This is a genomic window from Massilia sp. 9I (assembly GCF_902506415.1).
GTDB lineage: Bacteria > Pseudomonadota > Gammaproteobacteria > Burkholderiales > Burkholderiaceae_D > Telluria.
In genome coordinates this window covers 285631-338632 of the sequence record NZ_LR733275.1, presented here as the reverse complement: position 1 = coordinate 338632, position 53002 = coordinate 285631, and the positions used below count along the sequence as shown (strand labels likewise).

Here is a 53002-nt window from a genome sequence, read left to right as displayed (position 1 = left end):
CTGGTTGATGTCCGGGGTACCGGTGCTGTCGGTGTGGCCGATGATGGTCACGGTAGTGGCCGGGTTTTCCTGCAGCGTGCTGGCGAAGCGGTCGAGCACCGGCTGGAAGTTCGACTTGATGTCGGAACGGCCGGTGTCGAACGAGACGTCGCTCGGGATCTCGAGCTTGAGGCGGTTGTCGGAGGTCTGGCTGACCTGCACGCCGGTGCCGCGGGTGGCCTGTTCCATCTGCTGCTTCTGTGCTTCCATGCGCTTGGACCAGATGTTGCCGGCCACTGCGCCGAGGGCGCCGCCGATTGCCGCACCGCGCGCGGCGCGGCCGCCGCCGCCGCCGCTGGTGGAGGCGCCGATGATCGCGCCCAGGCCGGCGCCGATGCCCGCGCCCTGGGCGGTGCCGCGCTGGGTCGGGCTCATGTCGGCGCAGCCGGTGGCGGTGAGGGCCACGAGGGAAGCGGCGATGACGGATTTGGTCAGTTTGGTATGCATGGTGGTCTCCTTAACAAAAAATCCGCTTCGCAATCACGCCGTCAGGGCAGGACTGCGAAACGGATTGGGTACTGCAACAACGAATTCAAACGTTCTAACCGCTAACAACTATATGCCTCGTCCACTGATCAGGCGCACCAGGATCATGATCACGGCAACGACCAGCAGGATATGGATGAAGCCGCCGATGGTGTACGAAGTCACCAGGCCCAGCAGCCACAGAACGATCAGAATGACGGCGATTGTATATAGCATGATGTTGCTCCTTTACTGGAATTTCCGCGCTCTAGCGTCGTGATTCCAGTATGCCAATGCGTATTGCTGGCCTCTGTACGATGGCGTACTTATTGACAAAAAAATCAGGCCGCGCCCTTGTCCGCGCGCAGGCCGGGGATCCAGCCCATGAAGCCGAGCAGCCCGGTCACGCCGATCAGGCAGGTCACGAGGCCGCCCGCCACCAGGAATACCACGTCCTGCGGCTGCAGGCCGCCCGCGCTCGTTTCGCCCGGCGGATGCGCCGACAGCAGGCCGAAACCCGCCACGATCACGCCCCAGACGATGATGCCGATCCATGCCATGCTATTCATGATGCTTCCCCCTTGGTGGTTGTTTTGTGCACCGCGCGCTTCATAGCGTGGATCCATTGTCGGGTTAGCTCATCCATTGGTCCGTGCGCTGCCGCACATTGCCCAGCAGAAAATTATTCTGGCGAAATAAAAGCCGGGATGCTTGTGCATTCCCGGCTTTTAGCGGCAAGTGATTGATTTACGCGACCGAACGCAGGCGACCCTTGACGATGCGGACACGGTCGCCACTGCGCCATGCCGGCGCGCTGCTCTGGCGGAAGGTACGCAGGGTGCCGTCGTCGAGGCGCACGCGGATCTCGTAGCTGGTGGTGGCTTTCATATTGCCTTCGACCTGGTTGCCGACCACCGCGCCGCCGATCGCGCCGGCCGCGGTGGCGATGGTGCGGCCGGTGCCGCCGCCGATCTGGTTGCCCAGCAGGCCGCCGATCACGGCGCCGCCGGCGGCGCCCAGGCCGCTGCCCTGTGCGCGCTGCTTGATGGCGCGGACCGATTCCACGTTGCCGCAGTTCGAGCACCAGTTGCGGCCGTTGTCGGCGGCGGCCACCTGGACCGCTTTTCTGGCCGGCTTGCTCACCGGCTCTTCATACACGGTTGCCGGCGCGGTTGCCGCGGCGGCCGCGACTGCCGGGGCAGGGGCGTAGGCGGCGGCCGGTGCATAGTTCTGGACCGGGACCGCCGGCGCGGCGCTGGTGGCAGGCTGGACGTAGCCCGGGGCCAGCTGTTGGGACGGCACTGCGCCGACCACGCCAGGCGCCGGCTGCGCTGCGCCCTCCGGCAGGGACGAGGCCAGCGCCAGGCGCTCGGCGTCGCTCAGCTGGCGTTCGCTGTTGCCACCCACGGAGTTCGGAATCCAGCCCAGGATGGCGGCAGTACCCACCAGGCAGAACAGCAGGACCGCGAGCGCGGCCAGGATCATCAGCGGGTGCATGCGTCCGCGCACGGACGGGTTGGGTGAGGTATTCATAATGCGTCCTCTCAAGAGTGTTGGCCCGGTAACAAAGACGGGCGGCCTGTTCATTGAATGATTGTCCCCAGGAACAACAAGCGGTTCCGTGCGTCACCGTACATACCACGCCACGAGGGGCGGTTACGCTGATCAAAATTGTTTGCAAATGTATCCGACAGACGGTCTGGGTTATGCAGTCCCCACGCGAGAAACCGATGAACTTTGCCGCACCGCCGCCGCTTGCCGAACACAACAGTAACTTGCTCCTGGCCGCGCTACCGCCGCAGGAGCTGGCCCAGATCCTGCCGCTGCTCGACCCCGTCACCGTCGAACTCGGCGACGTGCTGTGCGAGGCCGGCGACCCGCTGCGCTACATTTACTTTCCCCACGATTGCCTGATCTCCCTGATGGGCGTGGCCGAAGGGCGCATGACACTCGAGGTCGGCCTGGTCGGGCGTGAAGGCATGGTCGGCGCCACCGTGGCGCTGGGTCACGACACCACCCAGGTCCGCGCCATCGTCCAGCGCGCCGGCAGCGCCAGCCGCATGGACAGCAGCCGTTTCCGCGCCGAGGTGGCGCGCAATCCTTCGCTGCAACGGGTGCTCTACCGCTACACCGATACCCTGCTGGCGCAGGCGATCCAGATCGCCGTGTGCAGCCGCTTCCACGTGCTGGAAGCGAGACTGGCGCGCTCGCTCCTGATTACGCGGGATCGCCTGCAGTCGGACAAATTCCACCTCACCCACGAGTTCCTGGCGCATGCGCTCGGCGTGCGCCGTGTCGGCGTCACCAAGGCCGCCAGCGCACTGCAGCAGCAGGGGCTGATCTTCTACAGCCGCGGCAATATCGAGATCCTCGATCCCGAGGGCCTGGCGGCGGCCTCGTGCACCTGCTACGCGATCGTCAAGGAAGCGGCGACTCAGCCGGCGTACGAAGTCATGTAGGGTGGTCCGGGGCGCGTAGTCGGCTTCGCCGACTACGCGCCCAACGTCCGGATGATTTGCCGCAATGCTTGTACTGGCTGAACGCGCGGTCGCCATAGCCGACCACCCTACGAACGCATCCACACCACACCCGACCATACAGACAAAAAGGCGCTGTCAACGTTGGGTGTGGAAAATGCCGATTGCCCTCTGAAGCAGCTGCTCTGGCGCCGCGACGCGCTCGCCGTCCAGCGCCCAGCGCCAGCCGAGATAGTTCGGCAAGTAGCGTGACGCCACGCCGTTGAAACGTGACAGCCAGCTGCGTAAGCGCTGGTGGTAGGCATTCACGTTTTGGACGTGGACTGCGCCCCGCACGCGTTCGCCCGCACGCAGATTGACGAAAGCGTGTGCGATACGCGCTTCTCTAGCAAACGTCCGGTAGGCGCGGTGTCCATCAGTCACTAGTAAAACGTCAGGATCGAGGACGGGCAGCAGGTGCCGGTGCAACTGTTTGGCGGTGACCGCCGCTCTTCCCGTGACGAAGGAGCAGGTCAGGCCGCTGCGGTCACGGGCAACCAGGATGCAGTCGTGCTGGTGGCTGATGCCGCGGTAATGCGCCACGCCGCCGCGCTTGCGCGCCGGCCGCTTCAACTGGCGGGATCCTTTTGCGATTCGAGCAGGAACATCTCATCTGCTTCGGCAATGCCAGCGAGGCGCTCTGGCTGGTCGTGGCGTATCGCGTCGAGGAATCGATGGCGCCAGCGAAAACTGGTGTTGCGATGCACGCCGATCAGTTTCGCCGCCGTACGCACGCTGCGCGAGTCGAGCAGTTCCTTGAGATAGTCAAGCCACTTGGCTCGGTGCCGCAGCCGGGCCAATGGCGTACCGCTCAGGGCGCTGAAGGTGTGAGAGCAGGCACGGCAGCGGTAGCGCTGCAGGCCTCGGACGATGCCGTGACGATAATGACGGCTGTTGCCGCAGGCAGGGCAGCATAGGGGAGCCGGCCGGGCTCGATCGATCGCCTCGCACACCTTGTCGAGGCCAACGGCCGGGCGCAAGGCGTCGCTAAGTTGCGAACGCTGTTGCCTGGTGAGCGAACCAACCTGGCGCAGCAAGCGGCGAAAGCCTTCGGACTTCATCGTCCCTCCTGGTCATGTGACTCAGGTTGGACATCAGTTCAGCTCAGCAGTTCAATTTCTACACGTAGTGGTGACAGCGCCAACAAAAAAGCCTGGCATCGCCAGGCTTCCTTGTGTCGCTCCGGGGTACTGCTTAGTTGGTTTTGCCAACCTGGTTGCCGATGACGCCGCCCACGGCTGCACCGCCCACGGTGCCGACAGGGCTGCCGCCGGTCAGGGCGCCGCCGACCACTGCGCCGGCGCCGGCGCCGATTGCGGTGGCCTTGTCCTGCTGCGACATGCTGGAGCAGCCAGTCAGGCCCAGGGCCACGGTTGCCAGCGATGCGGTCACTACCAGTTGTTTGATGGTTTTCATGTTGATCTCCTTTACGGTGGGGTTATTTCAAGCGCAGGTCATTCCTGACCGACTTCACGCCTTTTACGGTCCGGGCAACCGATGCCGCGGCCGCCACGCTGTCTGCCGAGCTGACGAATCCGCTCAGCTGTACTACGCCTTGCTCGGTCTCGACCGCGATGTCGGCCAGCTTTAAGGCCTGGTCGCCTGCGAGAGCGGTCCGGACACCGGCACTGATGGTGGCGTCATCGATGGCCTGGGCCACCGGTCCTCCACCCGACATCGCACATCCCGTTACCTGGCCCAGGGCCAGCAGGACCACCAGCGCGGCACGCATGCTCAGTTGCTTCCTGCCTTGCTTCATGCCGCTGCGGTGTTTGTCGATTCCATGTGATCAGGATATTGTTTTGATCCAAACTGGTCTGTTCGACAACACACAAATCCTGTGCAATTTCTAAATTTCATTGACGTTTCGTCTTGCCTGGCGGCGGCGCCTTCGGCTTCTCGCGCGCCTCGGCCAGCAGGCGTGCGCAGTCGCTGTCCTCGCCCGGACCGGTATTGATCAAGGGGATCAGCGCCGCGATCGGCGTGGCCGCGGCCAGGGCGATCGCGCTGCCGGCCTTCATCGCCAGCACGCCCTTGTCGACCGAGACGTCTGGCTTGCTGAACGGGCCGCGCACGTAGAAGGGCGAACGCAGCGAGAACAGGCGCAGGCCCTTGGTCTTCGGGTCGATACGCAGGTCCATCTGCTCGTCGGCCAGGTTGATGGCGCCGGCCACGTTGACCAGGGCTTCCTCGGTGTCGATCACGAAGTAGCGCGTGCGCGCGATACCGTTGGTGACGGCGAAGTCCGAGGCCATGCAGTTGAGCTGCACTTCCTTGTCGCCGAACAGCTTGGTGATGACGATGTTGGCGACGTTCAGTCCCATCATTTCCAGCAGCAGGTGGCTCACCTTGCCCTGGCTGATCAGGGTCTTCAGTTCGCCGTTCGAGCCGGCCAGCAGGCTGGCCACCGAATTGCCCTGGGCCGTCAGGTTGGCATCCAGGCTGATGCTGCCGACCGTGGCCTGCAGCTGCTCGATCTTCGGGAACAGCTTCTTGATCTCGATCTTGCGCGCGGTGACCTTGGCCTGGGCCTTGATCGCCTTTGGTCCTTCGCGGCCGCGGCCGTCGAGGCGGATGTTGGAGCGGACCGTGCCGCCCGCCATGCCGAACTCCAGCGGCTCCAGGTTCAGCACCGCATTGTCCATCTTCAGGTGGGTCGACAGCTTGTTGATCGGGAAGGCCGTGTCGCGGACGATGCGTTCGGCCGAGAAGCGCACGTCGGCGTCGAGCTTGTTCCAGCGCTCGGTCTTGAATTCCTCGACCGGCAGCACGCGGCCGGCAGGCTGTACCACGTCGGCATTGCGTTCCTTCTTGGCCGCATTGGAGTCGGCGCCGATCAGCGGGGCCAGGTCGGTGAACACCAGCTGCTGCGAACGCACGTTGCCCGACAGCTTGGGCCGCGGCTCGCGGCTCTCGTACTCGAGGCGTCCGCCGATGTCGGACGAACCCACCTTGCCCTTGAAGTTATCGTAGACCCAGGTCGAGGCACGCTTGCCGTCTTCTTTATCGCCCAGGGTGCCGGTCAGGCGGCCGGAGGTCGTAAACGGTCCCGTGGTCGGCAGCACCACGCCGGTGAAGGCATACAGCTGGTCCATGCTCGGCGCCGCCAGTTCCAGTTTCAGGTCGATCGCCGCCAGCTTCGACGGCCGCGTGACCGTGCCCTCGACCGCGATCCGGGTCTTGCCCGAGCGCATATCGGCCTGGACCGGGTAGGGCGTGCTCTGCTGCTTGAGCGAGAGCACCGCGCCGGCCTTGCCGCCGCCTTCGACCTTGGCGCCGTTATAGGTGCCGTCGAGGGTCCAGGCGACGCCGTAGCGCGCGTCCCGGTCGAGGGTGCGCACGTGCGCCGTCACGTCGGCCTTGGTCACTGCGTCCTTGATGTGGACCACGCCATCGGTCAGCACGATGCGTTCCAGGTCCAGCGTCCAGCGCGATTTCTCTTCCTTGCGCTTGAAGGTCCAGTTGTTGTGCTTCTCGTCCGTGCGCAGCAGGTCCACGCGTGGGCCGTCGAAGCGCAGCAGCGGGATGTTGATGGTGCGCGAGAGCAGGGCGAAGGGATTCAGCGAGAACGAGAACTGGCGCGCGCTGCCGGTGTCCTGCGCGGGCAGGCCGGCCGGGTTGCCGACGTGGGTGTCGTTGGCGATCAGGTGCGGCCAGGGGATATGGTCGCGCCAAGTGCGCTCGGACGGCGCCATGGTCTTGGCGGGGCGCTCCCATTCGACCTCCAGGTTGCCGCGAATGGCGAAGGGGCGGTCGATGGCATCGCTCACCTTGGCATTGATCCAGGGACGGGCGCGGTTCCAGTCGAAGGTCAGGATAAAGATGATTGCAATCACCGGGATCGCAATCAGGATGCCCAGGATGCTCAGGATAATTTTCTTGCTTTTATTGCGGCGCGCCGGATGACGGCCCTGCGCCGCCGGCTTGTCGGTATCGGCCATGGCGGACTCTCGCTTGTGATGTTCAGTCCAGCTTAGCGCAAAGCCTGTTTCGCTCAATGTGCGGTGCCTAACGCTCTGCCATTGAGCGGATCGCTACGGGACGGTAAATGTGCGGCAGCGAACCGAAATAAGGAGATAACAGGTTTATAACGTTACTAAGGACATTTCCTCATCAACAGGAGAAGAAGCGATGGACCAACAACACCCGATGACCCGCCTGCTGAAATCGGTTGCCGTGGCTGCCGGTAGCGCCGGCGTGCTGGTGCTGGCTGGCTGCGCCAGCCCCCAGAAGGCCCCTGCGACCGCCGACGTCGCGGTGTCGCGCAATGCTGTCGACAACGCAGTGTCTGCCGGCGCCGCCGAGCTGGCCCCGGCGGAAGTCTCGATGGCGCGCGACAAGATGCTGCGCGCCAACCAGGCCCTGGCCGCCAAGGATTACAAGATGGCGCGCGAGCTGGCGATCCAGGCCCAGGCCGACGCCAAGCTGGCGCAGAGCAAGGCCAATTCGGCCAAGGCCACTGCGGCCGCGAATGCGCTCGACGAAGACCTGCGCGTGCTGCGCCAGGAAGTCGACCGCCTGAATGCGCCGACCAGCACCCAGTAAGCTTGCCGCGCAATCCAAGAAGAAGTTCCCTTCGTTGACCGCCGCAGCCTGCGGCGCCCAGGAAAAAAGGACAGAAACATGAAAATCCGTTCGATGATGTCGCTGCTGGCCGCCGCCGTGCTGGCCACGGCCTGCGCCACCACCCCGATGACGACGCCGACGCTGGACCAGGCGCGCGCGGACTTCGTTGCTGCCAATAACAATCCGCAGGTCGCGCAGTACGCGCCGCTGGAGTTCAAGCAGGCCAGCGACGCGCTCGACCAGGCCAATGCCGCGGCCGCTCGCCGCGAAGCCGTGGGCGACGTCGACCGCCTGGCCTACGTGGCCAAGCAGCGCATTGCGACCGCGATGGAAGTGGCGAAGGCGAAAGCGGCGGAAGCCGACATCGCGAACGCGTCGCGCGAGCGCGACCAGGTCCGCCTGGCGGCCCGCACCGCCGAAGCCGACCGCGCCAAGCGCGACGCCGAGGCCGCGCAGGCCCAGGCCGCCCAGGCCCAGATGCAGGCCCAGGCCGCCCAGCAGCAGGCCCAGACTGCCCAGCAGCAAGCAGCCGCCGCCCAGGAACAGAATGCCGCGCTGGCGCAGCGCGCCGCCGTGCTGGAAGCACTGCTGGTCGAGCTGCAGGCCGTCAAGACCGAGCGCGGCTACGTCGTCACCATCGGCGACGTCCTGTTTGCCCATGACAAGGCCGAGCTGACACCGAACGGTATGTCGACCTTGCGCAAACTGGCCGACGTGATGGCGCAGAACCCGAACCGTACCGTCCTGGTCGAAGGGTTTACGGATAGTACCGGCAGCTCGTCTTACAACCAGGAACTCTCGCAGCGTCGTGCCGAAGCCGTGGCATCGGCACTGGGCTCGATGGGCGTGGCGCGTAACCGCGTCGCCATGAAAGCCTATGGCGAAGCATTCCCGGTTGCCCCGAACGATACGGCGTCCAACCGCCAGCTCAACCGCCGTGTCGAGATCGTGCTGTCGAACGAGAATGCGCAGATTCCGCCACGCACGGCGGGGCGCTGAGCCGGCATTTGAAATAAAGGAAGCACCATGGAACAGACGAACAACCTGGCGCATGGCTTCGACGTCGCGGCGATCCGCCGCGCGGCGGCCAACCTCGATGACGGCGCCGTCACCGAGGGCTACCAGGCCGACCGCGAAGCGGTCATCGCCATGCTCAACGATGCGCTCGCCACCGAGCTGCTGTGCGTGCTGCGTTACAAGCGCCACTACTACACGGTGAGCGGCCCGAACACCGGCCACATCAAGGCCGAGTTCCTCGAGCATGCACAGCAGGAACAGGACCACGCGGACCGCATCGCCGAGCGCATCGTGCAGCTCAACGGATCGCCGAACTTCAACCCGGCCACGCTGACCGCGCGCAGCCATGCGGAGTACGACGATTCCGACGACGTGCAGGCGATGATCCGCGCCGACCTGATCGCGGAGCGCGTGGCAATCGAGTCCTACCGCCAGATGATCCAGACGATCGGCGACAAGGACCCGACCACCCGCGCGCTGCTGGTCGACATCATGGCCGTCGAAGAAGAGCACGCCGACGACATGCGCGACCTGCTGGCGTGAATTGAAGCCCCAGCATCCTGGCACCATTCAACAACCACAACACTACCGGAGTAGACCATGCTAGACACCACCCGCAGCAACATCAAATCCCAGGCCCACGGCTACCAGTTCGACAGCAACGCAGCGGACACCTCGTCCGATGTCAAGGCACTGGTGCGCGATGCCCAGTCGATGCTGAGCGCCGCCGCCGCGCTGACGGGCGACAAGGCCGAGGAGCTGCGCAGCCGCGGCATGGACCTGCTCGACCGCGCACTCGGCCGTGCCAGCCACTACCAGGGCCAGGCCATGGAGCGTGGCCGTGAACTGGCGCACGACGCCGATGTCTACGTCAAGGACAACCCTTACCGTACGCTGGCCGTCGCAGCCGGCCTGGGCCTGCTGCTCGGTGTCCTCTTGAGCCGTAAGCAATAAGCGCCACCGGGGACCGCCATGCAAAAAGACGACACCGTCGTGCATACCCCCGGCCTCATGGGCGGGATCTCCAGCCTCATGAAGAGCCTGTTCGGTCTGGTCGTGTCGCGCGTCGAACTCGCGGCGCTCGAGCTATCTGATGTGCGCAATCACCTCATCGAGCTCGTGGCCCTGTTCGGCGCGGCCGTCCTGGCCATCTGGTTCGCCATCGCCTACGGCACCGCGACCATCGTCGCGCTGGCCTGGGACGAAATGGGCTGGAAGATCCTGCTGATCCTGTTCGTCGTGTTCCTGGTCATCACGGGTGTCCTGGTAGCGAAGGGCCTGGCGCTGCTCAAGCAGAACAAGCTCTCGTTCCCGGCGACCATGAAGGAACTGAAGAACGATCGCGACATGCTGCTCTAAGCGGCGACACGAAGGAGGGGAAACATGCACAATCAAGATGGAACGACCGGAATGGCCGGCCACAAGCACAGCCTGGATCCGGCGGTGCGCAAGCAGGAACTGCTGCGTGAAGGCGAATTCTTCCGCAGCGGCGTGGCGCATGCCAGGGCGCAGATCCGTCATGCGGCGCGTCCCGAGGTCATGCTGCATGGGGCGATCGACCACGCTACCTGGGCTCTGCGCGCTCGTGCCGATGCCTTGCTGAAACCGACGGGCACCAGCGTTTCGGTGCTGATGCCTTACGGACTGGCGGTGTTTAACTTCATTCGCCAGCGCAAGCTCGGCAAGCCGGCCGGCGCAGCCGCCATCCTGCTGGGTGTTGCAGGCTGGTACATGAACAAGCGCCGTGTGCAGCAGAACGGTCTGAACTGACACGGCAATAACAGAATAATTTGGATTGAATATGGTGGGGCTTGAGCGGCGTTGCAATCATTGATTGCACGCCGTTTTTTTTCGGCCTTACGGATGAGTTGCGTGCCGAATTCGCTGGTTGGCGGCGCTTGGTTCAGTAGGGTGGGCCTGGGCGGTCCCGCTGTCCTCCCGCCCCCCGCGGTCGACCGGTGTGGATGTTACTGCGATGGTGGAATTGGCGGTGTTGAAGCTGCGCGTAACGACGGCAAGGGAATGCATGCGCCGCGACGCAAAAAGTTCGTTCGCTGACTGCGTGGGCGGTCAAGCCGCCCACCCTACGAATGGCTACGATAAGGGATGTTGGACGCGTCGATCAGGGCGTCGGCGCTGGCGCGTCCACCTGCGCCTTGGCCTGCGCCATGTCGCGCTGGTATGTCCCACGCGCCTCCTGCAGGCAGGCATTGCGCTCGGCCGCCGGCACCTTCTTGCAGGCGTTCTTCGCCTCCTGCAGGGCGGCGCCGATTTCCTTGTGCAGGGTGCGCAGCTGGGCCTGGCGGGTGGCGTCTTCGCGGTACCAGCGCGCCGGGTCGCCCTGGGCGATCTCGCGCGCCTGCTGCTTGGCAGCGACGGGCTCGACCACGGCGTCGCCATTGGTCTGGGCATGAGCAAGCAGGGTGGCGCCGAGCAGGCAGGCGCAGGCGCCGCGCAGTACGGTGGAGAGGTGTCGCATGGTGTCCTCCGGCAAATGGTCAGCAGTACCGCGGTCGGGCCTGCCGCGGCAGAAGTCGTGGCGTACAGGGTGTGACGAGGACCGGTACCTGGCGAGCGTGGTCAGCGGGCCGGGCCTTGCCCGTGCAGATGCAAGCCAGGCCGGCACGCGGCCGGCCCTGACCATGCGCAGAAGGCGTTGCCGTCTCTGCGCAGGTGGAGCAGATCAGTAACGGTAGACGCGGCCGTCGACGATGCGCACGCGGTTGCCCACGCGCAGGTCGTAGACGCTGTCCTGGGTCACGGCGCGGTATTCGCCGTTATCCATGCGCACGTTGATCTGGTACAGCTCGGCGCCGCCGTTGGCATTGCGGTTGCGTTCGACGTTGTTGCCGATCGCCGCGCCCGCCACGCCGCCTGCCACGGTGGCTGCGGTACGGCCGCTGCCGCTGCCGACCTGGTTACCGGCCAGTGCGCCGACCACGCCGCCCAGGATCGCGCCGGCGCCACTGGTGCGGTTGGCGCCCTGGGTCACCTGGATCGATTCGATGGTGCCGTAGCCCATCGAGACGTTGTTGTAGCCGGTGTTGTAGCCGTTGTTATATGGCTGCGACGAAGTGCTCGCGCAACCGGTGAGGAGGGCAGTGGTAGCCAGCACAGCAGCAGCAAGGGTACGGGTTGCTTTCATGTTGTTCTCCTGACAAAAGTTTATGGGTCCAGATTAGTCACTGTCGCGCAAGGGGTCTGTGCGTTGCCTAACCGTTTTTGCCCAGCGTATCCACAGCGCGAATTGATTCAATACAGATGAGTTGTTGCATGAACGTTGCTGTGTTCGGCACCGAACAGAACCCGCGCGAGCCGACGTGTAAAACGTCATTAGCGTGTTGACAAATGGAGAATAAAAAATGAAAACATCCCATGCTTTCCTGCTCGTCGGTGCCGCGCTCGCCTGGGCAGGTTCGGCACGAGCCCAGACCGTGCCGGACGCCAAGACCGTCTATGAAGGGGCAAAGGCTACGGCCGAAGCGAATTTCAAGGCGGCGCGTGCGCGCTGTGATCAGATCGCGGGTAATCCGCACGACCTGTGCATGGCCGAAGCGCGTGCGGCGCGCGTACGTGTCGAGGAAGAAGCCGAGGCCGCCTACAAGAATACGCTGTCGGCCTACACCCAGGCACGCCTGCGCATCGCTTCGGCCAATTACGACCGTGACAAGGTGCGCTGCGCCGCTGTCACCGGCAACGACCGCGACGTCTGCCTGGAACAGGCCAAGGCCACGCTGATCGCGGCCCAGGCCGACGCCAAGGCCGACCGCAAGAGCATCGAGGCGCGCCAGGATGCGCGCGCCGACAAGCTCGCCGCCGAATACCGCGTCGCGATCGAGAAATGCGATGCCTACGCCGGCGCCGTCAAGGACCAGTGCGTGAATACCGCCAAGACCGCGTTCGGTAAATGAAGAATTGCGGGCCGGCGTGCCGGTACCGCCCACTTGCCCGCATTGGGCTAATTAGTTGTTTGACCATCCGTAGTTTTTAATTAGGAGCTCACCATGAAAATCGCACAACGCCTCATCACCGCCACCTTCGCCGCCGCCATCGCCATCACCACCGTTGGCTGCGCATCGACCTCGAACCGTGAAAGCGCTGGCGAATACGTCGACGACGCCGTGATCACCACCAAGGTGAAGGCTGCCTTCGCTGCCGACCCGACCGTCAAAGCCACCGAAATCAACGTCGAGACCTTCAAGGGCGACGTCCAGCTGTCGGGCTTCGTGGCCCAGCCGGGTGACGCACAGCGCGCCGTGGAACTCGCTCGCGGCGTGAAAGGTGTAAGCTCGGTGAAGAACGACATCCGCGTCAAGTAATCCCATGCGCCGGGGCGGCCCGGCTCCATTGTCAAGGCACGATCCATGCAGCTCGCACCACCTGAACCAGTCCAGCCTGCTGCTGCACCTGTGACGCCACCCGACAATGCCGCCCCGGCGGCGCCGACCCCACCCGAGGGCGGCGCCGAGCCCGGCCCTGCAGGCGACGAGCTCACGATGCAAGTGGGCAGCCTGCGGCTGCCGATCCATGTGAATGCGCGCGGGCTGTCGCTCGGCATCCTTGCCACCATCGCCTGTGTGTTCGCGCTCCAGTGGGCGCAGAAATTCTTCGTGCCGCTCCTGCTCGGCATCTTCATCGCTTACACCCTGAATCCTGTCGTGCGCTGGCTCGAACGCTGGCACGTCAAGCGCGTCATCGGCGCGACCCTGGTGACGGCCCTGATCATGGGCGCCCTCGGCGGCACCCTGTACCGGCTGCAGGACGAATTCTTCAACATCATCGACGAACTCCCGACCCTGACCCACAAGGTCACCCGGATCCTGACCAACAACACCGGCCAGCGCTCGACCATCCAGCAGGTGCAGGCGGCCGCCGCCGAGATCGAGCGCGCGGCGTCCAACGCCACCGGCGGCGAACAGCGCCGCGCGATCCAGAAACGCACCCAGCCGGTGCCGCCGGCGGCTGCCGCGGGCGGTTCGAACATCCGCGTGATGGACTGGGTGCTGGCAGGCTCGGTCGGGCTGGCGACCTTCCTGTCGCAGGCGACGATGGTGGTATTCCTGGTGTTCTTCCTGCTGCTGGCGGGGGACACCTTCAAGCGCAAGCTGGTCAAGCTGACCGGACCGTCCCTGACGCGCAAGAAGGTCACGGTCCACATCCTGGACGACATGAACAATGCGATCCAGGCCTATATGTTCATGCTGCTGGTGACCAACGTGCTGCTGGCGCTGCTGACCTGGGCGGCGCTGCGCGCGATCGGTCTCGAGAACGCCGGCGCCTGGGCCGCCTTTGCCGGCGTAGCCCACGTCGTGCCTTACTTCGGGCCGCTCCTGATCACCATCGCTACCGGCGCCGTCGCCTTCTTCCAGTATGAATCGCTGCGCATGGTGATCCTGGTGGCCGGCGCCTCGCTCGGCATCGCGACCCTGGTCGGCATGGTGGTCGCCACCTGGATGACGGGCCGGATCGCCAAGATGAATCCGGCGGCGGTGTTCGTCAGCCTGCTGTTCTGGGGCTGGCTGTGGGGGATGTGGGGACTGCTGCTCGGCGTGCCGGTGGTGATGGTGCTGAAGGTGATCTCCGAGCGGGTCGAAGGGATGGAAGTGCTGGCGGAATTGTTGGGAGAATAAACGGCCCCGATGGGGCCGTCCACGGCGCCCGGCGCAGCCGGGCGCTTCAGGCGTTTTACACGGCGCGGCCGTTCTTCCAGGTCGCCGTCGGTTCCGGCGGCTCCTCTTTCTTCTTGTCCCCCGTTTCCTCAGCCGGCTTGTGCTTCAGGCTGCCCAGCTTGAGCGCGTACTGCCTTGCGAACTCGGCGCCGAGGAAGAAGATCTGGGCCGAGTAGTACACCCACAGCAGCAGTGCGATCAGCGACCCGGCCGCGCCGAAGCTGTCGGCGGCGCCGCTGTTGCCGATGTAGAGCCCGATGCCGAATTTCCCGAGCGTGAACATCGCCGCCGTGCCGAGCGCGCCGATGGTGACGTCGTGCCAGGACAGCTTGATGCGTGGCAGCAGCTTGTAGATCACGCCGAACAGGGTGGCGATCACCAGGAAGCTGACGGCCCAGGCAATCCAGCCCATGACCACGGCCGCTTCCTTCCACATGCCGCCGATATACTCCTCGACCACCGCCAGGGCCGCGCTGACGACCAGCGAGACCATCAGCAGGAAGCCCAGCACCAGGATCAGGCCGAAGGAGAGCAGGCGGGTGCGCACCAGGTTCCAGAAGCCGGCATTCTTCGGTGGCGGGACGTCCCAGATCTCGTCGAGGCTGTCCTTCAGCTCCGCGAACACGCTGGTCGCGCCGACCAGCAGCAGGACCGATGCCACGATGGTGGCGAACAGTCCGTCTTCCTTGTTGCGCGCTCCGGCCAGGATGGCCTGGATCGTCTCCGCGCCCTGCGCTCCGACCAGGCCGCGCAGCTGGGTCAGCAACTGGCCCTGGGCCGCTTCGGCGCCGTAGAAGAAGCCGGCGACCGCGATCACCAGCACCAGCACGGGCGCCAGCGAGAACAGGGTGTAGAAGGCGAGGGCCGCTCCCTTGCTGGAGGCGCGGTGGTCGAGCCATTCACTCACCGCGCAGCGCATCACCTTGACCAGCTCGCGTGAATAGGGAACCCATTTGTTGACAGCCATATCCTCTCCTCCAAATGAAAAGGGGGCCGCAGCCCCCTTGCAAATTCCAGGCGCGCCCGCCAGTCCGCCACGGGGACGGATTGGCCTGGCGAGGCAGCAGCCGGATTACTGCACGCGCTTTTCGACGGTGATCTGCTCGACTTCGACGCGGCGGTTCGGTTCCAGGCAGTCGATCAGGGCCTTGCGCTGCTTCTGGTTGCACTGGACCAGCGGGTTGGCTTCGCCTTTGCCATAGGCCTTCAGGCGGTTGCCGTCCACACCCTTGCTGACCAGGTAGTCACGCACGGCGTTGGCGCGGCGCTCCGACAGCTTCAGGTTGTACTTTTCCGAACCCAGGCGGTCGGTGTAGCCGGTGATGTCGACGTCGGTGACGCTCGGATCGGCTTGCAGGGCAGCGGCGATCTCATCCAGTTTCGGCGACGGCATGATGATGTCGGCCTTGTCGAACTCGAACAGCTTGGTCGCTTCCAGGGTGACTTTCTCGAAGCGGGCTGGCGGCGGAGCGACCGGCACCGGTGCCGGTGCTGGCGCCGGTGCCGGTTCGGCGACCGGTGCCGGCGGCGGAGCGGCGACGACCGGTGCCGGCGGCGGGTTGAACGCGTAGTTCAGGCCGACGGTCAGGTATTTGTTGTTGCTGCGGCGGAAGCCAAACTGTTCGTTATCACGCAGGAAGCCACGGACAGCGCGCAGGTCGGCCTGCAGCGACCACTGGTCGGTCAGCGAAGCCTGGAAACCGAGGCCGGCGGTAGCGTACGGCGAGTTCTTGCCGACGTTACGCAGCGGGTTCTGCACCTTGTCGCGTTCGAGGCCCAGGCCGAGCAGCACGAACGGGCGGAAGCGATCGCGCGAGAACATCAGCAGGGCGTCGGCGCCCAGCAGGGTCTGGCGGTACTTGGCCGGGCCGTCTTCGAAACGGACCTGGCTGCCACCAAACTGGATGTCCCACATCGGCGACACGGCCTTGCCGAACTTCAGGCCGCCGCCCCAGTCACGGTCACTCGTGCCAAAACGGCCATCCGGCTTGGCATGAATGACGCTCGGCTGGATGTACCACGATGGATTGATTGGCGTCGTTTCTTGGGCCATGGTGGTGCCAGCCGCGCACAGGATGGCGGCGGCCAGGGCGATCTTCTTCGTATTATTCACAGATAACTCCCATAAGGTGAAGGGTTGTTGACATCGCATGCCTTGACACAGATGTTGGATAAAGAATAACAGTGCAAGTTCCGCGTACTCGGTGCGGTACCGCACCCATCGGAACTGACCTGTGCGATTTTACAACAGTGACAGGAAAACCACAGGGCTCGGCTGTGCGCACCGCTCTTGTGCAAATTTTTTTCAGGAAATAAGCATTTCCCGGCGCACCCAGCAAGCGGCCTTGTCAAAAATGCTTGCAGGAACGTACTTGAATGTTGGATGGCGCACAGACCGGGGTGTCTGACGCAGGCAATCTTGAGGTCAGTTAAGCGGAACCCGAGGTGTTGTCAGGGTGTCAAACGACACACAGCGACCCGGACCACACAGTCTCTCTCTATAACGGAGCTCACCAATATGCATGCAACGACCCATCACAACGCGGTGCAAGGCGACATCGGCGCCGTGCACACTTCCAGCAATTCTGCGCTGATCGAACGCGTTCCCCCGCAACCAACCGAGCGCGCGCCGATTTCGCTGGCGCCGATCGAACGTGTCCGTTCGACCTCGGCCACCCAGCGGCGGATCGAAAACATGCAGAAGCTGATCAACGAACTGTCGACCCACGAAATGCTGGCCGACGAAATCGCCTGGTTCCTGAAGTTCTCGCCGTCGGGCGCACGCAAGTACATCCGTGACCTGCGCGAAGCCGGCGTGATCGAACTGGCGCGCTACATCGAAGGCACCGCCACCTACCTGGGCAAGGCCGTGTACCAGATCTGCCCGGACCAGGACCGCGTCAAGGCCTTCCTGGCTGCGATCTGCCAGCCGAAGCGCGAAGGCGCCGCCCCGCGCAAGGAGCGCCCGGGCCTGCGCGAGCAGAACATGGCCGGCAGCGGCCGCCACTTCCACATCCTGGCGGACGACACCCATTATGCAATCCGCGTGAACCGCAGCCCGGTCACCCGCGACCCGCTGGTCGCCGCACTGTTCGGTCCTCCCCCGGGCCAGACCGCCAAGTAACGCGCTTGAAGCGCGTCCCGGACTGCCGCGGTGGAGACCTGCGGCAGCTCTGGTCCAGACGATCGCTGTCGTCATTCAGCCGCGCCTTGTGCGCGGTTTTGTTTTTTCAAGTGAACAATTATTTGTGTTGGGCGCGTTGAAATACGGTCAATAATCCCTACCTGCCTCCCAACGCGGCCGAGACTGCCGCTCCAAGGAAAGGAAGACCCATGCCATCGAGCGCCACACTACCGACCGCGGAATCCCTGCAGGGCAGGCCGGTCCCCCGAGTCACCTTCAAGGCGCGCCTGGACGACCAGTGGCGCGACCTCAGCACGGACGAGCTGTTCAAGGGCAAGACCGTGGTCGTGTTCTCGCTGCCGGGCGCTTTCACGCCCACCTGCTCCTCGACCCACCTGCCGCGCTACAACGAGCTGGCCCCGGTGCTGCGCCAGAACGGCGTCGACGACATCCTGTGCATCTCGGTCAATGACGCCTTCGTCATGAACCAGTGGAAGACGGGGCAGGATGCCGGCAACATCACCCTGGTCCCGGATGGCAACGGCGACTTCACCGAAGGCATGGGCATGCTGGTCGATAAGCGCGACCTCGGCTTCGGCCAGCGCTCCTGGCGCTACTCGATGCTGGTCAAGGACGGCGTGATCGACAAAATCTTCATCGAACCGCAACGTGAAGGCGATCCCTTCGAGGTTTCGGACGCCGATACAATGCTGAGCTATATCAACCCGGATGCGAAGATACCCGAGCCGGTCGTCATGTTCTCGCGGCCGGGCTGCCCGCATTGTGCGCGCGCCAAAGCCGCGCTGCGCGAGAATGGCATCGTATTCACGGACATTTCGGAAGACCAGAAAATCACGACCAGCGTGCTGCGCGGCGTGACGGGTCGCCTCACCTGGCCGCAGGTCTTCGTCGGCGGCCAGCTGATCGGCGGCGCCGACGAGGTGCAGTCCTGGGTCGCGTCGACGCGGGAAGGCTGACATGGAAGGCATCATCGCCGGCCTGATCGGGGCCGGACTGCTGGCTGCATGGCTGTGGCCCAAGCTGCGCCTGCGCCGCGCACTTGCACGTCCCCTCGAACCGGGCCTGCTCGCCATCCTCGAGCGCAATGTGGCGCAGTATGCGGGCATGGCGCCTCCCGAGCGCCAGCGCCTGCAGCGCCTGGTCCAGCAGTTCCTGCACGAGAAATCCTTTGTCGGCTGCGCCGGTCTCGAGATCACCGACGAGATGCGGGTGACCATCGCGGCCCAGGCCTGCCTGCTGGTGCTGGGACGGGCCGGCGACGACAGCCCCGCCATCGTTTATCCATCGCTGCATGCGGTGCTGGTCTATCCGGGCGCCTTCCTGGTGCCGCGCCGCGAGATCGATGTCGCCGGCGTGGTGACCGAGCAGCGCCAGGATCTGCTGGGCGAATCCTGGGGCGATGGCCGCGTGATCCTGTCCTGGGACCATGTGCGCCGCGCCGGCTGGGAAGTGCCGGAGACGCACAATGTGGTCCTGCACGAATTCGCCCACCAGCTCGACAGTGAATCCGGCAGCACCAACGGCGCCCCTTACCTGGGTAGCACCGCCCGTTACCGCAGCTGGTCCGAAGTCCTGTCGCGCAACTATGCGGCGCTGCGGCGCGACGCCATGTGGGGACAGCGGGGCGTGCTCGACCATTACGGCGCCAGCAGCCCGGCCGAGTTTTTCGCTGTCGCCACCGAAAGCTTCTTCGAACAGCCCTGGGAGCTGGCCGCGCGCCACCCCGACCTGTACGAGGAATTCCTCAAGTACTTTCGGGTCGACCCGCGCGACTGGATGGCGCAGCCCCAGCCCGTCTATGACGAGCCCTTCGGCGGACAGGTGGTCTACGGACAGTGGCGTTGAAGGGCGGCAGGCTGCGTGCGCCTGCGTACAGAGCAAGTCGCGGACGGCGGGCATAGTTGAGCAAACAACAAGCCAGGAGATCCACATGTCCACAATCATTGCAGGCCGTTTCCAGCTTCAGGACGAGGTCGACCGTGCGCGCCGCGCGCTGTCCGATGCAGGCTTCGACGCAAGCCGGATCAGCGGCTTCTACCTGACCCAGCCCGGCCAGCACGACCAGACCCCGATCGGCGGCGACCATCTGCAGTCGCCCGGCGCCAAGGAGACGCCGGGAGGCGTGGTGCAGGGCGTCGCCACCGGCGGCGCGGTCGGCGCGGCCATCGGCGCGGCCACGGCGCCGGTCACCGGACCGCTGGGCCCGATCGTCGGCGGCCTGGTCGGCGGCCACGTCGGCTCGCTGTTCAGTTTTTCCAAGATGAAGGAACGCGGCGAGTCGGAACAGGGCAGCAGCGAGAACCGCGTGCCGCCGCGCGAAGCGGGCATGCTGGTGGCGGTCGCTTTCGATGATGTTGGCCTGGCCGACAAGGCGGTCGACGTGCTGCGCCAGCTGGGCGCCCACCACATCGAACGCGCGCAAGGCAATATCGTCGACGGCGACTGGGCCGACTTCGACCCGGCCAGCCGCCCCGAGCTGGTCAACTAAGGCATCTTCGACGCTGCGGATGCGCCGGCAGGCTCAGGCCTTGGCCGGCGGCTTCGGCTTGAGCGCGTTCAGCGTCTTGCCGTGCTTCTCGATCTTGTCGATGGCGGCCAGGATGGCGAGCGGCTGCCCGGTGGATGCGGCCGCGGCCAGCCCCAGCAGGCCGCCGGCCAGCCCCGTGATTTCGCCGATGACGCCGATCTTGCGGATCTTCTCGGCCGCGTCGGCCGTCAGCTTGACCAGCTGGGCCTGCGGCTTGCCGAGGCCCTTGACGATGAAGGTGGCGGCGTCGGCATGCAGGCCGTTGGCGCGCTGGCGCAGCAGCACTTCATCCTCGAACAGGGCGCGCACCTTGTCCTGCACCTTCTCGGGCACCGCCTTGCCGCCGTAGCTGCGGATTTCCTTCATCACCCGTTCGTGGATCTCGTCGGCGCAGGCCGTCAGGTGGTCGGCCAGCTCGACGATCTTGTCGGGGCTGGACAAGGCGCTGCCGCCGGCATCGGGCGGCGGCGCGGCCACCGCGGCGGACGCCGTTGCCGGCTCCTCGACGGCAGTGGCGTCTTCCAGGGCGGACAAGTCGGTCTTGGTAGGGGTTGGGGTGCTAGCCATGTGCATTCTCCTGTCAGTCGCCGGATAAGCCGTCGCGGATGGTGCGCAAGTCGCGGCCGTAAGTGGCCAGCAGGCGCTTCACTTCGTCGTTGCTCAGCTTGCCGAGGTTCTCGCGCATCTTCTGGTGTCCCAGCGCCACTTTGGTAAGGCCTTGCAGGGCCAGCTCGTAGCGGCGGTCGATGAGCTTGTACTCGGTGGCCTTGTTCAGGTAGTGCACCTTGGCGAGCGTGACCAGCATGCGGTCGGAGTTGCGCGTCGAGAACGGGATCTCGACATCGAAGATGCCGAGAATCGTCTTCTTCTCATTCTCGTTGGTCTTGTAGTAGAGGCGGGTGAGCGAGATCATGGCATCGAGCAGGACCTGCACGTCGGCATCGCCATCGCGCACCATGGTCTCGACGCTGCGGTTCTGGTAGCCGGAGGCGATCACGCGTGTCAGCAGGCGCGTCATCCCGGTGTAGGCGGTGATGTGGCGCTGCGTCAGGCCGGATTCGGTATTTGCCTTGAGACCATTACCGAGATCATCGATGCGCTCGGACAGGTCGTAGCGCGCGTCGCCCGCCAGCAGGCTCAGGGTCTGCATGTACAGCACCAGGGTTTTCTGAATGGCGATGAAGTCGTCGAACACGGCGCGCCGCTTGGCGTCGTTCTCGCGCGCCAGCTTGTCGGCGACGGGGGACAGATAGGGCTGTTCGCGCTCGTAGGTGTCGCGGTAGCGCCGCGCCAGTTCGGCATAGCCGCCCAGGCGCGCCGACGCATCGGCGAATTCGCGCACTTCCTGCAGGCTGACGGGCCGGCCTCCCGGCGGCCCGCCGCCGGTGGTGCCGCAACCGGACGACAAGGCGGCGGAGAACAGGGCGAACAGGAAGAGCAGGCGGATCGAACGCTGTCGCAGCATGGTGGACCTCCCTGGCCGCGGGGCGGCCCGAAAGTACCCATTCTTTCAAACTCCGTCTGCGCTAGCCTTGCTGGCCATCAATTTCTTGCAGGAAGGATGTGGCTGCTCAGGCGACTTTCGCGCGGTCGAAGTGCGGGTTCTGGATGATGCCGAACAGGTTGCCATAGGGATCGCGCACAGTGGCGACGCGAATGCCGCCGCCGACGTCCTCCACCGGCGAGTGCACTTGCGCACCGAGGCTGCTCACCCGCGCCACTTCCGCATCGATGTCGTCCGTGCCCCAGTAGGCGGTGGCGCCGGCGCTGCCGGGTTCGCCATCCGGGATCAGGCCCAGCTCGAAGCCGCCGACTTCGAACCCGACGTAAAAGGCTTCGCTGAAATAGGCCGGCACGCCGAGGACCTGTTCATACCAGGCCTGTGCTTCGGTCAAGTTGGTGACGGGGTAAATGACGGTGCGTAATCCCTGAATCATCGTGGCTCCTCGGCTGGCTAAACCTCGATGTTGCCTGAATGATCACGCCCTGTCCAGCATCCTGGACTTGCGCCCGCGCTCCGCTTCCAGCCAGCCGAACGACGCTGCGGTGTCGCCCTGCGACAGGTACTCGCAGCCGATCCAGCCATCGTAGCCGAGCTCGTCCAGCAGGCGGAACAGGAAAGGGAAGTGGATCTCGCCGGTGCCGGGCTGGTGGCGGCCCGGGACGTCGGCCAGCTGGATATGGCGGATCAGCCCCAGGTGCTGGCGGATGGTGCCGGCCAGTTCGCCCTCCATGCGCTGCATGTGGTAGATGTCGTACTGCAGGAACAGATTGGGTGCGCCGACTTCTTCGATGATGGCGGCCGCCTGGCGCGTGCCGGTCAGGAAGTAGCCCGGTATGTCGCGGTCGTTGATCGGCTCGATCAGCAGATCGATGCCATGTTCGGCGCAGCGCGCGGCCGCGTGGCGCAGGTTGCCGACATAGGCGGCGTGGGCGCGTTCCCGGCCGACGTTCGGCGGCAGCCTGCCGGCCAGGCAGTGCAGGCGGCGCACGCCCAGCTCGAGCGCATAGTCGAGCGCCAGGCCAACGCTGTCCTGGAACTCGGCGCTGCGGCGCGGATCGCAGGCCAGTCCGCGCTCGCCCGCCGCCCAGTCGCCTGCCGGCAGGTTGTGCAGCACCAGCTCCAGCCCGTAGCGCCGCAGGCGCGCCGCGATCTGCTCCGGCTCGAAGGCATAGGGGAACAGGAACTCGACCGCATCGAAGCCGGCGGCACGCGCGGCGGCGAAGCGGTCGAGGAAGGGCACTTCATTGAACAGCGTGCTCAGGTTGGCGGCGAATTTCGGCATTGCGGCGGCAGGACTCCGGTGGCGATGCCGGGCATCTTAGCCGATTCCAGCATCACACCTGCGATTCCTTCCGGATCGACGCATCGACCAGGGTGGACATCGGCGTGAACAGCCAGGCCAGCAGGGCCGCTGCCATCAGGAACAGGCCGGCGCCGGCGAACAGCGCGTCCAGGCTGAACAGGCTCGCCAGCCATCCGGCGCCGGCTGCGGCCAGCGGCGCCAGGCCCATGAACACGAACATGAAGATGCCCATCATCCGGCCCAGCATGGCCTGCGGCACGCATTGCTGGATCCAGGTGAACACCGCCACCTGCACGAAGCCGCCCAGCACCCCGATCGCCACCAGCACCAGCATGCCCTGCCAGCTTTCCGTCACCAGTCCGAGCGGCAGCAGCAGGAGGCCGACCAGGCCGTCCACCAGCAGCAGCGTGATCCCGAGGTTGACCACGCGGCGCTTGCCCAGCACGCCGGACAGGGCCATGCCCGCCAGCGAGCCGGCGCCATGGGCGCCCATCAGCAGGGCCAGGGCGGAGGCGCCGTGCAGGCGCTCGCTGGCGAGCAGGGGCAGGGCCACCTGCATCACGCCGCCCACCACGCAGGCGCACAGGCCCCAGTACATGAAGGCCGCGCGCAGGGTCTGGTTGCGCCACACAGTGGCGAGCCCCGCGCCGACGGCGCGCAGTACGGATTCCGGCGCCTTGTCCGATTTGCTGCTTGCGAGCGGCTTTACTTTCGAGAGGGTCCAGGCCGAGACGGCATAGGTGACGCAGTCGACCGCAAAGGCGATGCCGAGGCCGCGCGCATCCTGCATGCCATTGCTGCCGTCGCCGCCGAGGGCGAACAGCAGGCCAGCCAGCAGCGGCCCGGCCAGCATGGTCAGCTGGCGCATCGCCATCATCGCGCCGTTGGCGGCCGCCAGGTGCTGGGGCGGCACCGCACGCGGAAGCATCGAGGTGCCGGCCGGGATGCTGAAGGCCGAGGCCAGGCTCAGGCCGATCGCCAGCAAGGCGACCGGCAGCAGCGTGGCGGTCCCGCTCAGCACGAGCGCGGCGAGGATGGCCAGCAGCAGCGTGTTCACGTGCTTGGTCAGCATCAGCACGCTCTTGGGCGAGTAGCGGTCGACCACGGCGCCGCCGAACAGGATCAGGATGGCGCGCGGGATGGCCATCACGGCCACCATCATGCCGAGCGCGAGCGGGTCCTTGGTCAGCTGCAGGACCAGCCAGGGCAAGGCGATCATGGTGAACTGGTCGCCGAGGGCGGAAATGACGCCGCCGCCCATCAGCCAGTTGAAATTCGGGTCGCGCCGCAGCGCTGGCGTCTCTTTCATGTTCTTGTTCCGTTCTTGTAGGGAGGGGCGTGCGCGCCCGATGCCGGCGCATGGGCCGGCGGTGTTTCAATGCGGATGATGAGGCGGCTTACTGGCCGCCGCCCAGCTGGGCAAGCAGGTTCGAGGTCGACTCGATCTGTTCACGCGAGGGCGCACCCAGCAGCATGCGGCTGACGTTGTGCACCACCACGCTCGCATTGGTGACCAGCTCGCCGCCGGTGGGGGTGATGATCGCGTAGCCGACGCGGGCATCGCGCGGATCGCTCTGGCGTCCGACCAGCCCGATCTTCTCCAGCGGCAGCAGCGAGCGGGTCACGCCGGATGCGGTCAGCCCCAGCTTTTCCGCCAGGTCGACCCGACGTAGCCGCCCACCCGGCGCCCGCTGCAGGCTCAGCAGCAACTGGTAGTCCGCAAAGCTGATTCCATGCAGGCTGCCGAGCGAGCTATCCAGCCGCCGCGATAGGGCCGCCCAGGCACGCCCCATGCGCAGGCAGAACTCGCTGGTCGGGCTCTCCAGCGGCGCGTCAGGCGCGGGTTCGTTCACATCAGTCATGGCAGGCTCCGGTGTTTGAGGGATAGTTGATCACTCAAATATATGCCGCTTAGCGACCCTTGGCAAGTACTTGAGTAATCAAATATCAGAATAAAAATGGGGTCAGAGTCGAATTATTCTGGATTTAACAATCTTTCTCAATAATTCGACTCTGACCCTCATTGTTCTTACGACTGGGCTCGCTAAAAGCAATTAGGGTCAGAGTCGAATTATCGGGAAATTTTTGGAATTTCCTTTTAATTCGACTCTGACCCTAATTTAGCGGGGCAGAAACGGCCGTTGAGCTATTGCTTAGCGGTCGCGGCCGCCTTGGCGGGGTGCGGAGCCGGTCCGGGGGCCGCGATTGGCGCTGTTGCCGTTGCGGTTGCCGCCGCCGTTGGCGCTGGCTGGACGGCCGCCGTTGCCGTTGCCGTTGCCACCGCCGGCACTGCGCGGCTGGCCCTGACCGCCGCGGTTGCCGCCCGGACGGCCGCCGCCGCGGTTGCCGTGTCCAGGAGCGCCGCTGCGCAGCTGGATCGGCTGGGCCTTGGCGTTCAGGTCCGGTTCGAAGCCCGGGATCACGTGACGCGGCAGGGTCTGCTTGATCAGCTTTTCGATGTCCTTCAACATCTGGTGCTCGTCCACGCAGACCAGCGACACCGCTTCACCGGTAGCGCCGGCGCGGCCGGTACGGCCGATCCGGTGCACGTAGTCTTCCGGCACGTTCGGCAGGTCGTAGTTGACCACGTGCGGCAGCTGGTCGATGTCGATGCCGCGCGCCGCGATGTCGGTCGCGACCAGCACCTGCAGGCTACCGTCCTTGAACTCGGACAGCGCCTTGGTGCGCGCCGACTGGCTCTTGTTGCCGTGGATCGCCATCGCGCCGATGCCGTCCTTGCCCAGCTGTTCCACCAGCTTGTTGGCGCCGTGCTTGGTGCGGGTGAACACCAGCACCTGGTTCCAGTCGTTTTCCTTGATCAGGTGCGACAGCATCGGGTGCTTCTTGTCGCGGTCGACCGGGTGGATCTTCTGGGCGATCACTTCCACGGTCGAGTTGCGGCGCGCGACTTCGATCGATTGCGGGTTGTTCAGCAGCTTGTCGGCCAGAGCCTTGATCTCGTCCGAGAAGGTGGCCGAGAACAGCAGGTTCTGGCGCTTCGGCGGCAGCAGGGCCAGCACTTTCTTGATGTCGTGGATGAAGCCCATGTCGAGCATGCGGTCGGCTTCGTCCAGGATCAGGATCTCGATCTGGGACAGGTCGACGGTGCGCTGGCCTGCGTGGTCGAGCAGGCGGCCCGGGGTGGCGACCAGCACGTCGACGCCATGCTTGAGCAGCTTGATCTGCGGGTTGATGCCGACGCCGCCGAAGATCACGGCCGAATTCAGGTTGGTGTACTTGCCGTACAGGCGCACGCTTTCCTCGACCTGGGCCGCGAGCTCGCGGGTCGGGGTCAGCACCAGGGCGCGGATGGCGCGCGGGGCGGTCTTGTTCTTCAGTGTCGAACCGATCTTGTCGGTCGAGAGCAGTTGCAGGATCGGCAGGGTGAAGCCGGCGGTCTTGCCGGTACCGGTCTGGGCGCCGGCCAGCAGGTCGCCGCCGTTCAGCACCATCGGAATGGCCTGGGCCTGGATCGGGGTCGGATTGGTATAGCCTTGTTCAGTCACCGCGCGAACGATTGCGTCGGACAAACCGAGAGTAGAAAATGACATAAATTCTTTATCAAAAGTGGGCCGTCGCCACACGGCGCCAGTCCAGGGAAATCGGATTAGTCATTGCAGGCGGGACGCGGAGGAGGCCGCGGGAACGCCGGACGCTGCCGCCCGTTTCTTGAAGAGAAATGAGCAGGACAGCCGGGATTATAGAGGAAGTTGTTTCTCTATGGAAAGTTTCTGACCGGGACTTTCCAGCCGGTGAACAGGCGCGCACAGATATAAAGCGGCGCGCCTTGAAGCACGGGGCGTATTTTACGCGAAAACGCTTGATCGAGTCTTCGAGCGTCCAACAAAACCCCGAGAACAAGGCGCATCGTCGAAGACAGTACGCTAGTACGGCGAGACGATGCAACGCAGGCCGCGGGGGAATTGTTGGGCGCTCAGGCGAACGCGGACAGCAGGGGCACCATTGCGCCAAAGACCTTCGGGCCGGCGGCGATGATGTCGCCCTTATGCAGGTATTCCGACTCGCCGTTGAACTCACCGACGATGCCGCCCGCTTCGGTGACGAGCAGCGCGCCCGCCGCGATGTCCCACACTTTCAGGCCCTTTTCGAAGTAGCCGTCGATGCGGCCGGCGGCCACGTTCGCCAGTTCCAGCGCGGCCGAGCCGGCGCTGCGCACGCCGTGGCAGCGCGAGGCGACGACTTCGTACATGCGCAGGTATTCGGCCAGCGCGCGCGGGTCCGGGCCGTGGCCCGAGGACAACAGGGCCTTGCCGATGCGGTCGTGGTTGCGCACGCGGATGCGCTTGTCGTTCAGGTAGGAACCGGCGCCCTTGGTGGCGGTGAACAGGTCGTTGCGCACCGGATCGTAGACCAGGGCGTTGGTGATCACGCCTTTCTGTTGCAGGGCGATCGAGATGCAGTAGTTGGGGTAGCCGTGCAGGAAGTTGGTGGTGCCGTCGATCGGGTCGATGATCCACACGTTTTCGCTCTCGTCATTCAGGTTCTTCGAGGCGCCGCTTTCTTCCGCCAGGATGGCGTGGTCAGGGTAGGCCTTCAGCAGGGTTTCCACGATCGCCTGTTCCGCCGCCTGGTCGATGTCGGTGACGAAGTCGTTGTGATTTTTTTCAGAAATGGTAATGCGATCGAGATCGAAGGACGCGCGGTTGATGACGGTGGCGGCGCGGCGAGCGGCCTTCACGGCCGTGTTGAGCATTGGGTGCATAGGGCTTTCCGTGGAAAAAACGCGAACGCCCACCACGCATCGAAGCGCCGTGAACGGTCTGCTGATAGAGAATGACAAAGAGCAAAGCGGTGCCGAACCCGCTACAATCCCGGACTTTCCAGCCCCGGATCACAACAGTTCGCACCGCGCGATAGCGCTATTTTAAATGAACCCGACCGAAATCAACACAACTCTCTTCAAAAGGCTCCGTTTCGTACTGGTCGAGACCAGCCGCGCGGGCAATGTCGGCTCGGTCGCGCGGGCCATGAAGACGATGGGGTTCAGCGACCTGGTGCTGGTCACGCCGCGCTGCGCCGATCCCTTGACGGATGCGGAGGCGGTTGCCTTCGCCAGCGGCGCCGGCGACGTGCTGGCGGGGGCGCGCATTGTCGGCAGCATCCAGGAGGCGCTGGAGGGCTGCAACTTCGCCGCCGCGGTGTCGGCGCGCCTGCGCGAGTTCTCGCCGCCCGTGTGGACGCCGCGCGCCTTTGCAAGCCACGCGGCGGGGCAGGCGGAGCTGCGTCCCGCGCTCATCCTGGGCAACGAACGGGTCGGCCTGCCGAACGAGATCGTCGAGGGCTGCAACGTCCTGATCAACATCCCCTCGAACCCGGATTACTCGTCGCTGAACCTGTCGCAGGCGGCCCAGGTGCTGGCCTATGAAGCCCGGCTGGCGGCAACGGGCGACACGGTCGATGAGCGCGGCGTGGGTTTCCACGGCGACGCGGCCAGCGTGACCCAGATCGACGGCATGTATGCGCACCTGGAAGAAGCGCTGGTGGCGGTCGGCTTCCTGAATGCGAACAACCCGAAGAAGCTGATGCCGCGCCTGAAGCGCCTGTTTTCGCGCACGCAGCTGGAGACCGAAGAGGTCAACATCCTGCGCGGAATCGCACGCGCCATCCTGGACCAGACGGCCAAAAAATAGGCGTGCGGGGCTACTCCCGGGGTGTCGGCAGCGCGTAACGCAGCCGCACCTCATCGACCAGGCGGCGCCGCGAGCTGCGCGCGCGCTCGTGCGGCGCGAACGGGCTGCTGGTGCGGTCGAGCAGGTCGACGGCCTGGCGCAGGCGCCCGCGCTCCGGGTCTTCCTGGGCGGTCAGCTCCTTGATCACGCAGATCGCCAGCTCCTTCGCCGCGATGTCTCCGGGCAGGCCGGAGCGCGTGCACAGGCCGTAGGTCCCGGACAGGAAGTGGCCCCATTCGTCGCGCAGGTGCGCGTCGAGCCCAGCACCCAGTTTCGGGTCGATCGTGGTCATAGGCAGGGCGCCCAGCGCTGCGCGGTAGCGCCGCGCGAAGATGGCGAAGGGGTCTTCCGTGCTCGCTTCCAGCACAGCGATCCACGATGGGTAGCCGGTGGCGTAGTACTCGGCGCCGGCCTCTTCGTCATGCTCGCCGAAGAAGGAGGCGCAGCGCGTGTTGAGCTGGATGCGGTAGGAGGGGCGGGGCATGACGCCGCGGTCGATGAGGGCGTCGAGGCGCGCCGACGTGATGCTACTTGCCGTCAGCAGTTGGGCCCGGGTGAGGAAATGCTGTTGGAGGTAATCGAGGAGTTCCATGCCACGAAGCCTACTCCCTTGGGACCTTGGAATGCTTCGGCTAGGATCGAAGCTTTCGGCATGGGAGAAGCATATGGCAGGGCAAGCTGGCGTCAGGCTGCGCGATATGAAAGGCCTCGGTCCGCGCTCCGAGGAGTGGCTGGCGCTGGTGGGCATCGATACTCCGCAGGCGCTACGCGCCGCCGATCCATTCGAGGTCTATGCCCGCCTGCAGGCTCAGGTCCCCGGCTTCAATCTCAACGGGCTGTATGCCCTGATCGGCGCCATCGAGGACCGTAGCTGGATCGAAGTCAAGCGCGAGCGGCGCACCGAGATCCTGCTGCGCCTCGAGCAGATGGGCATCGCGCCCCCCTGAGCCTCCGGAAAGCTAGACTCCTTCCTCTAGTTTGCCGCTCGGACCGGATTTTTCTTTGGCGTACACTAAGGAAAACACAAGAGGCAGTACATGGGGACATCACGACGGACATTCCTGAAAGCCGGTGGCCTGGCCGCGCTCGCGCTGGCAGCCGGCGGCGCGCTGTACCGCGCCACGCACATCGCAGCGCCGCACCGCTTTGCACTCGACGGCGAGGCGCGTTCGGCCCTGCATGCCGTCATACCCGCGATCCTGGCCGGCGCCTTGCCGCAGGACGCGCAGCGCGAAGCCGCACTTGCCACGACCATCGAGGACGTGCATGCGGCCATCCTGGGCCTGCCGCCCGCCACCCAGAAGGAAGTGCAGGACCTGTTCGGCCTCCTTGCCCTGGCGCCGGCGCGGCGCCTGCTGACCGGAATATCCGGCGGCTGGGAAGGGGCGCGTATCGAGGACGTCAACGCCTTCCTGCAGGATTGGCGCCTGCACCGCCTTGGCCTGCTGCGCAGCGCCTACCACGCGCTGCATGACCTGGTGCTCGGCGCCTGGTACGCGCAGCCGTCGAGCTGGGCGGCGACCGGCTACCCCGGACCGATGAAGGAGCTGGCATGACGACGCCGATCATTCCGGACCCGATCCACGCCGGCATCGCGCGTGGCTGGAAGATCGTCGACGGCGCCACGCTCGCGCAGGACCGAACGCTGGAGGCCGATGTCGTCATCGTCGGCAGCGGCGCGGGCGGCGGCGTCACGGCCGAGATCCTGGCGCGCTCGGGCCTGTCGGTGATCGTGGTGGAAGAGGGCGCGCTGAAATCCTCGAGCGACTTCAAGATGCGCGAAGCCGAGGCCTATCCCACGCTCTATCAGGAATCGGCCGCGCGCAAGACGGCGGACAAGAGCATCAACATCTTCCAGGGCCGCACCGTGGGCGGCTCGACCACCGTCAACTGGACCTCGAGCTTCCGCACCCCTGCCGCCACGCTCGACTGGTGGCGCCGCCATTACGCGCTGCCCGATGCGACACCGGAGGCGATGGCGCCCTGGTTCGCGATGATGGAGGCGCGCCTGCACATCGGCGACTGGGCCGGCGCACCCAATGAGAACAACGACATCCTGCGCCGCGGCGCCGGAGCGCTCGGCATTCCGACAGGCCTGATCCGGCGTAACGTGAACGGCTGCTGGAACCTGGGCTACTGCGGCATGGGCTGCCCGACCAATGCCAAGCAGTCGATGCTGGTGACGACCATCCCGGCAGCGCTGGAGCAGGGCGCGCTTCTCGTGACGCGGGTGCGCGCCGACCGTTTCGTGTTCCAGGGCGAGCGCGCCGACGAACTGCTGTGCCAGGCGCTCGATGCGGCCGGCATCCATCCGAATGGCCGCAGCGTGCGCCTGCGCGCGCGTCACTATGTGGTGGCGGGCGGCGCGATCAATTCGCCGGCGCTGCTGCTGCGTTCGCAGGCGCCCGATCCCAGCGGCCAGCTGGGCAAGCGCAGCTTCCTGCATCCGACCCTGGTCTCGGCGGCCTTCTTCCCGCAGCGCGTGGAAGCATGGGCCGGCGCGCCGCAAACCGTTTATTCCGACCACTTCCTGGCCGGCCCGGTCGACGGACCGATCGGCTACAAGCTGGAAGCGCCGCCCATGCATCCGCTGCTGGTGGCCACCACGATGACCGGCTTCGGCGCGGCGCACGCGCAGATGATGCGCGACTATCCGCACATGCACGGCATGCTGGCCTTGCTGCGCGACGGCTTCCACGCGTCGGCGCCGGGCGGCACGGTGCGCCTGCGCGGCGACGGCAGCCCGGAACTCGACTATCCGCTGACCGACTACCTGTGGGACGGCGCACGCCGCGCGCTGCTGACCATGGCCGAGATCCAGTTCGCGGCCGGCGCCGCCAGCGTCCAGCCGGCGCACGAGATGGCGCAGCGCTACACGTCATGGAGCGCCGCCAAGGCGGCGATCCTCGGCCTGCCGCAAGGCCCGCAGCTGACCCGGGTGGTGTCGGCCCATGTGATGGGCGGCTGCGCCATGTCGGGCGACGAGCGCCTCGGCGTGGTGGCGCCGGACGGCCGCTACCGCGGCCTGTCCAACCTGTCGGTACACGACGGCTCGCTGTTCCCGACTTCGCTCGGCGCCAATCCCCAGCTGTCGATCTATGGCCTCACGGCCAAGCTGGCGAGCGGCCTGGCCACGACGCTCACGGGCAAGCCGGCGGCCCGGGTATGAGCGCGCGCCGCCTGCTCCAGCTGATCCTGCTCGTGCAGGCGCTCGCCGCCCTCGCGATCGGCCTGGCCGCGGTGCAGATCTTCGGGGCCAGCCGCTGGCAGGCACTCGCCCTGGGCCTGGGCAGCGTGGTGCTGGTGCGCCTGCTCATCAACGCCAACAACTTCTTCATGAGCGCGCGCTTCGCCAGCCCGACGCCGGAGGAATACCGGGTCAAGGGTGTTGGTGCGCGCCTGCGCATGTTCTTTGAGGAGTTCAGCACCAGCATGCTGCAGTCTTCCTGGACCATGCCGCGCGCCAGCGCCCGCACCCGCATCCATCCCGGCTCGGCGGCGCCGCCGGTCCTGCTGCTGCACGGTTACGGCTGCAACAGCGGTTACTGGTCGCATCTGCTGCCGCGCCTGGACGCCGCCGGCATCAGCCATGCGACGGTCGACCTCGAGCCCATCATGGGCGACATCGACGGCTACGCGCCGCTAGTCGAGCGCGCGGTGGAAAGCCTGCGCGCAGCCACCGGCGCGGACCGGGTCGTGATCGTCGCCCACAGCATGGGCGGACTGGTGGCGCGGGCCTGGATGCGCGCCTTCGGCACGGCGCGGGTGGCGCGCGTGATCACCCTCGGCAGCCCGCACCATGGCACCTGCCTGGCCGCCTTCGGCCTCGGCCTGAACGCGGCCCAGATGCGAAGAATGGCCAAGGACGAGCCGCCCGAATGCGCCTGGCTACGCGCGCTGGCGCAAGGCGAGGACGCGGCGGCGCGCGCCCTGGTCACGTCGATCTTCTCGCACCAGGACAACATCATCGCGCCCCAGACGTCGAGCGAACTGCCGGGCGCGCGCAATCTCGCATTCGGGGGCGTCGGCCACGTGGCGCTCGGCCGTAACCCGCGTGTGCTGGACGCCGTGATGCGCGAGCTGAGCGCACTGCGCGAGCAGGAAGAGGCGGTTCAATAGCGCGCCACCACCCCTGTATTTACGCGCCTCGTGTTACAGTAAGCACAACGCCGAAAATAGGGGAGCGCCCACGTGGCCCGCATCCTGATCATCGAAGACAACCCAGCCAACGTTGAGCTGATGGCGTTTCTGCTCACCGCCTATGGACACACCGCCGTCAGTGCGCCTGACGGCGCGCGGGGCATCGCTGCCGCCCGCGCCACGCCTCCCGACCTCGTCGCCTGCGACGTCAATCTGCCCGGCATGAACGGATTCGCGGTACTGGCCGCGCTCAAGGCCGAGCCGAGCCTGTCCGGCGTCCCGGTGCTGGCCGTGACCGCGCTGGCGATGGCCGGCGACCGCGAGAAGGTGCTGGGCGCCGGCTTCGACGGCTACATCAGCAAGCCGATCGAGCCCGAAAGTTTCGTGGCCGAGCTGGAAGCCTTTCTGCCCGGGCCCACGTCCGCCGCGCCCGCGGCCGCAGCCGGTCGTGCCGAGCCTGAGGTGCCGGCCGAGCCGACTGTCCTGCTGGTCGACGACGATCCCTTCATGCTGGCGGTGCTCGGCGACATGCTGGGCGACGAGCGCGTGCGTGTGCTGCGCGCTGCTTCCGGCCCGGAAGCGCTGGCCCTGCTCGAGCGCGAGCAGGTCGAGTTGATCCTGTGCGACCAGGACATGCCCGGCATGAACGGCACCGAGGTGCTGGCCCAGGTTGCCGCACGCCATCCGCGCACGGTACGCCTGATGTTGACGGGCCAGAAGGACCTGGCCGAGATCGAGGCGGCGCTGCGTTCAGGCGTGGCCGACGCCCACTACGCCAAGCCGGTGTCGGCGGCCAGCCTGCGCGAGCGCGTGCGCGCGGCGCTGGCGCTGCAGCGTCAGCGCGCGGCCTCCTGAATTAGAATGGCGCTGTCATCGCTGGGTGTGGAAAATGCCGATTGCCCTCTGAAGCAGCTGCTCTGGCGATGCGATGCGGTCGCCATCCAGTGCCCAGCGCCAGCCGAGATAGTTCGGCAAGTAGCGTGACGCCACGCCATGGAAACGTGACAGCCAGCTGCGTAAGCGCTGGTGGTAGGCGTTCACGTTTATATGGACGCCTCCCTTTTGCAAGGTAATTCGAGCAATGGCAGAGTAGGAAAGTCGCAGTTTTATATCCGGCCTTGGTTGCGGCAAGCCGCTGGCCCCGATGAAATCCGCTGACCCACTCCTCATTTCTGTACCGGGCTTAAGGCCCTAACGTGAACACAGGTTTCGTGAGTCCCGGTCTGACCTGTCTGTCATCGCTGTTACTACCTATCGCAACTTGTGAGGTGTAATCCTTTCGTGGCTACATGTGAATCCCTCAGTTCAACGTGCCTGGTCTAACGCTAACGTATGCTCTGTCGTAAGCTCGCTCGTGAGCCAGTACAGCCCAGATCGTGCGCGCCATTTTGTTGGCAAGCGCAATCGTCACCACGTTCGATGGTCGTCGTTTGCTGATCTCCTGCAGCCATGTTGGCAAGACTTTCGCATGTCGCTGGATCGAGTGAGCGCCTTGCACCAAAAGCGAACGCAAATATATGTCGCCCCGCTTGCTGATCTTGAGCAGCCGGACTTTTCCTCCTGTCCCGGTCTGGGCTGGTACTAGCCCGATCCACGCGGCGAATTCACGCCCAGACCGGAATGTTTTAGGCTGTCCCATCGTCGCTACCGCTGCTGTCGCGGTGAGCAGGCCGACGCCAGGAATTTCGGCGATGGCTCGCGCCGCACGATCTTGTCGCAGCCAAGCCAACAGCCGGGCCTCGATACGGGCGATGCGTTCATCGAGCCTGTGTAATTCATCCCACTGTTCCCGCAGCGTGTCGATTAGCATCGCCGGCAGACGCTCGGACAACCGCGCCAGAGCTTCCTTCATCCCTGCTTCAAAACCTGCTTTCCTGAGCCCAAATACTTCGCCGTATTCCGCCACCAGGCCCCGCAACTCGTTACGTTGGGCTGTACGATTCTTTACCAACTGCCGGCGTATCCGATGCAGCGCTAACACAGCTTGTTGCTCCTCAGTCTTGACGGCCACGGCCTTGACGCACGATTGCTGCGCCGCCACCCAAATCGCGCGCGCATCGGCTGCATCGTTCTTATTGCCAGGTACAAAGGCCTTGACCGTTTTCCCTGCCATGAGCTTGACCTCATGACCCAGCCCTTGCAGCTTGCGCGCCCAATGCTGCGAACCGCCGCACGCTTCCATCCCGACTAGACAAGGTTCACGATTTGCAAACCAGGATAAAAACTGGGAGCGCTTGAGCTGCTTACTGGTTAATTCACCTGTGTCCTTGTCGACCGTATAGATTTGAAAGACATTCTTGGCCGTATCTACTCCGACCACCGTTTTAGGCGTAGCATTCATGATGTGGATCCTCCGACTTGCCCCGAAAGTTCTGCACTTTCACTTTAGGGCACTTTGATGCCGTGGGCGCGTGAGGATCCACCTTTCACCTTCACTCGCTCATACCGCAGAATTTATTCATCGGCGGGAGGCGTCCATTTCATTTCTGCACGTGGACCGCACCGCGCACGCGTTCGCCCGCACGCAAATTGACGAAAGCGTGTGCAATACCCGCCTCGCGGGCGAATGCCCGGTAGGCGCGGTGCCCATCCGTCACCAGCAAAACATCCGGATCGAGGACGGGCAGCAGGTGGCGGTGCAACTGTCTGGCGGTGACCGCCGCCCGTCCCGTGACGAAGGAGCAAGTGAGGCCGCTACGGTCGCGGGCAACCAGGATGCAGTCGTGCTGATGGCTGATGCCCCGGCTATGCGCGACGCCGCCGCGCTTGCGCGCCGGCCGCTCCAGCTGGCGCGATCCCTTTTGCGATTCGAGCAGGAACATTTCATCCGCCTCGGCAATGCCGACAAGGCGTCCGGGCTGGTCATGCCGGATTCCGTCAAGAAAGCGGTGGCGCCAGCGAAAGCTGGTATTGCGATGCACCCCGATCAGCTTTGCCGCCGCCCGTACGCTGCGCGAATCGAGCATTGCACTGCCGTAGTCCAGCCACTTGGAGCGATGCCGTAGCCGGGCCAAGGGCGTACCGCTCAGGGCACTGAAGGTGCGAAGGCACGCACGGCAGCGGTAGCGCTGCAGGCCTCGGACGATGCCGTGGCGATAATGACGGCCGTTGCCGCATGAGGGACAGCACAGGGGAGCCGGCCGCGCACTGTCGATCGCTTCGCACACCATGTCGAGGCCAATAGCCGGGCGCAGTGCGTCGCTAAGTTGCGAACGCTGTTGCCTGGTGAGCGAAGCGAGCTGGCGTAGCAAACGGCGAAAGCCTTCGGACTTCATCGTCCCTCCTGGTCATTTGACCCAGGTTGGACATCCGTACAGCTCAACAGTTCAATTTCTACACGCAGCGGTGACAGCGGCATTAGAATCCCGGTTCTATCGTGCGTGCCTACAATGGGACGCACAGGATTCAGAGGAACGTTCATGAGCAAGAAACTCCCCGAAGCAGACGACGACGAGGTGCTGGCGCGTGCCGTACGCGCGTCGGCCCAGCAAATCTGGCAGGCCGGCCTCGGGGCCTTCGCCAAGGCCCAGGAAGAAGGCGAGGGCGGCCGCTCGTTCACGCGCCTGGTGCGCGACGGCAGCGTGCTGGCGCGGCGCGCACGCGAGGTGGAAGAAGCCACTGGCACCGTGGCGCGCGCCGCCGAGCGCGCAACCCGGCGCGGCAGCAGCTCCTGGGGCAAGCTGGAACAGGTGTTCGAAGAGCGCGTGGCGCGCGCCCTGGCGACTATCGGCGTGCCTGCCGCCAGCGAGGTCGAAGCCCTGCGCCGCCGCGTCGACGAACTCGAAATGATGCTGGCCGAACTGGCGTCGCGCCTGCCTGTGCCCGAAGCGCCGAAAAAGCGCGCGCGCCGTGCGCCGAAGGCCGCGGCGCCCGAGGACGAGGAAGGGGCCTGAAGCGGCCGTTCAGCGCTGTCTCATTGACACCATTTGGTGTTATCCTCCCGGCTGGAATCACAAACTTCGCCCTTCATGCAACAAAAAGCTCCGCGCCGGACCCGCGAACGCATCCTCGAGCTCTCGCTCAGGCTGTTCAACGAGTTCGGCGAGCCGAACATCACGACGACGGTCATCGCCGAGGAGATGAATATCTCGCCCGGCAACCTGTACTATCACTTCCGCAACAAGGACGACATCGTCAACTCGATCTTCGCCCAGTTCGAGACGGAGATCGAACGCATCCTGACCGTGCCGGCGGGCCGCCGTTCGAACATGGAGGACGTGTGGCTCTACCTGCACCTGATGTTTGAGCTGATCTGGCGCTACCGTTTCTTCTACCGCGACCTGAACGACCTGCTGTCGCGTAACCGCAAGCTGGAGCTGCACTTCAAGGCGATCCTGGCCCACAAGATCAAGGTGGCGCGCCAACTGTGCGAAGACCTGCGCAGCGAAGGCTCGCTGGAGGCGGGCGACCAGCAGATCGGCGCGATGGCGACCAACATGGTGGTGGTGGCGACCTACTGGCTGTCCTACGAATACGTGCGCAACCCGCGCAAGTACAGCGAGCAGCAGGCCATCGCCGACGCGCTGGCGCGCGGCTGCTACCAGGTGCTGTCGATGGTCGGCCCCTACCTGCGCGGCGACACACGCCTGCTGTTCGAGAAGCTGTCCGAGGAGTACCTCAAGAAGCTGTCCGCCGAGGCCCGCCCCGGCGCCGACTTCCTGTAAGGATTTACCGAATTTATACTATTAATATAGTTCAACGATGAAGACCCTGGCCGTCTATTGCGGCGCCTCGCATGGCGTCAACCCGATCTACACCGAGGCCGCACGCGGCCTGGCGGCAAGCCTGGTGGAACACAACATCGGCCTGGTCTACGGCGGCGGCAAGGTCGGCCTGATGGGCGTGATCGCCGACGAGGTGCTGCGCCTGGGCGGCGAAGCCACCGGCGTGATCCCGAAGGCGCTGATGGAGCGCGAAGTCGGCCACGCCGGCCTGACCCGCCTGTTCGTGGTGAAGGACATGCACGAGCGCAAAGCCATGATGGCCGAGCTGTCGGAGGGCTTCATCGCCATGCCGGGCGGGATGGGCACGCTGGAAGAACTGTTCGAGATGCTGACCTGGGCCCAGCTCGGGATCCACGCCAAGCCGGTCGGCCTGCTGAACGCGAACGGCTTCTGGGACGGCCTGGTGAGTTTCGTGCGCCACCAGAGCGAGGAAGGCTTCGTGCGCCCGGATCACCTGAACCTGCTGCGGGTCGAGGCCGACCCGGACGCGCTGATCCGGCGCCTGCGCGCCGCCGCGCCGACCGCGGCCTGAGGTCCTCGCGCCGGGCCGCTTCGGGCTCGGGGATTGCGGTAAGAAATAGTTGGAACTATTCTGTCCGTTCAAAGGAATACAGATATGTCTGCATATTTCCGATAACCCGAACCCGGCCCCATGACGACTGAATCGATCGCCCTCAACCGCTTCGGGCTCGGCGCCCGTCCCGGCGACCAGCTGCCCGGCGATGCGCGCCGCTGGCTGCTGGCGCAACTGGAACAATACGATCCGCTGCCCGCGCCCTGGCGCGCGCTGCCGCGCAGCCCGCAGCTGGCAGGCCAGTGGGTCGCCCAGCAGCGCGAAGTGCGCCAGACCCCTGAAGAAGGGCGCAATGCGGTGCGCGAGGCGTGGCGCAAACGCGAGGGCGAGGCCTACCGCACCGCCATCGGCGCGCGCGTGGCCAGCGCCCTGCAGACCCCCACGCCCTTCGCCGAACGCCTGGTCCACTTCTGGTCGAACCATTTCGCGGTCTCGGTCGACAAGGGACCGGTGACGGGATGGGCGGGCGGCTTCGAGGCCGACGCCATCCGTCCCCACATCCTGGGCCGCTTCGACGACCTGCTGCTGGCGGCGGTGCGCCATCCGGCGATGCAGGTCTTCCTCGACCAGGCCCGCTCGACCGGCCCGGACAGCCCGGCCGGCGTACGGGCCCGCCAGCGCCAGCGCAACAACACCGGCCTCAACGAAAACCTGGCGCGCGAGATCCTCGAGCTGCACACGCTCGGGGTGCGCAGCGGCTACACCCAGAACGACGTCACCGAATTCGCCCGCGCGCTCACCGGCTGGACCCTGCCCGACGACAGCGACAAGGCGCCGCTCGCCGACGAAGTGGCGACCTTCCGCTTCGCCGCCTACCAGCACGAACCGGGCGTGCGCAGGGTGCTGGGGCGCGACTACGCCGCCGGCGGCGAAGAACAGGCGCGCGCCATCCTGCGCGACCTGGCCCTGGCCCCCGCTACCGCGCAGCACATTTCGCTCAAGCTGGCGCGCCACTTCGTGGCCGACGAGCCGCCTGCGGCGCTGGTGCTGCGCATGGCCGAGACCTACAAAAAGAGCGGCGGCGACCTGTCCAGCGTCTACCGCGAACTGGTGATGGCGCCGGAAAGCTGGGCTCCGGGACCGGGCAAGTTCAAGTCGCCCTGGGAATGGGGCATCTCGAGCCTGCGCGCGCTCGACCGGCGCGAGCTGCCGGCCCAGCAGGCGGCCGGCCTGATGAACAACCTGGGCCAGCCGGTCTGGCGTCCCGGTTCGCCGGCCGGCTACGGCGACCTGGCCGCGGCCTGGGCCGCGCCCGATGCGCTGCTGCGCCGGGTCGAGGTGGCGCAGCGTTTCGGCGCCCAGGCCGGCAGCATGGTCGACGCCCGCCTTCTCGCGCCGCGTGTGCTGCCCGGGGTGCTGGGCGAGGGCACGCGCCAGGCCATCGCCCGTTCCGACAGCCCGGCCACCGCGCTCGCGCTGCTGCTGGCCGCCCCCGAATTCCTGAGGAGATGAGATGAGCCTGAACCGACGCGCCTTCCTTGCCGGCGCCGCAAGCCTGGTGGCGATGCCGCGCGTAGCTTTTGCCGCCGGCGCCATCCCGACCGAACGCCGTTTCGTCTTCATCATCCAGCGCGGCGCGGCCGACGGGCTGCACACCGTCATCCCCACCGCCGACCCGGGCTATGCGCGCCTGCGCGGCGCGCTCGCGATCGAACAGGAAGCGGCCCTCAAGCTGGATGGCAGCTTCGCCCTGCATCCTTCGCTGGCCAGCCTGCACGGGCTGTACGGGAGCGGCCAGGCCAGCTTCTTCCATGCGGTGGCGTCGAACTACCGCGAGCGCTCGCACTTCGACGGCCAGAACATCCTGGAGACCGGCGGCAGCGCGCCCTACGCGCTGAAGGACGGCTGGATGAACCGCCTGGTCGGCCTGGTCTCGACACGCGGCAAGGACGCCATCGCGTTCGCGCCGACGGTGCCGATGGCGCTGCGCGGCGCGTTGCCGGTGCCCTCGTATGCGCCGTCGTCGCTGCCGGACGCGAACGAAGACCTGATGCTGCGCGTGCAGCAGCTGTATGCCAACGACGCCCAACTGCACGCGCTGTGGTCCGCCGCGCTGGAGGCGCGCGGCATGGCAGGCGGCATGGACGGCAAGCCGAAACGCCAGGACCCGGGCGAAGTGGGGCGTATGGCGGCCGCCTTCCTGGCGCGCCCCGACGGCCCGCGCATCGCCATGATCGAAACCGGCGGCTGGGATACCCACACCGGCCAGATGGGGCGCCTGGCCTCCCAGCTGCGCAACCTGGACACCCTGGTGGCGGGGCTGCGCGAGGGCATGGGCGGCGCCTGGGACCAGACGGTGGTGCTGGTCGCCACCGAGTTCGGGCGCACCGCGGCCGCCAACGGCACCGGCGGCACCGACCACGGCACCGGCGCCGCCGCGATGCTGCTGGGCGGGGCGGTCCAGGGCGGCCGGGTGCTGGCCGACTGGCCGGGCCTGGCCCAGGCCGACCTGCTCGACGGCCGCGACCTGCGCCCGACGCTGGCGCTCGACACCCTGATCAGCCAGGTCTGCGCCGAAGCCTTCCGGATCGACCCTGAACGCATGGCGCGCACCCTGTTCCCGGGTGCGGCGCAAAGCAAGTCGATGGCACGCCTGCTCAGGGCGTGAACGAATTCAGCAGAAGCCGTGCCGTCCGAGCGCGGCCTTGAGCTCGTGCCGGAAGGCGCCGTAGTCGAAGGCCTTGTGCACGAATTCGATCGCGCCCAGTTCCTCGGCGCGGTCGCGGTCGGACTGCAGGGAAGAACCGGACAGGATGATGACGGGGAGCTTGCGCTCGGCGCGCCTGCGCAGTCGCTGCATCAGTTCGAAGCCGTCGACGCGCGGCATCTTGATGTCCAGCAGGAGCAGGTCGAAGTCGGCCTCGCCGCACAGGCGGTCGGCCTCTTCGCCGTCGCCCGCCACCACGATCCTGTGCGCGACCTCGCAGTCCTCCATGGCGCGCCGGGTGAGCGCGACGTCGAGCAGCAGGTCGTCTACCAAAAGTATGTTGATTGCCATGCGCGCCATGCTAGCAAAAGGCCAATTCGCGCGCCAAGTGCGGCACGCGAAAACCGTTGTCAGGCCAGCACAATACGATCGCGCCCGGTTTCCTTGGCCTGGTACAGCGCCTTGTCGGCGCGGTTGATCGCGTCGGCGAAGGGTTCGCCGTGGCGGCGGGTGGCCAGGCCCGCCGAGAAGCTGATGCGGCGTCCCTGGACGCCTGCGACCGGCATGGTGTGCACGCGTTCGGCCATCCGCTCCAGCACCAGGCGCGCGTCCTCGGGCGCGGCGTCTGGCAGCAACAGCAGGAATTCCTCGCCGCCCCAGCGCGCCAGCACGTCGTTGGCGCGCAGCGAGGCGCGCGCCGCGCTCGAGAAGCTGCGCAGCACCGCGTCGCCGGCGGCATGCCCGTACTGGTCGTTGACCTGCTTGAAGAAGTCGATGTCGAGCAGGGCGATGCAGGTGCCGCGGCCGTCGGGCTGGCGCCGTTCCGCGTCGTCCAGCACTTCGTGCATGCGGCGCCGGTTCACCAGCGAAGTCAGTTCGTCCACCGTGGCCAGCACGCGGATGGTGTCGAGCGCCTCGCTCAGTTCGATGCGCTTTTGCTTCAGGCGCGAACGCAGCTTGCTCATCTCGACGCTCAGCATCGCGGTGGAGAGCAGGGCGCCGGCCAGGTAGCCGAAGGTGATTGCCTCGGTCACCGGCGGAAAGCGCGCCGGATCGGTCGCCTGCAGCCAGTACATGGTGCCGCCCATGCCGGCGAGCGCGCCGACCGCGAGCAGCAGCGACTGGCGCGGGCGCGCGGCGAACATGCAGAACACGATCACCACCACCGCCATGGTCAGCATCGCGGCGCGCAGCGGGCCGGAAATCGCGTAGGCCACCATCGCACAGGCCAGCGAGAACACCGCTTGCGATACGGCCAGCTGGTCGGGCTTGAGGCCGAGCCGGCTGCTGGCGCGGATCAGGAGGTAGAAGGCGATGGCGCCGCAGCCGCCGTAGCCGATCAGGCGATGCGCCGCCACCGGATCGGCCATGCCCTGGCTGACCTGGGCCAGCAGCAGCACGATGCAGATCACGTACAGGATGCAGGTCGCCGCCCAGTACTGCAACATGCGGCGCAGGCCCGGTTCGGTACCGCATAGCAGGATCACGAGGCGGCGCGGCAGGGTCATGGCAGCTCCAGCGGGGCAGGGTGGGAGATTAATGCGTCAGCCTCTATCTTAGCCTGCATTTCGGCCAGTAGTTCGGCAATGCGTTCGGGCGGAACCGGGCGGCTGAACAGATAGCCCTGCATCTCGTCGCAGTCGTTGGCGCGCAGGAAGGCGCGCTGCTGTTCGGTTTCGACGCCTTCGGCGATCACCCGCAGGTTCAGCTTGTGGCCGAGCGAGATCACGGCCATCGCGATGGCCTGGTCGTCCGCGCTGTCGGCCAGGTCGCTCACAAAACTCTTGTCGATCTTCAGGCGGCTGATCGGGAAGGACTTGAGCGCCGACAGGCTCGAATAGCCGGTGCCGAAGTCGTCGATCGACAGCGACACGCCCATGCCCTTCAGCTCGCGCATCTTCTCCACCGAGCGCGCCATGTCGCGCATGATCGAGCTCTCGGTGACCTCGACTTCCAGCTGCGCGGGCGGCAGCCCGGTATCGTGCAGGGCGCCGGCGATGCGCTCGACCAGGCGCTTTTCCTCGAACTGGCGCGCCGAGACGTTCACCGAGATGCTCACCGGCGGCAGGCCGGCGGCGCGCCAGGCCTGGCCCTGGGCGCAGGCGGTGCGCACCACCCACTCGCCCAGCGGCACGATCAGGCCGCTCTCTTCGGCCAGGCCGATGAAGCGCAGCGGCGAGATCATGCCCTGTTCCGGATGATTCCAGCGGATCAGGGCCTCGACCCCGAACACGCGGCCGCTGCGCAGGTCGACCTTCGGCTGGTACAGCAACTGGAACTGGCAGTCTTCACCGGCGCAATCCGGGCCGACGCAGTCCTCCAGCGCGCTGCGCATCCCTTCCAGCAGCACCAGCTTCTCTTCCACGCTGGCGTTCATCTCGCTGGCGTAGAACTGGAAGCTGTCCTTGTTTTCCTTGGCGCGGTACATGGCCGCGTCGGCATTCATCATCAGGGTGTTGGCGTCCAGGCCGTCGCGCGGGTACAGCACCACGCCCATGCTGCAGCTGACCTGGACTTCCTGGCCCTCGACCTCGACCGGCTCGGTGACGGCCTGGCGCACCTTTTCCAGCAGCGGCGTGATCGCCAAGGGGTCGCCCGACAGGTCGGGCAGCAGGATCACGAATTCGTCGCCGCCGAAGCGCGCCAGGGTGTCGCTGCGGCGCAGGCACTGGCCCATGCGCGCGCCCACCACCTTCAGCAGCTCGTCGCCCGCGTTGTGGCCGAGGCCATCGTTGACCAGCTTGAAGCCGTCCAGGTCGATGAAGGCCAGGCCGACCGCGCCGCCCTTGCGCTCGGCGTCGCGAATGGCCTGGCCGAGGCGGTCGCGCAGCAGGCTGCGGTTGGGCAGGCCGGTCAGGTCGTCGTGCTGGGCCAGGTGGCGGATGCGCTGCTCGGCCAGCTTGCGCTCGGTGATGTCGCGCACGATCGCCACCACGCCGCCCTCGACCGGCACCACCTGGCGGTGCAGCCAGCGGTTCTCCACCGGCTGTAGCTGGGCCAGCCATTCGGCCTCGCGCGCCACGCCGTCGGTGGCGACCGCCGCCAGGTCCTCGAAGATGCCGACGCCCAGATCGGCGGGCAAGAGCACGGATATGCGTTTGCCCTGCACGCGTTCCTTGGACAGGCCGGTGAGCTGCTCGGCGCGGCTGTTGGTGGTCTCGACCAGGAAGTCGGTCACGGAACCATCCTCGGCGCGCAGCGCGCGCAGCACGAAAAAGGCGTCCAGGCTGGCCTCGGAGGCGGCGGCATAGGTTTGCTGGGCCAGGCGCTCGCGCCGGCGCGCCTTGGCCAGCTGCCAGGACCAGGCGCTGACCAGGGTCACGACCAGGATCAGGAGCGCGGTGCCGGCGCCGGCGGCCAGCAGCCAGGTGCGGCGGCGGGCGCGGTACTCGGCCATCTGCTCGGGTTCGGACAGGCCGACCACCGCCACCAGCGGGAAGCGGCCCAGCGGGCGGGTGCTGGTATAGCGCAGCTCGCCGTCGATGCTGCTCGCCGCCAGCAGCACGCTGTCGGGCTTGCCGAGGGCCACGCGCTGGCCCCAGGACACGTTTTCGCCGATGCGCGCCGCGCGCACCACGCCATCGAGGCCGGCCACGCCGAGCAGGCCGCGGTCGCCCTGGCGCGAACGCTCGTAGGAACTGGTGAAATAGGCCGGGTCGACCGCCACCGTGGCGACGCCGGCGAAGCGGCCGGCGGCATCGTTGATGCGGCGCGAGAACACCACGTGCGGCTCGCGCCGGCCGATGGTCTGGCTGACGAAGGCGGTTTCGCCCGCGCGTGTCCGGTGCCAGGCGAACCAGGTCTCGCGCGAGACGTCGCCGCCGGCGCGCGCGCGCGGGTTGCTGGCCAGGACGCGGCCGTCGGCGCCGATGATCGCCACCTGGAACACCAGGCCCGGCGGCAGTAGGCCGTTGGCGCTCATCGCCTCCAGGGCGGCGCCGGCGCCGTTCATCTCGACCGCGTACTGCAGCACGTGCAGGGTCTGGTCGATGGCGCTCAGGCTGCGCGCCATCTGGGCTTCATAGGTGTCCACCAGTTCGCGTGCTGCCTCCCCGGCCGCGTCGTGCGCGGCGCGTTCCTCGGCGCCGATCATGTGCAGGGTGGTGCTCCACAGGGCCAGCACCAGCGCCAGCGCAAACAGCGGCAGCGAGATATGGGTCTCGAGCCCGCGCCCGAGCCAGCGCACCAGCGTCGTGCGCCGCGTGCGCGTCGGCGGCTGGACCGGGGCCAAAGGGTTCGAGGAGGCGAGCGCGGTCATGCGGGCTATCCAGGGTTCAGCGCAGCACCAGCACCGGCCGCACGCTGGCGTCGAGCGCGGAGCGGTCGATGTAGCCGATCATCGCGGGATTGTCGGCCACCATGCGGCGCACCGCGGCGCTGTCGGCAGCTTCACGCGGCGGCTGGCCGCGACCGGTGAAGACCATCTTCGACCAGTGCGCCTTGAGCAGGGCCGGCGACTTGCCGGTGACCTGGGCGTAGAACAGGTTGCGTTCGTTCGAGCCGAGGCGCTGGTCGAGCGCCACCACTTCGGCGCCGTCGGGGAAGCGTGGCGCCTGGCCGAGGAAGATCGCGGCGACCTGGTCGCCGGACATCGGCGGCAAGGGGTTGCGCGCCGAGACGATCACCACCAGCTCGGCCGAGGCGTTGCCTGAAGCGGCCTGCGCCAGCAGCAGGACGGCGCCGGCCGCCAGCTGCCGGAATCGATGTCGGAATTGAATTCGCATCGGCGCCTCAGAACACGAAGTCGAGCGCCACGCTCGCCACGTGCACGGTCTGGCCGAAGCGGAAGCGCGACGGCGTGTTGATGAGGGTGCCGCGCGAGCCGTCGCCGGGACGTACGCGGTCATACTGCAGCTTGAGCGCGGCGTCGGTCGCCAGGTCCCAGCGCAGGCCGGTGCTGACGGTGGTCTGGACCGGGATCGTCGCCAGGTACAGGTTCAGGCCCGCGTTCAGCGTGGCGGCGAGCGGGCGCGCCTGCGGCGGCAGTGCCGCCAGCGGCAGGCCCGGGTCGCTGGTAGCGCCGTGGGCGCGCACCTTGGCGTAGCCGAGGTAGGGCGTCAGGCTGGCGAAGCGGTAGCCGCCGCCGGCGTACATGGTGGTGGTGCGGCCGAGCAGCGAATGGGTCTGGGCGTGACCCGCTTCGGCGCTGATGAACCACTGGCCCGGGTCATAGTTGAAGCCGGCGCTGACCATGCTCACGCGCTTGTGCTCGATCGCATAGCGTTCGATCAGTGCATTGCCCGGCGGGCCGAAAGCGCGCAGCGCGGTAAACAGGTCCTCGCCGATGCCGGTCGTCAGGTGGCCGGTCAGGGCCGACATGCGCACGCTGAGGGCGCCGCGTTCGATGCTGTGCGACAGGCCGGCGATGCCGTGCGCCTCCAGCCGGCGATCGTCGTACAAATGGGTGTCGGTGCGCCCGAAGAAGGCTTGGGTGGCGTGGCGGGTATCGCCCGCGCTCCAGCGCAGGGTGGCGTCGACGCCGTCGCTGCTGGAGATCGGGAGGCCGCCGTAGACCTCGACCGGAGGGCGCACCCAGGGCATGGTGTAGCCGACCTTGCGGTAGTCGGCCGCCAGGAACACCGGCAGCGCGATGCGGCCGATGCGCAGCGCCAGGTCCGGGGTGGCCTGGTACTTGACGTTGGCCCACTCGACGCGCGGGCGGTAGTTGCCTTCCAGGTTCTGTTCGCTCACCACCTGCAGCACGCCCGACCAGTGGCCTAGCGCGAGGTCGAGCTGGGCGCCCAGGCGGCTGTCGACGTCCGGGCTCCAGCGTTCGCTGCGGCCGGCGCCGTTGGCGCGCAGGACGGTGGAGCTGAAATCGGCGTCGCGCACGCTGGCGTGCACTGCGCCCAGGGTGCCGAAGCCGGAAAACTTCCAGACCGGCGCAGGGGTCTCGGCGCCGTCGGCGGGGGCGGCGGCCAGCGCATGGCCGGCCAGCGTGGTGGCCAAGGTACAGGCGAGCACCCCGCCACGCAGGGCAGCCGGAACGGGTTTGCCGGAGAGAGAAAACTGGTGTGTCATGATGTCAGGTTGCGGCCGGGGCGGCACGGAAGAGCGAGGGCTGCCCGCAGGGGGCATGCGACATACAAACTTTACCTAAGGCAACACTGAAAGTCGAGATATTTACCCAGCCCGCAAAAGCAATCTGACAATCCTTGTTGTTCGATGGCAACGACTGCAGATCTGTTCAATATCTTTTAGTCCACCCACAGGCGCTGCCCGCCCAGGTCGAGCCAGGTCAGGTAGAGCCGCAGGTCGAATTCAAGCTGGTGGTACTGCGGTTCCATCCAGCTGCACAGCTTGTAGAAGGCCTTGTCGTGGTCCCTTTCTTTCAGGTGCGCCAGTTCGTGCACGGCGATCATGCGCAGGAAGGGCAGCGGGGCGTCGCGGAACACGCTGGCGATGCGGATTTCGCGCTTGGCCTTGAGGCGGCTGCCCTGCACGCGCGAGATCGCGGTGTGCAGGCCGAGCGCATGCTGCACCACGTGGATCTTGCTGTCGAAGGCGACCTTGGACACCGGGTCGGCCTGGCGCAGGTAATCGTCCTTCAGCTCCTGCACGTAGGCGTACAGCGCCTTGTCGGTGCGGATGCCGTGGGCCGCGGGATAGCGCTGCAGCAGCACCTCGCCGAGCTGGCCGGCGTCGATCAGCTGGCCGACCTGGGCCAGCAGGTGATCGGGGTAGGCGCTGAGGTAGGGAAGTTGTCGCATAGGGGGCGCAATGTAGCACGAGGCGTGCCTGATTGCTTCCCTAGGTACGGCGCCGCAGGGGCGCCGTGGTGTGGATGCCACGCCCGGCCAGGGCAGGCGTCAGCGGGGGGCGGATATCAGCAGGTGGATCAGGAAGCAGGAAGCCAATTCGCCGGAAGGCTTGTCAGCCGGAAGGCTTTTCAGCCGGAAGGCTTGTCAGCCTTCCTTTTCACCCTGGCGGTTGCCGGCATTCTTGGCCGCGGCGGCGGCGCGCTGGGCCGACTGCCGGCTTTCGCCGCCCTTGCGCCCGATGTCGGCCATGTGGGCGCGGTTGCGACTGACCGCCTCGCCGCCTTTCTGGCCGGCCCGGCGCGCTTCTTCTGAGTCGAACTCGTGCGCGGTGCCCTTTTGGTGCGCCGCCTGTCCGCCCTTGCTGGCGATCTCGCGTTGCTGGTTCTGGTCCATTGCCGCGAAACCGCGCTTGGCAGGCGCCTGGCTGCTGCCGCTCCCGCCTTTCTGCGCGCTGCCCTTGCCGTTGTCTTTGCTTGTCGCCATGTCGCTCTCCTTGTGTGCCCTGAGGGGTGGTCCGTCGATCGGGAAGCCGCGAGCGCTATGGATGCGCTCGTGCCGTTTAGAGAGAAGGCTGAAGCGTTAGTTCCTTCACGCGCAAAGCGCTAGCGTGCCCGCGAGCGCCGTTCGCGCAGCGCGCCGTGCGCGCCGCGCAGCATTCCGCGCGGTTCGCAGCCGTCGATCGCAGGGGGCAGGGCGGCCAGGTCGGACTCGATCTCGGCGCGCCGGGCATGCAGCCGCAGCCCCAGCGCCAGCTGGTCGGCGCCGGCCTGCGCCAGCGCCGGGAACAGCAGGTTCTCCTCGAAGGCGACGTGGCGTTCCACTTCTTCGGCCAGCACGGCGACGCTAACGTCGAAGTAATCGTCGTCCGGGAACAGGGATTCGAGCTGCTCGACCAGTTCGCGCATGCTGTCGTGTTCCAGCGCCGCGTCTTCCAGCAGGCTGTCGTCGACCGCACCGCGCAGCGCCGGATAGAACAGTTCGTCCTCGAGCAAGGCGTGCAGCGCCAGCGCGTCGCACAGATCGTCGACGGCGCGTTCGCGCTGCGCTTCCTCTTCGCGGTCGAGCATCGCAAACGCGTGGAACATGCCGCGCATCCGGGCATGCTCGGCGCGCAGTTGGGCCAGGATGCCGCCCGGCGGCTCCAGTGCAGGGGCTTCGTGGGCAGGCATGGCGCTACCCCTGGCCGGCGGCACGCGCGGGCGCGCCGACCGCAGCGGGCAGCTGGGCGTGGACCTTGGCGATCACGCCCAGCACATGCTGCTGGTAGTCGCGCAGGCGCTCGCCGTCGACGGCGCGCAGCGACGGCACGCTGAGCAAGCCAAGCCGGGCATCGGGCTGGGCGCGGAGGGCAGGATTGTCGGCCAGGCCGGCGGCCGTTTGTGGAAACTGGACCATGTTCACCTCGCAAGGCTTTTGGCGTGTCAAATCGGCGTAGACGCGCTGCGGGGCGATAAGTTCAAGGATTCTAGAGGGGGCAAGGCATGGATCAACAAATTGGCCGGGAGGCGGGCTCCCGGCCAGGTCACGGCTGGGGTCAGGCGTCGGCGATCTTGAGCACCAGCTTGCCCAGGTTCTTGCCTTCGAAGAGCATCAGCAGGGCTTCGGGGAAGCGCTCGAAGCCGTCCACCACGTATTCGACGCTCTTGACGCTGCCTTCCTGCATCCAGCCCGCCAGGGTGGCGACGCCTTCGGCATAGCGCGGCGCGTAGTCGAACACGACCATGCCTTCCATGCGCGCGCGGTTCACCAGCAGTGACAGGTAGTTGGCCGGTCCCTTGACCTGGCTGGTGGCGTTGTACTGCGAGATCGCGCCGCAGATGACGATTCGCGCCTTCATGTTGATGCGGGTGAGGACCGCATCCAGGATGTCGCCGCCGACGTTGTCGAAATAAACGTCGACGCCCTGCGGGCAATGCTCCTTCAGGCCCGCATGGACCGAGCCGGCCTTGTAGTCGATGCAGGCGTCGAAGCCGAGCTGCTCGACCACGAAGCGGCACTTGTCTTCGCCGCCGGCGATGCCGACCACGCGGCAGCCCATCTTCTTCGCCACCTGGCCCACCGTCATGCCGACCGCGCCGGCCGCGCCCGAGACCACCACCGTGTCGCCGGCCTTCGGCTGGCCGACCTCGCGCAGGCCGAAGAAGGCCGTCATGCCCGGCATGCCGAGGGTATTGAGCCAGGCCGTCATCGGTGCGATGGCGGGATCGATCTTGTTGAAGGCGGCGGTCTTGTCGTCGGCCGGGCCGGACCAGTAGCGCTGCACGCCGGTGCCGCCGGCGACGTAGTCGCCCACCGCGAAGCGCGGCGAGCGCGAGGCCACCACGACGCCAAGGCCGCCGGCGCGCATCACTTCGCCGATCGCCACCGGGCGGATATACGATTTACCTTCGTTCATCCAGCCGCGCATGGCCGGGTCGAGCGACAGGTAGAGCACTTTCACGACGATGCCGCCGTCCTGGGCCTCGGGCACGGCTTCTTCGTGGAACTGCCAGTCTTCGCTGCGCGGCAGGCCGAGCGGGCGGGCGGCGAGGCGGAACTGCTGGTTCGGGGGGAATGCGTTGGTCATGCGGGTCTCCGTATTCGTCGATGTTGGCAACGTGACTATACATGCTCTATCACGGCCGTGCCGGGCCATGCGACAATAGCGGGTTCACGTTCAGACCGCATTTCATCCATGGCTCTCAAAGCAACCATCTACAAGGCCGACCTGTCGATTGCCGACATGGACCGCAACTACTACGGCGACCACAGCCTGACCATCGCGCGCCACCCGTCCGAAACCGACGAGCGCGTAATGATCCGGGTGCTGGCCTTCGCCCTGCATGCCGATCCGGCGCTGGCCTTCACCAAGGACCTGTTCGACGTCGAGGAACCGGCCTTGTGGCTGAAGGACCTGACCGGCGCCATCCAGACCTGGATCGAGGTCGGCCAGCCGGACGAAAAGCGCCTGATGAAGGCCGCCGGCCGCTCCGGGAAGGTGGTGGTGTACAGCTACAGCGCCACCAGCGATATCTGGTTCAAGGGCATCAGCAAGCAGATCGACCGCGCCAGGAACGTCTCGGTGGTGAACATCCCGAACGAGGCCAGCGTCCAGCTCGAGAAGATGGCGAAGCGGAACATGCAACTGCAATGCACGATCCAGGACGGCCAGATATGGCTGACCGACGGCGTCGACACGGTGCTGGTCGAGCGCGAATACCTGCGCGGCGGACCCTGAAGCTATAATCTTCATTCATCACATTTCACACTCTTCGCCATGAAACCTCAGATCCTCGCCCTGTTCGCCGGCAGCTTGCTGTCCGCTTCCGTGTTCGCGCAAGTGTCCGTGTCCGACCCATGGATCCGCGCCACCGTGCCGGCGCAGAAGGTGACCGGCGCCTTCATGCGCGTGCAGTCGGCGACACCCGCGCGCCTGCTCGGCGTGCAGACCGAGGTGGCCGGCCGCGCCGAGCTGCACGAGATGGCGATGGAAGGCCAGACCATGCGCATGCGCGGCGTGGAATCGATCGAGCTGCCTGCGGGGAAGCCGGTCAACCTGGCCAGCGGCGGCTACCACGTGATGCTGATGGACCTGAAGCGCCAGGTGAAGGAAGGGGAGAACGTCGACCTGACCCTGCAAGTGCAGGATGCCGCCGGCAAGCGCCAGGACGTGAAGCTGAGCGTACCGGTCAAGCCGCTGACTTACAGCGCCCACAGCGGCCACTGACATTGACCGCGTGGGCAGAAAACCTGCCCACCCTAGACATCAGCGCGGCGCGCCACCCAGGCGGCGGGCGTCGCCCGATCCCACCACCGACTTGCTGATGCGCGGGTCGCCATAGTAGTTGACGTCGCCCGAGCCGGCGATCGTCATGGTCAGCTCGTGGCGCGCCCACACCGTCGCTTCGCCCGAACCCGCCAGGTTGACGCTGGCGCTGTCCGACTGCACCCGGCCCATGTCCACGGTGCCCGAGCCGCCGATCGACACCGACAGCTTGCGCGCGCCGCCGCCGCCGGCCTTGAAGTCGCCGCTGCCGCCCAGGTTCACCGCCACCGTTTCGCTGTCCAGCTTGCGCACATTGATTTCGCCCGAGCCGCCCAGGTCGATGTTCAGGCGCGGCGCGCGCAGGGTGTCGGCCTCGATCTCGCCCGAGCCGCCCAGCGACAGGCGCTCGATCTGGCGCGCGGTGACGACCACCTTCAGGTTTTTCGTGCGCAGGTTGAGGTCGCGCTTGGACGGGCGGATCTTGAGGGTGCCGTTTTCCACCACGGTTTCCACCAGCCCCAGCAGATTGTCATCGGTCTCGATGGATACGCCTTCGTTGTCGCCCATGCGCAGTTCCAGCCTGCCCGGCAGCTCGAAGGCCAGGCCGGAAAAGTGCGAAACCTGGCGCGCCTGGCGCTTGACGTTGCCGCTGCCTTGCACCTGTTCGCCGCCCCAGGGCCAGTTGCCGGCCATGGTGGGGGCGGCGGCGCAGGCGAGGGCGACGGCGAGGACGATGCCGCGCAGGATCAGGGTCGGGGTCTTGTTCATCGGGGTCTCCTTGTTGGCGTTGTCGATGTTGCCATCCTAGGCAAACGCCGAGCCCGGCGCACGGCGGATGCGACGAAGCGCAGGGTCGCCCGCCTGGAATGCACGCTGGCGGGACAGGCTGCAGCCAGGTATGCACACCGGATGGCTATCCCGAACGCCCGGTTTGCACTAAAATCGTGCGCTTTTTGCTTTGGATCCGCGTTGGCGGAAGTAGTAATGAACCTGATTTTCTTGTTGATGGCCTTCTGCGTGGGCATGGCCATGTCGGTCCAGGCGGCCGTGAATACCCAGCTGGCGGCCTCGATCGGCGCCAACTCCGTGGTCGCGGCCCTGGTGTCCTTCGGCTGCGGCACCATCGTGCTGGCGGGCGTGGCCGTGTCGCGCGGCGGCCTGGCCCCCACCTTCGCGGCGCTGGCCGGCCAGCCGGCATGGAAGTTCGCCGGCGGCTTCCTGGGCGCGGCGTTCGTCTTCGGCACGGTATTCCTGGCGCCGCGCATCGGCCTCCTGAACCTGATCGTGCTGGTGATCGCCGGCCAGCTGCTCACCTCGATGGCGATCGACCATTTCGGCCTGGTCAACATGGCGATCCGCAAGGTGTCGAATGTCCGCGTGGCCGGGGCCTGCGTGGTGGCGCTGGGCGTGGCGATCACCCTGTTCGGCGAGCGTATCGTTGCAGCTATGTCACGGTGAACATTTTTCTTTCACTTTTGCAATCTTTCGGATAAGCATGGTTCTATAATGTCCGGCACTGTTTAACCTTTTTTCATGTGCCGGCCAGATGGAATACCACCAGTCCTCGCAGATCCCCACCCTGTCCTACATCGAGAACGAGGACCATCCGGTCTTCGGGACCCTGGTCGAGCAGATCCTGCACCTGCTGAACTCGCGCCTGGTGTTCTCGGACATCATCATCCACCAGAACAGCCCGCTGATGCTGCGCCAGCCGAAGGGCCTGGTGGCGGTGACGGATTCGCCGATCACCAAGGAAGAGCTGGAAGAATTTTTCGACGTCATCGAGCCCAACTGGGCCGAGCGCATCGCAGTGCGCGCCTTCGACCGCTCGATCGACCTGCACACGGCGCGCATCCGCGCCAACTGCTTCAGCTTCCAGGGCAAGAAGCGTCTGGGCTGCGTGATCCGCCGCTTCCCGAAAGAGCCGCTGGCGCTGTCGGAACTGGGCCTGTGGCAGGACGAACAGGAAT

The 53002-nt window shown here is 66.3% G+C and carries 62 protein-coding genes and 2 pseudogenes (2 of these 64 running past the window's edge); 29 read left to right on the top strand and 35 right to left on the bottom strand.

The features are described from left to right. From GV068_RS01580 to GV068_RS01565, 4 genes are all read right to left on the bottom strand, one after another. Positions 1-486: the 5' portion of an OmpA family protein gene (locus GV068_RS01580; RefSeq protein ID WP_159695682.1), read on the bottom strand. Its footprint begins 183 nt before the window's first position; only the first 486 of its 669 coding nucleotides appear in the window; the start codon lies at positions 484-486; its stop codon lies off the left edge, out of view. Between the two features lie 108 nt (positions 487-594). Beyond that, positions 595-741 carry a lmo0937 family membrane protein gene (locus tag GV068_RS01575; RefSeq protein WP_020652694.1) on the bottom strand — a complete coding sequence of 49 codons (147 nt, stop codon included), beginning with the start codon at positions 739-741 and terminating at the stop codon, positions 595-597. A 104-nt stretch (positions 742-845) separates the two neighbouring features. Next, positions 846-1073 (bottom strand): hypothetical protein, encoded by a 228-nt coding sequence (locus GV068_RS01570; RefSeq protein ID WP_159695681.1) that lies wholly within the window; start codon positions 1071-1073, stop codon positions 846-848. Positions 1074-1251: 178 nt separating this feature from the next. After that, positions 1252-2037: a glycine zipper 2TM domain-containing protein gene (locus tag GV068_RS01565; protein ID WP_201303229.1), complete on the bottom strand. Its 786-nt coding sequence runs from the start codon at positions 2035-2037 to the stop codon at positions 1252-1254. A 197-nt stretch (positions 2038-2234) separates the two neighbouring features. Between GV068_RS01565 and GV068_RS01560 the strand changes: the two genes are divergently transcribed. Next, the gene (locus tag GV068_RS01560; protein WP_159695680.1) at positions 2235-2963 is read left to right on the top strand and encodes a Crp/Fnr family transcriptional regulator; all 729 of its coding nucleotides are present in this window, start codon (positions 2235-2237) and stop codon (positions 2961-2963) included. A gap of 156 nt (positions 2964-3119) precedes the next feature. Here the strand turns inward: GV068_RS01560 and GV068_RS01555 are convergent. The 4 genes and pseudogenes from GV068_RS01555 to GV068_RS01540 form a co-directional block, all read right to left on the bottom strand. Then, a pseudogene (locus tag GV068_RS01555) lies at positions 3120-4081 on the bottom strand (IS1595 family transposase). A gap of 133 nt (positions 4082-4214) precedes the next feature. After that, positions 4215-4436 (bottom strand): glycine zipper 2TM domain-containing protein, encoded by a 222-nt coding sequence (locus tag GV068_RS01550; RefSeq protein ID WP_159695679.1) that lies wholly within the window; start codon positions 4434-4436, stop codon positions 4215-4217. A gap of 22 nt (positions 4437-4458) precedes the next feature. After that, positions 4459-4779 (bottom strand): BON domain-containing protein, encoded by a 321-nt coding sequence (locus tag GV068_RS01545; protein ID WP_159695678.1) that lies wholly within the window; start codon positions 4777-4779, stop codon positions 4459-4461. A gap of 97 nt (positions 4780-4876) precedes the next feature. Continuing rightward, complete coding sequence (locus GV068_RS01540) at positions 4877-6961, bottom strand: AsmA family protein (protein ID WP_159695677.1); 2085 nt, start codon at positions 6959-6961, stop codon at positions 4877-4879. A 190-nt stretch (positions 6962-7151) separates the two neighbouring features. On the opposite strand from GV068_RS01540, the gene GV068_RS01535 reads away from it, so the two are divergent. The 6 genes from GV068_RS01535 (at position 7152) to GV068_RS01510 (ending at position 10373) form a co-directional block, all read left to right on the top strand. Next, positions 7152-7565, top strand: a complete 414-nt coding sequence (locus GV068_RS01535; RefSeq protein ID WP_229463590.1) for a DUF4398 domain-containing protein — start codon at positions 7152-7154, stop codon at positions 7563-7565. A gap of 78 nt (positions 7566-7643) precedes the next feature. After that, complete coding sequence (locus GV068_RS01530) at positions 7644-8585, top strand: OmpA family protein (RefSeq protein ID WP_159695676.1); 942 nt, start codon at positions 7644-7646, stop codon at positions 8583-8585. Positions 8586-8612: 27 nt separating this feature from the next. Next, positions 8613-9146, top strand: a complete 534-nt coding sequence (locus GV068_RS01525) for a bacterioferritin (protein ID WP_159695675.1) — start codon at positions 8613-8615, stop codon at positions 9144-9146. A gap of 57 nt (positions 9147-9203) precedes the next feature. Next, positions 9204-9557 (top strand): YqjD family protein, encoded by a 354-nt coding sequence (locus GV068_RS01520; protein WP_159695674.1) that lies wholly within the window; start codon positions 9204-9206, stop codon positions 9555-9557. An 18-nt stretch (positions 9558-9575) separates the two neighbouring features. After that, positions 9576-9962 (top strand): phage holin family protein, encoded by a 387-nt coding sequence (locus GV068_RS01515; protein ID WP_229463588.1) that lies wholly within the window; start codon positions 9576-9578, stop codon positions 9960-9962. 24 nt (positions 9963-9986) lie between these two features. After that, the gene (locus GV068_RS01510; protein WP_159695673.1) at positions 9987-10373 is read left to right on the top strand and encodes a hypothetical protein; all 387 of its coding nucleotides are present in this window, start codon (positions 9987-9989) and stop codon (positions 10371-10373) included. A gap of 352 nt (positions 10374-10725) precedes the next feature. On the opposite strand, the gene GV068_RS01505 is transcribed toward GV068_RS01510, so the two are convergent. Both GV068_RS01505 and GV068_RS01500 read right to left on the bottom strand, forming a co-directional pair. Further along, positions 10726-11082 (bottom strand): hypothetical protein, encoded by a 357-nt coding sequence (locus GV068_RS01505; RefSeq protein WP_159695672.1) that lies wholly within the window; start codon positions 11080-11082, stop codon positions 10726-10728. A gap of 204 nt (positions 11083-11286) precedes the next feature. Then, positions 11287-11748, bottom strand: coding sequence for a glycine zipper 2TM domain-containing protein (locus GV068_RS01500; protein ID WP_159695671.1), 462 nt, complete (start codon positions 11746-11748; stop codon positions 11287-11289). A 217-nt stretch (positions 11749-11965) separates the two neighbouring features. Here GV068_RS01500 and GV068_RS01495 point away from each other — a divergent pair, with 217 nt between their 5' ends. From GV068_RS01495 to GV068_RS01485, 3 genes are all read left to right on the top strand, one after another. Beyond that, positions 11966-12514: a hypothetical protein gene (locus tag GV068_RS01495; RefSeq protein ID WP_159695670.1), complete on the top strand. Its 549-nt coding sequence runs from the start codon at positions 11966-11968 to the stop codon at positions 12512-12514. Between the two features lie 93 nt (positions 12515-12607). Beyond that, complete coding sequence (locus GV068_RS01490; RefSeq protein WP_159695669.1) at positions 12608-12922, top strand: BON domain-containing protein; 315 nt, start codon at positions 12608-12610, stop codon at positions 12920-12922. Between the two features lie 45 nt (positions 12923-12967). After that, a complete protein-coding gene (locus tag GV068_RS01485) occupies positions 12968-14233 on the top strand; it encodes an AI-2E family transporter (protein ID WP_159695668.1) in 1266 nt (421 codons plus the stop codon). Between the two features lie 55 nt (positions 14234-14288). Here GV068_RS01485 and GV068_RS01480 read toward each other — a convergent pair whose 3' ends face one another. Both GV068_RS01480 and GV068_RS01475 read right to left on the bottom strand, forming a co-directional pair. Beyond that, a complete protein-coding gene (locus GV068_RS01480) occupies positions 14289-15239 on the bottom strand; it encodes a YihY/virulence factor BrkB family protein (RefSeq protein ID WP_159695667.1) in 951 nt (316 codons plus the stop codon). 105 nt (positions 15240-15344) lie between these two features. Continuing rightward, positions 15345-16385 (bottom strand): OmpA family protein, encoded by a 1041-nt coding sequence (locus GV068_RS01475; RefSeq protein ID WP_159695666.1) that lies wholly within the window; start codon positions 16383-16385, stop codon positions 15345-15347. Between the two features lie 405 nt (positions 16386-16790). On the opposite strand from GV068_RS01475, the gene GV068_RS01470 reads away from it, so the two are divergent. From GV068_RS01470 to GV068_RS01455, 4 genes are all read left to right on the top strand, one after another. Continuing rightward, positions 16791-17396 carry a winged helix-turn-helix domain-containing protein gene (locus tag GV068_RS01470; protein WP_159695665.1) on the top strand — a complete coding sequence of 202 codons (606 nt, stop codon included), beginning with the start codon at positions 16791-16793 and terminating at the stop codon, positions 17394-17396. A gap of 209 nt (positions 17397-17605) precedes the next feature. Then, complete coding sequence (locus GV068_RS01465) at positions 17606-18373, top strand: glutathione peroxidase (protein ID WP_159695664.1); 768 nt, start codon at positions 17606-17608, stop codon at positions 18371-18373. A 1-nt stretch (position 18374) separates the two neighbouring features. Beyond that, positions 18375-19262 carry a zinc-dependent peptidase gene (locus GV068_RS01460; RefSeq protein ID WP_159695663.1) on the top strand — a complete coding sequence of 296 codons (888 nt, stop codon included), beginning with the start codon at positions 18375-18377 and terminating at the stop codon, positions 19260-19262. Between the two features lie 85 nt (positions 19263-19347). Further along, entirely contained in the window at positions 19348-19905 is a 558-nt protein-coding gene (locus GV068_RS01455; protein ID WP_159695662.1) for a hypothetical protein, read from the top strand. A 33-nt stretch (positions 19906-19938) separates the two neighbouring features. Here the strand turns inward: GV068_RS01455 and GV068_RS01450 are convergent, their stop codons facing one another. The 8 genes from GV068_RS01450 to GV068_RS01415 all read right to left on the bottom strand — a co-directional run bounded on the left by GV068_RS01450 (position 19939) and on the right by GV068_RS01415 (position 27465). Next, positions 19939-20511, bottom strand: coding sequence for a hypothetical protein (locus GV068_RS01450; protein ID WP_229463586.1), 573 nt, complete (start codon positions 20509-20511; stop codon positions 19939-19941). Positions 20512-20524: 13 nt separating this feature from the next. Continuing rightward, positions 20525-21409 (bottom strand): hypothetical protein, encoded by an 885-nt coding sequence (locus GV068_RS01445; RefSeq protein ID WP_159695661.1) that lies wholly within the window; start codon positions 21407-21409, stop codon positions 20525-20527. 106 nt (positions 21410-21515) lie between these two features. After that, positions 21516-21881 carry a VOC family protein gene (locus GV068_RS01440; RefSeq protein WP_159695660.1) on the bottom strand — a complete coding sequence of 122 codons (366 nt, stop codon included), beginning with the start codon at positions 21879-21881 and terminating at the stop codon, positions 21516-21518. A 42-nt stretch (positions 21882-21923) separates the two neighbouring features. Next, positions 21924-22730 carry a hydroxypyruvate isomerase gene (hyi, locus tag GV068_RS01435; protein ID WP_159695659.1) on the bottom strand — a complete coding sequence of 269 codons (807 nt, stop codon included), beginning with the start codon at positions 22728-22730 and terminating at the stop codon, positions 21924-21926. Positions 22731-22782: 52 nt separating this feature from the next. Beyond that, positions 22783-24060, bottom strand: coding sequence for an MFS transporter (locus GV068_RS01430; RefSeq protein ID WP_159695658.1), 1278 nt, complete (start codon positions 24058-24060; stop codon positions 22783-22785). Positions 24061-24148: 88 nt separating this feature from the next. Continuing rightward, on the bottom strand, positions 24149-24613 hold the full coding sequence (locus GV068_RS01425) for a MarR family winged helix-turn-helix transcriptional regulator (RefSeq protein ID WP_159695657.1): 465 nt from the start codon (positions 24611-24613) through the stop codon (positions 24149-24151). A gap of 291 nt (positions 24614-24904) precedes the next feature. Continuing rightward, the gene (locus GV068_RS01420; protein ID WP_159695656.1) at positions 24905-26302 is read right to left on the bottom strand and encodes a DEAD/DEAH box helicase; all 1398 of its coding nucleotides are present in this window, start codon (positions 26300-26302) and stop codon (positions 24905-24907) included. 383 nt (positions 26303-26685) lie between these two features. Next, a complete protein-coding gene (locus GV068_RS01415) occupies positions 26686-27465 on the bottom strand; it encodes an inositol monophosphatase family protein (protein ID WP_159704427.1) in 780 nt (259 codons plus the stop codon). A 175-nt stretch (positions 27466-27640) separates the two neighbouring features. Between GV068_RS01415 and GV068_RS01410 the strand changes: the two genes are divergently transcribed. After that, positions 27641-28402, top strand: a complete 762-nt coding sequence (locus tag GV068_RS01410; RefSeq protein WP_159695655.1) for an RNA methyltransferase — start codon at positions 27641-27643, stop codon at positions 28400-28402. Between the two features lie 10 nt (positions 28403-28412). On the opposite strand, the gene GV068_RS01405 is transcribed toward GV068_RS01410, so the two are convergent. Continuing rightward, entirely contained in the window at positions 28413-29033 is a 621-nt protein-coding gene (locus GV068_RS01405) for a DUF6058 family natural product biosynthesis protein (RefSeq protein WP_159695654.1), read from the bottom strand. Between the two features lie 73 nt (positions 29034-29106). Between GV068_RS01405 and GV068_RS01400 the strand changes: the two genes are divergently transcribed. From GV068_RS01400 to GV068_RS01380, 5 genes are all read left to right on the top strand, one after another. Further along, the gene (locus tag GV068_RS01400) at positions 29107-29388 is read left to right on the top strand and encodes a TfoX/Sxy family DNA transformation protein (protein WP_159695653.1); all 282 of its coding nucleotides are present in this window, start codon (positions 29107-29109) and stop codon (positions 29386-29388) included. A 90-nt stretch (positions 29389-29478) separates the two neighbouring features. Further along, positions 29479-29997, top strand: coding sequence for a twin-arginine translocation signal domain-containing protein (locus GV068_RS01395; RefSeq protein WP_159695652.1), 519 nt, complete (start codon positions 29479-29481; stop codon positions 29995-29997). Next, entirely contained in the window at positions 29994-31610 is a 1617-nt protein-coding gene (locus tag GV068_RS01390) for a GMC family oxidoreductase (RefSeq protein ID WP_159695651.1), read from the top strand. The genes GV068_RS01395 and GV068_RS01390 overlap by 4 nt, the downstream gene beginning before the upstream one ends. After that, positions 31607-32560, top strand: a complete 954-nt coding sequence (locus GV068_RS01385; protein WP_159695650.1) for an alpha/beta fold hydrolase — start codon at positions 31607-31609, stop codon at positions 32558-32560. The genes GV068_RS01390 and GV068_RS01385 overlap by 4 nt, the downstream gene beginning before the upstream one ends. 72 nt (positions 32561-32632) lie before the next feature. Then, on the top strand, positions 32633-33436 hold the full coding sequence (locus GV068_RS01380; RefSeq protein WP_159695649.1) for a response regulator: 804 nt from the start codon (positions 32633-32635) through the stop codon (positions 33434-33436). Between the two features lie 15 nt (positions 33437-33451). Here GV068_RS01380 and GV068_RS25060 read toward each other — a convergent pair. From GV068_RS25060 to GV068_RS01370, 3 genes and pseudogenes are all read right to left on the bottom strand, one after another. Next, positions 33452-33643: pseudogene (locus tag GV068_RS25060) on the bottom strand (IS1595 family transposase); the annotation flags it as partial. 238 nt (positions 33644-33881) lie between these two features. Then, positions 33882-34922 carry an IS110 family transposase gene (locus GV068_RS01375; protein WP_159695648.1) on the bottom strand — a complete coding sequence of 347 codons (1041 nt, stop codon included), beginning with the start codon at positions 34920-34922 and terminating at the stop codon, positions 33882-33884. A gap of 139 nt (positions 34923-35061) precedes the next feature. Next, positions 35062-35856 (bottom strand): IS1595 family transposase, encoded by a 795-nt coding sequence (locus GV068_RS01370; protein ID WP_373888396.1) that lies wholly within the window; start codon positions 35854-35856, stop codon positions 35062-35064. Positions 35857-36000: 144 nt separating this feature from the next. On the opposite strand from GV068_RS01370, the gene GV068_RS01365 reads away from it, so the two are divergent. The 5 genes from GV068_RS01365 to GV068_RS01345 all read left to right on the top strand — a co-directional run bounded on the left by GV068_RS01365 (position 36001) and on the right by GV068_RS01345 (position 40487). Then, positions 36001-36474, top strand: a complete 474-nt coding sequence (locus GV068_RS01365; protein WP_159695647.1) for a phasin family protein — start codon at positions 36001-36003, stop codon at positions 36472-36474. A 75-nt stretch (positions 36475-36549) separates the two neighbouring features. Then, positions 36550-37245, top strand: coding sequence for a TetR/AcrR family transcriptional regulator (locus GV068_RS01360; RefSeq protein ID WP_159695646.1), 696 nt, complete (start codon positions 36550-36552; stop codon positions 37243-37245). A 37-nt stretch (positions 37246-37282) separates the two neighbouring features. After that, positions 37283-37837, top strand: a complete 555-nt coding sequence (locus GV068_RS01355) for a TIGR00730 family Rossman fold protein (protein ID WP_159695645.1) — start codon at positions 37283-37285, stop codon at positions 37835-37837. Between the two features lie 120 nt (positions 37838-37957). Next, positions 37958-39331 carry a DUF1800 family protein gene (locus GV068_RS01350; RefSeq protein WP_159695644.1) on the top strand — a complete coding sequence of 458 codons (1374 nt, stop codon included), beginning with the start codon at positions 37958-37960 and terminating at the stop codon, positions 39329-39331. 1 nt (position 39332) lies between these two features. Further along, positions 39333-40487 (top strand): DUF1501 domain-containing protein, encoded by a 1155-nt coding sequence (locus GV068_RS01345; RefSeq protein WP_159695643.1) that lies wholly within the window; start codon positions 39333-39335, stop codon positions 40485-40487. A gap of 6 nt (positions 40488-40493) precedes the next feature. Here the strand turns inward: GV068_RS01345 and GV068_RS01340 are convergent, their stop codons facing one another. The 10 genes from GV068_RS01340 to GV068_RS01295 form a co-directional block, all read right to left on the bottom strand. Continuing rightward, positions 40494-40877 carry a response regulator gene (locus GV068_RS01340; protein WP_159695642.1) on the bottom strand — a complete coding sequence of 128 codons (384 nt, stop codon included), beginning with the start codon at positions 40875-40877 and terminating at the stop codon, positions 40494-40496. A gap of 59 nt (positions 40878-40936) precedes the next feature. Then, a complete protein-coding gene (locus GV068_RS01335) occupies positions 40937-42034 on the bottom strand; it encodes a diguanylate cyclase (RefSeq protein ID WP_159695641.1) in 1098 nt (365 codons plus the stop codon). Then, positions 42031-44784: an EAL domain-containing protein gene (locus GV068_RS01330; RefSeq protein WP_159695640.1), complete on the bottom strand. Its 2754-nt coding sequence runs from the start codon at positions 44782-44784 to the stop codon at positions 42031-42033. Before GV068_RS01330 ends, GV068_RS01335 begins: the two co-directional genes overlap by 4 nt. A gap of 16 nt (positions 44785-44800) precedes the next feature. Continuing rightward, positions 44801-45250 carry a phosphate ABC transporter substrate-binding protein gene (locus GV068_RS01325; protein ID WP_229463584.1) on the bottom strand — a complete coding sequence of 150 codons (450 nt, stop codon included), beginning with the start codon at positions 45248-45250 and terminating at the stop codon, positions 44801-44803. Between the two features lie 7 nt (positions 45251-45257). Continuing rightward, the gene (locus GV068_RS01320) at positions 45258-46547 is read right to left on the bottom strand and encodes a hypothetical protein (protein ID WP_159695639.1); all 1290 of its coding nucleotides are present in this window, start codon (positions 46545-46547) and stop codon (positions 45258-45260) included. 176 nt (positions 46548-46723) lie between these two features. After that, complete coding sequence (locus tag GV068_RS01315; RefSeq protein WP_159695638.1) at positions 46724-47236, bottom strand: M48 family metallopeptidase; 513 nt, start codon at positions 47234-47236, stop codon at positions 46724-46726. Positions 47237-47431: 195 nt separating this feature from the next. Beyond that, the gene (locus GV068_RS01310; RefSeq protein WP_201303228.1) at positions 47432-47770 is read right to left on the bottom strand and encodes a KGG domain-containing protein; all 339 of its coding nucleotides are present in this window, start codon (positions 47768-47770) and stop codon (positions 47432-47434) included. Between the two features lie 119 nt (positions 47771-47889). Further along, positions 47890-48456 carry a hemerythrin domain-containing protein gene (locus GV068_RS01305; RefSeq protein ID WP_159695637.1) on the bottom strand — a complete coding sequence of 189 codons (567 nt, stop codon included), beginning with the start codon at positions 48454-48456 and terminating at the stop codon, positions 47890-47892. 4 nt (positions 48457-48460) lie between these two features. Continuing rightward, the gene (locus GV068_RS01300) at positions 48461-48682 is read right to left on the bottom strand and encodes a hypothetical protein (protein WP_159695636.1); all 222 of its coding nucleotides are present in this window, start codon (positions 48680-48682) and stop codon (positions 48461-48463) included. Positions 48683-48821: 139 nt separating this feature from the next. Beyond that, positions 48822-49853, bottom strand: coding sequence for an NADP-dependent oxidoreductase (locus GV068_RS01295; protein ID WP_159695635.1), 1032 nt, complete (start codon positions 49851-49853; stop codon positions 48822-48824). Positions 49854-49961: 108 nt separating this feature from the next. On the opposite strand from GV068_RS01295, the gene GV068_RS01290 reads away from it, so the two are divergent. Next, entirely contained in the window at positions 49962-50504 is a 543-nt protein-coding gene (locus GV068_RS01290) for a YaeQ family protein (RefSeq protein ID WP_159695634.1), read from the top strand. Positions 50505-50543: 39 nt separating this feature from the next. Next, positions 50544-50993: a copper chaperone PCu(A)C gene (locus tag GV068_RS01285; RefSeq protein ID WP_159695633.1), complete on the top strand. Its 450-nt coding sequence runs from the start codon at positions 50544-50546 to the stop codon at positions 50991-50993. Between the two features lie 39 nt (positions 50994-51032). Here GV068_RS01285 and GV068_RS01280 read toward each other — a convergent pair whose 3' ends face one another. Next, entirely contained in the window at positions 51033-51800 is a 768-nt protein-coding gene (locus GV068_RS01280; protein WP_159695632.1) for a head GIN domain-containing protein, read from the bottom strand. 216 nt (positions 51801-52016) lie between these two features. Here GV068_RS01280 and GV068_RS01275 point away from each other — a divergent pair, with 216 nt between their 5' ends. Further along, complete coding sequence (locus GV068_RS01275) at positions 52017-52490, top strand: DMT family transporter (protein ID WP_159695631.1); 474 nt, start codon at positions 52017-52019, stop codon at positions 52488-52490. An 88-nt stretch (positions 52491-52578) separates the two neighbouring features. Then, positions 52579-53002, top strand: partial view of a type IV pilus twitching motility protein PilT gene (locus GV068_RS01270; protein ID WP_159695630.1) — the beginning only. The gene runs 698 nt beyond the window's last position; 424 of the gene's 1122 nt are visible here — the first part of the coding sequence; the start codon lies at positions 52579-52581; the stop codon falls past the right edge of the window.

What these genes read in the sequence shown, in the direction of transcription:
- GV068_RS01495 (WP_159695670.1), top strand. Translation starts at nt 11,966, where the DNA reads ATGAAAACATCCCATGCTTTCCTGCTCGTCGGTGCCGCGCTCGCCTGG.
- GV068_RS01280 (WP_159695632.1), bottom strand. Translation starts at nt 51,800, where the DNA reads ATGAACAAGACCCCGACCCTGATCCTGCGCGGCATCGTCCTCGCCGTC.
- GV068_RS01320 (WP_159695639.1), bottom strand. Translation starts at nt 46,547, where the DNA reads ATGACACACCAGTTTTCTCTCTCCGGCAAACCCGTTCCGGCTGCCCTG.
- GV068_RS01285 (WP_159695633.1), top strand. Translation starts at nt 50,544, where the DNA reads ATGAAACCTCAGATCCTCGCCCTGTTCGCCGGCAGCTTGCTGTCCGCT.
- GV068_RS01530 (WP_159695676.1), top strand. Translation starts at nt 7,644, where the DNA reads ATGAAAATCCGTTCGATGATGTCGCTGCTGGCCGCCGCCGTGCTGGCC.
- GV068_RS01305 (WP_159695637.1), bottom strand. Translation starts at nt 48,456, where the DNA reads ATGCCTGCCCACGAAGCCCCTGCACTGGAGCCGCCGGGCGGCATCCTG.
- GV068_RS01465 (WP_159695664.1), top strand. Translation starts at nt 17,606, where the DNA reads ATGCCATCGAGCGCCACACTACCGACCGCGGAATCCCTGCAGGGCAGG.
- GV068_RS01300 (WP_159695636.1), bottom strand. Translation starts at nt 48,682, where the DNA reads ATGGTCCAGTTTCCACAAACGGCCGCCGGCCTGGCCGACAATCCTGCC.
- GV068_RS01575 (WP_020652694.1), bottom strand. Translation starts at nt 741, where the DNA reads ATGCTATATACAATCGCCGTCATTCTGATCGTTCTGTGGCTGCTGGGC.
- GV068_RS01430 (WP_159695658.1), bottom strand. Translation starts at nt 24,060, where the DNA reads ATGAAAGAGACGCCAGCGCTGCGGCGCGACCCGAATTTCAACTGGCTG.
- GV068_RS01510 (WP_159695673.1), top strand. Translation starts at nt 9,987, where the DNA reads ATGCACAATCAAGATGGAACGACCGGAATGGCCGGCCACAAGCACAGC.
- GV068_RS01550 (WP_159695679.1), bottom strand. Translation starts at nt 4,436, where the DNA reads ATGAAAACCATCAAACAACTGGTAGTGACCGCATCGCTGGCAACCGTG.
- GV068_RS01455 (WP_159695662.1), top strand. Translation starts at nt 19,348, where the DNA reads ATGTCCACAATCATTGCAGGCCGTTTCCAGCTTCAGGACGAGGTCGAC.
- GV068_RS01570 (WP_159695681.1), bottom strand. Translation starts at nt 1,073, where the DNA reads ATGAATAGCATGGCATGGATCGGCATCATCGTCTGGGGCGTGATCGTG.
- GV068_RS01365 (WP_159695647.1), top strand. Translation starts at nt 36,001, where the DNA reads ATGAGCAAGAAACTCCCCGAAGCAGACGACGACGAGGTGCTGGCGCGT.
- GV068_RS01330 (WP_159695640.1), bottom strand. Translation starts at nt 44,784, where the DNA reads ATGACCGCGCTCGCCTCCTCGAACCCTTTGGCCCCGGTCCAGCCGCCG.
- GV068_RS01295 (WP_159695635.1), bottom strand. Translation starts at nt 49,853, where the DNA reads ATGACCAACGCATTCCCCCCGAACCAGCAGTTCCGCCTCGCCGCCCGC.
- GV068_RS01325 (WP_229463584.1), bottom strand. Translation starts at nt 45,250, where the DNA reads ATGCGAATTCAATTCCGACATCGATTCCGGCAGCTGGCGGCCGGCGCC.
- GV068_RS01505 (WP_159695672.1), bottom strand. Translation starts at nt 11,082, where the DNA reads ATGCGACACCTCTCCACCGTACTGCGCGGCGCCTGCGCCTGCCTGCTC.
- GV068_RS01355 (WP_159695645.1), top strand. Translation starts at nt 37,283, where the DNA reads ATGAAGACCCTGGCCGTCTATTGCGGCGCCTCGCATGGCGTCAACCCG.
- GV068_RS01490 (WP_159695669.1), top strand. Translation starts at nt 12,608, where the DNA reads ATGAAAATCGCACAACGCCTCATCACCGCCACCTTCGCCGCCGCCATC.
- GV068_RS01515 (WP_229463588.1), top strand. Translation starts at nt 9,576, where the DNA reads ATGCAAAAAGACGACACCGTCGTGCATACCCCCGGCCTCATGGGCGGG.
- GV068_RS01405 (WP_159695654.1), bottom strand. Translation starts at nt 29,033, where the DNA reads ATGGAACTCCTCGATTACCTCCAACAGCATTTCCTCACCCGGGCCCAA.
- GV068_RS01560 (WP_159695680.1), top strand. Translation starts at nt 2,235, where the DNA reads ATGAACTTTGCCGCACCGCCGCCGCTTGCCGAACACAACAGTAACTTG.
- GV068_RS01410 (WP_159695655.1), top strand. Translation starts at nt 27,641, where the DNA reads ATGAACCCGACCGAAATCAACACAACTCTCTTCAAAAGGCTCCGTTTC.
- GV068_RS01350 (WP_159695644.1), top strand. Translation starts at nt 37,958, where the DNA reads ATGACGACTGAATCGATCGCCCTCAACCGCTTCGGGCTCGGCGCCCGT.
- GV068_RS01340 (WP_159695642.1), bottom strand. Translation starts at nt 40,877, where the DNA reads ATGGCAATCAACATACTTTTGGTAGACGACCTGCTGCTCGACGTCGCG.
- GV068_RS01565 (WP_201303229.1), bottom strand. Translation starts at nt 2,037, where the DNA reads ATGAATACCTCACCCAACCCGTCCGTGCGCGGACGCATGCACCCGCTG.
- GV068_RS01480 (WP_159695667.1), bottom strand. Translation starts at nt 15,239, where the DNA reads ATGGCTGTCAACAAATGGGTTCCCTATTCACGCGAGCTGGTCAAGGTG.
- GV068_RS01310 (WP_201303228.1), bottom strand. Translation starts at nt 47,770, where the DNA reads ATGGCGACAAGCAAAGACAACGGCAAGGGCAGCGCGCAGAAAGGCGGG.
- GV068_RS01335 (WP_159695641.1), bottom strand. Translation starts at nt 42,034, where the DNA reads ATGACCCTGCCGCGCCGCCTCGTGATCCTGCTATGCGGTACCGAACCG.
- GV068_RS01500 (WP_159695671.1), bottom strand. Translation starts at nt 11,748, where the DNA reads ATGAAAGCAACCCGTACCCTTGCTGCTGCTGTGCTGGCTACCACTGCC.
- GV068_RS01400 (WP_159695653.1), top strand. Translation starts at nt 29,107, where the DNA reads ATGGCAGGGCAAGCTGGCGTCAGGCTGCGCGATATGAAAGGCCTCGGT.
- GV068_RS01420 (WP_159695656.1), bottom strand. Translation starts at nt 26,302, where the DNA reads ATGTCATTTTCTACTCTCGGTTTGTCCGACGCAATCGTTCGCGCGGTG.
- GV068_RS01450 (WP_229463586.1), bottom strand. Translation starts at nt 20,511, where the DNA reads ATGGCTAGCACCCCAACCCCTACCAAGACCGACTTGTCCGCCCTGGAA.
- GV068_RS01370 (WP_373888396.1), bottom strand. Translation starts at nt 35,856, where the DNA reads ATGAAGTCCGAAGGCTTTCGCCGTTTGCTACGCCAGCTCGCTTCGCTC.
- GV068_RS01470 (WP_159695665.1), top strand. Translation starts at nt 16,791, where the DNA reads ATGCATGCAACGACCCATCACAACGCGGTGCAAGGCGACATCGGCGCC.
- GV068_RS01445 (WP_159695661.1), bottom strand. Translation starts at nt 21,409, where the DNA reads ATGCTGCGACAGCGTTCGATCCGCCTGCTCTTCCTGTTCGCCCTGTTC.
- GV068_RS01315 (WP_159695638.1), bottom strand. Translation starts at nt 47,236, where the DNA reads ATGCGACAACTTCCCTACCTCAGCGCCTACCCCGATCACCTGCTGGCC.
- GV068_RS01425 (WP_159695657.1), bottom strand. Translation starts at nt 24,613, where the DNA reads ATGACTGATGTGAACGAACCCGCGCCTGACGCGCCGCTGGAGAGCCCG.
- GV068_RS01545 (WP_159695678.1), bottom strand. Translation starts at nt 4,779, where the DNA reads ATGAAGCAAGGCAGGAAGCAACTGAGCATGCGTGCCGCGCTGGTGGTC.
- GV068_RS01460 (WP_159695663.1), top strand. Translation starts at nt 18,375, where the DNA reads ATGGAAGGCATCATCGCCGGCCTGATCGGGGCCGGACTGCTGGCTGCA.
- GV068_RS01540 (WP_159695677.1), bottom strand. Translation starts at nt 6,961, where the DNA reads ATGGCCGATACCGACAAGCCGGCGGCGCAGGGCCGTCATCCGGCGCGC.
- GV068_RS01440 (WP_159695660.1), bottom strand. Translation starts at nt 21,881, where the DNA reads ATGATTCAGGGATTACGCACCGTCATTTACCCCGTCACCAACTTGACC.
- GV068_RS01485 (WP_159695668.1), top strand. Translation starts at nt 12,968, where the DNA reads ATGCAGCTCGCACCACCTGAACCAGTCCAGCCTGCTGCTGCACCTGTG.
- GV068_RS01395 (WP_159695652.1), top strand. Translation starts at nt 29,479, where the DNA reads ATGGGGACATCACGACGGACATTCCTGAAAGCCGGTGGCCTGGCCGCG.
- GV068_RS01385 (WP_159695650.1), top strand. Translation starts at nt 31,607, where the DNA reads ATGAGCGCGCGCCGCCTGCTCCAGCTGATCCTGCTCGTGCAGGCGCTC.
- GV068_RS01520 (WP_159695674.1), top strand. Translation starts at nt 9,204, where the DNA reads ATGCTAGACACCACCCGCAGCAACATCAAATCCCAGGCCCACGGCTAC.
- GV068_RS01275 (WP_159695631.1), top strand. Translation starts at nt 52,017, where the DNA reads ATGAACCTGATTTTCTTGTTGATGGCCTTCTGCGTGGGCATGGCCATG.
- GV068_RS01525 (WP_159695675.1), top strand. Translation starts at nt 8,613, where the DNA reads ATGGAACAGACGAACAACCTGGCGCATGGCTTCGACGTCGCGGCGATC.
- GV068_RS01390 (WP_159695651.1), top strand. Translation starts at nt 29,994, where the DNA reads ATGACGACGCCGATCATTCCGGACCCGATCCACGCCGGCATCGCGCGT.
- hyi (WP_159695659.1), bottom strand. Translation starts at nt 22,730, where the DNA reads ATGCCGAAATTCGCCGCCAACCTGAGCACGCTGTTCAATGAAGTGCCC.
- GV068_RS01345 (WP_159695643.1), top strand. Translation starts at nt 39,333, where the DNA reads ATGAGCCTGAACCGACGCGCCTTCCTTGCCGGCGCCGCAAGCCTGGTG.
- GV068_RS01415 (WP_159704427.1), bottom strand. Translation starts at nt 27,465, where the DNA reads ATGCTCAACACGGCCGTGAAGGCCGCTCGCCGCGCCGCCACCGTCATC.
- GV068_RS01290 (WP_159695634.1), top strand. Translation starts at nt 49,962, where the DNA reads ATGGCTCTCAAAGCAACCATCTACAAGGCCGACCTGTCGATTGCCGAC.
- GV068_RS01360 (WP_159695646.1), top strand. Translation starts at nt 36,550, where the DNA reads ATGCAACAAAAAGCTCCGCGCCGGACCCGCGAACGCATCCTCGAGCTC.
- GV068_RS01375 (WP_159695648.1), bottom strand. Translation starts at nt 34,922, where the DNA reads ATGAATGCTACGCCTAAAACGGTGGTCGGAGTAGATACGGCCAAGAAT.
- GV068_RS01535 (WP_229463590.1), top strand. Translation starts at nt 7,152, where the DNA reads ATGGACCAACAACACCCGATGACCCGCCTGCTGAAATCGGTTGCCGTG.